This is a genomic window from Bradyrhizobium sp. JYMT SZCCT0180, from assembly GCF_018130165.1.
Classification (GTDB): Bacteria; Pseudomonadota; Alphaproteobacteria; order Rhizobiales; family Xanthobacteraceae; genus Bradyrhizobium.
This window is the reverse complement of record NZ_JAFCLZ010000015.1, coordinates 109,912-164,566: the sequence shown is the minus strand read 5'-3', so window position 1 is coordinate 164,566 and position 54,655 is coordinate 109,912. Positions and strand designations below refer to the sequence as shown.

58 protein-coding genes (2 of these 58 running past the window's edge) are annotated in these 54,655 nt (G+C 63.3%); 17 read left to right on the top strand and 41 right to left on the bottom strand.

Translation table 11 applies throughout. The features are described from left to right. From JQ641_RS22730 to JQ641_RS38045, 4 genes are all read right to left on the bottom strand, one after another. Positions 1-184 carry the 5' portion of a cupin domain-containing protein gene (locus tag JQ641_RS22730; protein WP_211998130.1) on the bottom strand. 170 nt of this gene lie to the left of the window's left edge, so only the first 184 of its 354 coding nucleotides appear in the window; the start codon lies at positions 182-184; its stop codon lies beyond the left edge, outside the window. Positions 185-200: 16 nt separating this feature from the next. Continuing rightward, the gene (locus tag JQ641_RS22725; protein WP_211998129.1) at positions 201-2,882 is read right to left on the bottom strand and encodes a PAS domain S-box protein; all 2,682 of its coding nucleotides are present in this window, start codon (positions 2,880-2,882) and stop codon (positions 201-203) included. 234 nt (positions 2,883-3,116) lie between these two features. Then, entirely contained in the window at positions 3,117-3,332 is a 216-nt protein-coding gene (locus JQ641_RS38050) for a helix-turn-helix domain-containing protein (RefSeq protein WP_349628604.1), read from the bottom strand. Then, a complete protein-coding gene (locus JQ641_RS38045) occupies positions 3,257-3,907 on the bottom strand; it encodes a hypothetical protein (RefSeq protein WP_249150625.1) in 651 nt (216 codons plus the stop codon). The genes JQ641_RS38050 and JQ641_RS38045 overlap by 76 nt, the downstream gene beginning before the upstream one ends. A 69-nt stretch (positions 3,908-3,976) precedes the next feature. Here JQ641_RS38045 and JQ641_RS22715 point away from each other — a divergent pair, with 69 nt between their 5' ends. Next, complete coding sequence (locus JQ641_RS22715) at positions 3,977-4,399, top strand: nuclear transport factor 2 family protein (protein ID WP_211998128.1); 423 nt, start codon at positions 3,977-3,979, stop codon at positions 4,397-4,399. 1 nt (position 4,400) lies between these two features. Here JQ641_RS22715 and JQ641_RS22710 read toward each other — a convergent pair whose 3' ends face one another. The 10 genes from JQ641_RS22710 to JQ641_RS22665 all read right to left on the bottom strand — a co-directional run bounded on the left by JQ641_RS22710 (position 4,401) and on the right by JQ641_RS22665 (position 13,739). Beyond that, positions 4,401-5,318 (bottom strand): DMT family transporter, encoded by a 918-nt coding sequence (locus JQ641_RS22710; RefSeq protein ID WP_211998127.1) that lies wholly within the window; start codon positions 5,316-5,318, stop codon positions 4,401-4,403. A 95-nt stretch (positions 5,319-5,413) separates the two neighbouring features. After that, positions 5,414-6,217: an NUDIX hydrolase gene (locus tag JQ641_RS22705; RefSeq protein ID WP_211998126.1), complete on the bottom strand. Its 804-nt coding sequence runs from the start codon at positions 6,215-6,217 to the stop codon at positions 5,414-5,416. A 127-nt stretch (positions 6,218-6,344) separates the two neighbouring features. Next, a complete protein-coding gene (locus JQ641_RS22700) occupies positions 6,345-7,298 on the bottom strand; it encodes a dihydrodipicolinate synthase family protein (RefSeq protein ID WP_211998125.1) in 954 nt (317 codons plus the stop codon). Between the two features lie 72 nt (positions 7,299-7,370). Continuing rightward, positions 7,371-7,823 (bottom strand): GNAT family N-acetyltransferase, encoded by a 453-nt coding sequence (locus tag JQ641_RS22695; protein ID WP_211998124.1) that lies wholly within the window; start codon positions 7,821-7,823, stop codon positions 7,371-7,373. 28 nt (positions 7,824-7,851) lie between these two features. After that, positions 7,852-8,730: an SDR family oxidoreductase gene (locus JQ641_RS22690; protein WP_211998123.1), complete on the bottom strand. Its 879-nt coding sequence runs from the start codon at positions 8,728-8,730 to the stop codon at positions 7,852-7,854. A 184-nt stretch (positions 8,731-8,914) separates the two neighbouring features. Continuing rightward, complete coding sequence (locus tag JQ641_RS22685; protein ID WP_211998122.1) at positions 8,915-9,775, bottom strand: MaoC/PaaZ C-terminal domain-containing protein; 861 nt, start codon at positions 9,773-9,775, stop codon at positions 8,915-8,917. A gap of 157 nt (positions 9,776-9,932) precedes the next feature. Further along, positions 9,933-10,322, bottom strand: coding sequence for a Zn-ribbon domain-containing OB-fold protein (locus tag JQ641_RS22680; protein WP_211998121.1), 390 nt, complete (start codon positions 10,320-10,322; stop codon positions 9,933-9,935). Then, positions 10,322-11,470, bottom strand: a complete 1,149-nt coding sequence (locus tag JQ641_RS22675; RefSeq protein WP_211998120.1) for a thiolase family protein — start codon at positions 11,468-11,470, stop codon at positions 10,322-10,324. Before JQ641_RS22675 ends, JQ641_RS22680 begins: the two co-directional genes overlap by 1 nt. Before the next feature lie 1,367 nt (positions 11,471-12,837). Further along, a complete protein-coding gene (locus JQ641_RS22670) occupies positions 12,838-13,299 on the bottom strand; it encodes a carboxymuconolactone decarboxylase family protein (protein ID WP_211998119.1) in 462 nt (153 codons plus the stop codon). A 23-nt stretch (positions 13,300-13,322) separates the two neighbouring features. Then, positions 13,323-13,739, bottom strand: a complete 417-nt coding sequence (locus tag JQ641_RS22665) for a cupin domain-containing protein (RefSeq protein WP_211998118.1) — start codon at positions 13,737-13,739, stop codon at positions 13,323-13,325. A 93-nt stretch (positions 13,740-13,832) separates the two neighbouring features. Between JQ641_RS22665 and pdxR the strand changes: the two genes are divergently transcribed. Continuing rightward, positions 13,833-15,254 carry a MocR-like pyridoxine biosynthesis transcription factor PdxR gene (gene pdxR / locus JQ641_RS22660; RefSeq protein WP_211998117.1) on the top strand — a complete coding sequence of 474 codons (1,422 nt, stop codon included), beginning with the start codon at positions 13,833-13,835 and terminating at the stop codon, positions 15,252-15,254. Positions 15,255-15,382: 128 nt separating this feature from the next. Here pdxR and JQ641_RS22655 read toward each other — a convergent pair whose 3' ends face one another. Further along, complete coding sequence (locus JQ641_RS22655; protein WP_211998116.1) at positions 15,383-18,874, bottom strand: indolepyruvate ferredoxin oxidoreductase family protein; 3,492 nt, start codon at positions 18,872-18,874, stop codon at positions 15,383-15,385. Positions 18,875-19,200: 326 nt separating this feature from the next. After that, complete coding sequence (locus JQ641_RS22650; protein WP_211998115.1) at positions 19,201-19,842, bottom strand: trimeric intracellular cation channel family protein; 642 nt, start codon at positions 19,840-19,842, stop codon at positions 19,201-19,203. Between the two features lie 161 nt (positions 19,843-20,003). Between JQ641_RS22650 and JQ641_RS22645 the strand changes: the two genes are divergently transcribed. After that, positions 20,004-20,411 carry a hypothetical protein gene (locus JQ641_RS22645; RefSeq protein WP_211998114.1) on the top strand — a complete coding sequence of 136 codons (408 nt, stop codon included), beginning with the start codon at positions 20,004-20,006 and terminating at the stop codon, positions 20,409-20,411. 100 nt (positions 20,412-20,511) lie between these two features. On the opposite strand, the gene JQ641_RS22640 is transcribed toward JQ641_RS22645, so the two are convergent. Then, positions 20,512-21,324: an isocitrate lyase/PEP mutase family protein gene (locus tag JQ641_RS22640; protein WP_211998113.1), complete on the bottom strand. Its 813-nt coding sequence runs from the start codon at positions 21,322-21,324 to the stop codon at positions 20,512-20,514. Positions 21,325-21,390: 66 nt separating this feature from the next. Continuing rightward, entirely contained in the window at positions 21,391-21,699 is a 309-nt protein-coding gene (locus JQ641_RS22635; RefSeq protein WP_211998112.1) for an NIPSNAP family protein, read from the bottom strand. Here JQ641_RS22635 and JQ641_RS22630 point away from each other — a divergent pair. From JQ641_RS22630 to JQ641_RS22620, 4 genes are all read left to right on the top strand, one after another. Beyond that, positions 21,692-21,856, top strand: a complete 165-nt coding sequence (locus JQ641_RS22630) for a hypothetical protein (RefSeq protein WP_211998111.1) — start codon at positions 21,692-21,694, stop codon at positions 21,854-21,856. The genes JQ641_RS22635 and JQ641_RS22630 overlap by 8 nt on opposite strands. Then, positions 21,853-22,551, top strand: coding sequence for a metalloregulator ArsR/SmtB family transcription factor (locus JQ641_RS22625; protein ID WP_211998110.1), 699 nt, complete (start codon positions 21,853-21,855; stop codon positions 22,549-22,551). The genes JQ641_RS22630 and JQ641_RS22625 overlap by 4 nt, the downstream gene beginning before the upstream one ends. A gap of 182 nt (positions 22,552-22,733) precedes the next feature. Further along, complete coding sequence (locus JQ641_RS38040) at positions 22,734-22,997, top strand: GCG_CRPN prefix-to-repeats domain-containing protein (RefSeq protein WP_249150607.1); 264 nt, start codon at positions 22,734-22,736, stop codon at positions 22,995-22,997. A gap of 110 nt (positions 22,998-23,107) precedes the next feature. Further along, the gene (locus tag JQ641_RS22620; protein WP_211998109.1) at positions 23,108-23,617 is read left to right on the top strand and encodes a hypothetical protein; all 510 of its coding nucleotides are present in this window, start codon (positions 23,108-23,110) and stop codon (positions 23,615-23,617) included. Positions 23,618-23,694: 77 nt separating this feature from the next. On the opposite strand, the gene JQ641_RS22615 is transcribed toward JQ641_RS22620, so the two are convergent. Then, the gene (locus JQ641_RS22615; protein ID WP_211998108.1) at positions 23,695-24,084 is read right to left on the bottom strand and encodes a twin-arginine translocation signal domain-containing protein; all 390 of its coding nucleotides are present in this window, start codon (positions 24,082-24,084) and stop codon (positions 23,695-23,697) included. A gap of 259 nt (positions 24,085-24,343) precedes the next feature. Further along, a complete protein-coding gene (locus JQ641_RS22610; protein WP_211998107.1) occupies positions 24,344-24,658 on the bottom strand; it encodes a hypothetical protein in 315 nt (104 codons plus the stop codon). A 152-nt stretch (positions 24,659-24,810) separates the two neighbouring features. Here JQ641_RS22610 and JQ641_RS22605 point away from each other — a divergent pair, with 152 nt between their 5' ends. Then, positions 24,811-26,058, top strand: coding sequence for a glycerophosphodiester phosphodiesterase family protein (locus JQ641_RS22605; RefSeq protein WP_211998106.1), 1,248 nt, complete (start codon positions 24,811-24,813; stop codon positions 26,056-26,058). 250 nt (positions 26,059-26,308) lie between these two features. Next, positions 26,309-26,818 carry a hypothetical protein gene (locus JQ641_RS22600; RefSeq protein WP_211998192.1) on the top strand — a complete coding sequence of 170 codons (510 nt, stop codon included), beginning with the start codon at positions 26,309-26,311 and terminating at the stop codon, positions 26,816-26,818. 19 nt (positions 26,819-26,837) lie between these two features. Here JQ641_RS22600 and JQ641_RS22595 read toward each other — a convergent pair whose 3' ends face one another. Next, on the bottom strand, positions 26,838-27,185 hold the full coding sequence (locus tag JQ641_RS22595; protein ID WP_211998191.1) for a hypothetical protein: 348 nt from the start codon (positions 27,183-27,185) through the stop codon (positions 26,838-26,840). A 274-nt stretch (positions 27,186-27,459) separates the two neighbouring features. Between JQ641_RS22595 and JQ641_RS22590 the strand changes: the two genes are divergently transcribed. Beyond that, complete coding sequence (locus JQ641_RS22590) at positions 27,460-28,464, top strand: alpha/beta fold hydrolase (RefSeq protein ID WP_211998105.1); 1,005 nt, start codon at positions 27,460-27,462, stop codon at positions 28,462-28,464. Positions 28,465-28,569: 105 nt separating this feature from the next. Here the strand turns inward: JQ641_RS22590 and JQ641_RS22585 are convergent, their stop codons facing one another. Beyond that, on the bottom strand, positions 28,570-30,102 hold the full coding sequence (locus JQ641_RS22585) for an acyl-CoA carboxylase subunit beta (RefSeq protein WP_192733829.1): 1,533 nt from the start codon (positions 30,100-30,102) through the stop codon (positions 28,570-28,572). A gap of 191 nt (positions 30,103-30,293) precedes the next feature. On the opposite strand from JQ641_RS22585, the gene JQ641_RS22580 reads away from it, so the two are divergent. Together JQ641_RS22580 and JQ641_RS22575 are read left to right on the top strand one after the other, a co-directional pair. After that, positions 30,294-30,644 carry a DUF4260 domain-containing protein gene (locus JQ641_RS22580; protein ID WP_502754982.1) on the top strand — a complete coding sequence of 117 codons (351 nt, stop codon included), beginning with the start codon at positions 30,294-30,296 and terminating at the stop codon, positions 30,642-30,644. A gap of 72 nt (positions 30,645-30,716) precedes the next feature. Continuing rightward, entirely contained in the window at positions 30,717-31,718 is a 1,002-nt protein-coding gene (locus tag JQ641_RS22575) for a dienelactone hydrolase family protein (RefSeq protein WP_211998104.1), read from the top strand. A 102-nt stretch (positions 31,719-31,820) separates the two neighbouring features. Here JQ641_RS22575 and JQ641_RS22570 read toward each other — a convergent pair whose 3' ends face one another. Next, a complete protein-coding gene (locus JQ641_RS22570) occupies positions 31,821-32,639 on the bottom strand; it encodes a penicillin-binding transpeptidase domain-containing protein (protein ID WP_211998103.1) in 819 nt (272 codons plus the stop codon). Between the two features lie 167 nt (positions 32,640-32,806). Between JQ641_RS22570 and JQ641_RS22565 the strand changes: the two genes are divergently transcribed. Then, a complete protein-coding gene (locus tag JQ641_RS22565; protein ID WP_211998102.1) occupies positions 32,807-33,919 on the top strand; it encodes a hypothetical protein in 1,113 nt (370 codons plus the stop codon). Positions 33,920-33,937: 18 nt separating this feature from the next. Here JQ641_RS22565 and JQ641_RS22560 read toward each other — a convergent pair whose 3' ends face one another. The 3 genes from JQ641_RS22560 to JQ641_RS22550 all read right to left on the bottom strand — a co-directional run bounded on the left by JQ641_RS22560 (position 33,938) and on the right by JQ641_RS22550 (position 36,627). Next, positions 33,938-34,204 carry an EscU/YscU/HrcU family type III secretion system export apparatus switch protein gene (locus tag JQ641_RS22560; protein ID WP_192733834.1) on the bottom strand — a complete coding sequence of 89 codons (267 nt, stop codon included), beginning with the start codon at positions 34,202-34,204 and terminating at the stop codon, positions 33,938-33,940. Then, positions 34,201-35,781, bottom strand: coding sequence for a flagellar hook-length control protein FliK (gene fliK, locus JQ641_RS22555; protein ID WP_211998101.1), 1,581 nt, complete (start codon positions 35,779-35,781; stop codon positions 34,201-34,203). The genes JQ641_RS22560 and fliK overlap by 4 nt, the downstream gene beginning before the upstream one ends. A 69-nt stretch (positions 35,782-35,850) precedes the next feature. After that, positions 35,851-36,627, bottom strand: a complete 777-nt coding sequence (locus JQ641_RS22550; protein ID WP_211998100.1) for an ATP12 family chaperone protein — start codon at positions 36,625-36,627, stop codon at positions 35,851-35,853. A 147-nt stretch (positions 36,628-36,774) separates the two neighbouring features. Here JQ641_RS22550 and JQ641_RS22545 point away from each other — a divergent pair, with 147 nt between their 5' ends. Beyond that, the gene (locus JQ641_RS22545) at positions 36,775-37,230 is read left to right on the top strand and encodes a hypothetical protein (protein ID WP_249150606.1); all 456 of its coding nucleotides are present in this window, start codon (positions 36,775-36,777) and stop codon (positions 37,228-37,230) included. A 4-nt stretch (positions 37,231-37,234) separates the two neighbouring features. Here JQ641_RS22545 and JQ641_RS22540 read toward each other — a convergent pair whose 3' ends face one another. Both JQ641_RS22540 and JQ641_RS22535 read right to left on the bottom strand, forming a co-directional pair. Further along, positions 37,235-38,401 (bottom strand): amidohydrolase family protein, encoded by a 1,167-nt coding sequence (locus tag JQ641_RS22540; protein WP_211998099.1) that lies wholly within the window; start codon positions 38,399-38,401, stop codon positions 37,235-37,237. Positions 38,402-38,595: 194 nt separating this feature from the next. Then, complete coding sequence (locus tag JQ641_RS22535) at positions 38,596-39,795, bottom strand: RluA family pseudouridine synthase (protein WP_211998098.1); 1,200 nt, start codon at positions 39,793-39,795, stop codon at positions 38,596-38,598. 276 nt (positions 39,796-40,071) lie between these two features. On the opposite strand from JQ641_RS22535, the gene JQ641_RS22530 reads away from it, so the two are divergent. Continuing rightward, positions 40,072-40,998, top strand: coding sequence for an alpha/beta hydrolase (locus JQ641_RS22530; protein WP_249150618.1), 927 nt, complete (start codon positions 40,072-40,074; stop codon positions 40,996-40,998). 6 nt (positions 40,999-41,004) lie between these two features. Here the strand turns inward: JQ641_RS22530 and JQ641_RS22525 are convergent, their stop codons facing one another. From JQ641_RS22525 to JQ641_RS22510, 4 genes are all read right to left on the bottom strand, one after another. Next, positions 41,005-41,604, bottom strand: a complete 600-nt coding sequence (locus JQ641_RS22525) for a tetratricopeptide repeat protein (protein ID WP_349628603.1) — start codon at positions 41,602-41,604, stop codon at positions 41,005-41,007. A gap of 107 nt (positions 41,605-41,711) precedes the next feature. After that, entirely contained in the window at positions 41,712-43,055 is a 1,344-nt protein-coding gene (locus tag JQ641_RS22520; RefSeq protein ID WP_211998096.1) for a replication-associated recombination protein A, read from the bottom strand. Beyond that, positions 43,052-44,443, bottom strand: coding sequence for a DegQ family serine endoprotease (locus JQ641_RS22515; RefSeq protein WP_211998095.1), 1,392 nt, complete (start codon positions 44,441-44,443; stop codon positions 43,052-43,054). The genes JQ641_RS22520 and JQ641_RS22515 overlap by 4 nt, the downstream gene beginning before the upstream one ends. 74 nt (positions 44,444-44,517) lie before the next feature. Further along, positions 44,518-44,895 carry a winged helix-turn-helix transcriptional regulator gene (locus JQ641_RS22510; protein WP_211998094.1) on the bottom strand — a complete coding sequence of 126 codons (378 nt, stop codon included), beginning with the start codon at positions 44,893-44,895 and terminating at the stop codon, positions 44,518-44,520. A gap of 119 nt (positions 44,896-45,014) precedes the next feature. On the opposite strand from JQ641_RS22510, the gene JQ641_RS22505 reads away from it, so the two are divergent. Continuing rightward, positions 45,015-46,028: a zinc-binding alcohol dehydrogenase family protein gene (locus JQ641_RS22505; protein ID WP_211998093.1), complete on the top strand. Its 1,014-nt coding sequence runs from the start codon at positions 45,015-45,017 to the stop codon at positions 46,026-46,028. Positions 46,029-46,401: 373 nt separating this feature from the next. Beyond that, a complete protein-coding gene (locus tag JQ641_RS22500) occupies positions 46,402-46,809 on the top strand; it encodes a hypothetical protein (RefSeq protein ID WP_192733844.1) in 408 nt (135 codons plus the stop codon). A 103-nt stretch (positions 46,810-46,912) separates the two neighbouring features. Here JQ641_RS22500 and JQ641_RS22495 read toward each other — a convergent pair whose 3' ends face one another. From JQ641_RS22495 to rplO, 9 genes are all read right to left on the bottom strand, one after another. Continuing rightward, on the bottom strand, positions 46,913-47,707 hold the full coding sequence (locus JQ641_RS22495) for an SDR family NAD(P)-dependent oxidoreductase (RefSeq protein WP_211998092.1): 795 nt from the start codon (positions 47,705-47,707) through the stop codon (positions 46,913-46,915). A 132-nt stretch (positions 47,708-47,839) separates the two neighbouring features. Next, the gene (rplQ, locus tag JQ641_RS22490) at positions 47,840-48,256 is read right to left on the bottom strand and encodes a 50S ribosomal protein L17 (protein ID WP_192733846.1); all 417 of its coding nucleotides are present in this window, start codon (positions 48,254-48,256) and stop codon (positions 47,840-47,842) included. A 162-nt stretch (positions 48,257-48,418) separates the two neighbouring features. Continuing rightward, positions 48,419-49,450 carry a DNA-directed RNA polymerase subunit alpha gene (locus JQ641_RS22485; protein WP_192733847.1) on the bottom strand — a complete coding sequence of 344 codons (1,032 nt, stop codon included), beginning with the start codon at positions 49,448-49,450 and terminating at the stop codon, positions 48,419-48,421. A 118-nt stretch (positions 49,451-49,568) separates the two neighbouring features. After that, positions 49,569-49,958: a 30S ribosomal protein S11 gene (gene rpsK / locus JQ641_RS22480; RefSeq protein WP_192733848.1), complete on the bottom strand. Its 390-nt coding sequence runs from the start codon at positions 49,956-49,958 to the stop codon at positions 49,569-49,571. 121 nt (positions 49,959-50,079) lie between these two features. Then, positions 50,080-50,448, bottom strand: a complete 369-nt coding sequence (rpsM, locus tag JQ641_RS22475; RefSeq protein ID WP_211998091.1) for a 30S ribosomal protein S13 — start codon at positions 50,446-50,448, stop codon at positions 50,080-50,082. 184 nt (positions 50,449-50,632) lie between these two features. Beyond that, on the bottom strand, positions 50,633-51,490 hold the full coding sequence (locus JQ641_RS22470) for an adenylate kinase (RefSeq protein WP_211998090.1): 858 nt from the start codon (positions 51,488-51,490) through the stop codon (positions 50,633-50,635). Further along, positions 51,487-52,695, bottom strand: coding sequence for a preprotein translocase subunit SecY (locus JQ641_RS22465; protein WP_211998089.1), 1,209 nt, complete (start codon positions 52,693-52,695; stop codon positions 51,487-51,489). Before JQ641_RS22465 ends, JQ641_RS22470 begins: the two co-directional genes overlap by 4 nt. Then, on the bottom strand, positions 52,692-54,023 hold the full coding sequence (gene secY / locus JQ641_RS22460) for a preprotein translocase subunit SecY (RefSeq protein WP_192733852.1): 1,332 nt from the start codon (positions 54,021-54,023) through the stop codon (positions 52,692-52,694). The genes JQ641_RS22465 and secY overlap by 4 nt, the downstream gene beginning before the upstream one ends. A 145-nt stretch (positions 54,024-54,168) precedes the next feature. Further along, positions 54,169-54,655, bottom strand: the 3' portion of a protein-coding gene (gene rplO / locus JQ641_RS22455; RefSeq protein ID WP_211998088.1) for a 50S ribosomal protein L15. The gene runs 2 nt beyond the window's last position; the window shows 487 of its 489 coding nt (coding positions 3-489); its start codon straddles the right edge of the window (only 1 of its three bases is visible, at position 54,655); it ends in the stop codon at positions 54,169-54,171.

Below are 54,655 nucleotides of genomic sequence, written 5' to 3'. Positions count from 1 at the left end.
GAATATCCAACACGCCCTTCAGCACGAGAAAGAAATCATCCGTGTCATCGTGCTTGTGCCAGACGAATTCACCTTTCACTTTCACAACCATGACGTCGCAATTGTTGAACTGCGTAACCGTGCGTGGCGACCAGTGCTCGGAGAATGTGGACAGCTTCTCCGACAAATCAATTCCATTGCTCATCGATGATACCTGATTGCTACTCTGCCGCCATTTCGAGCGGCGCGATGCGCGGCAAGATCATCTGGATCCGCGTGCCGCCTCCCGGCTCCGAATCGAGATCGAGCCGCCCGCCTAACCGGTTGGTCACAATGCTGTAGACGATGTGCAGGCCAAGCCCGGTGCCGCCCTGGTCGCGCCGTGTCGTGAAGAACGGATCGAACGCGCGACGGCGAACGTCGAGGGTCATGCCGCATCCATTGTCGGAAAACAGGACCTCGACATTGTCCTTGCCGGACTCGCGCACCTGGATATCGACCGTGCCCGGCTTGCCGTCCGGGAACGCGTGCGCCACCGAATTGAGAAACAGGTTGGTCAGCACCTGTCCGTAGGGCCCGGGATAGCTGTTCATCGTCAGGTTGGGCTGGCAATCGACGTTGAGCGTCAGATTGTGTTTGCGAAGGCCCGGCCGCAAACTCATCACCACCTGCTCGGTGAGATCGCCAAGGTCGAAGCTGCGCTGGTCGGAATAGTTGCGGTCGGCGGCGACCTGCTTGAACGACTGGATCAGTTCGGCGGCGCGATTGAGATTGGCAACGAGCTGCGATGACGCGTCACGACTGGTTTCGAGAAAATCAGTCAAACTGGAACGCCGCAGTTCGCCACGCGCCACCTCGGCGGTGAAATTCGCCGCCTTGCGCTCCAGCGCGGAGGCGACCGTGAGACTAATGCCGACGGGATTGTTGACCTCGTGCGCGACGCCCGCCACCAGCCGCCCCAGGGCCGCGAGTTTTTCGGCTTCGATCAGCGAATTCTGCGTTTCCCGCAAGTTTCGCAGCGCGCCTTCCGCAGCGTCCTTGGCCTTGCGCATCTCGAATTCGACGCGCTTGCGCTCGCCGATGTCGAGCGCGACCGTGACGATGTTCTCGATCTCGCCCGACGCGTCCAGCAGCGGCAGCTTGTTGACCAGCCATTGCCGCATATTGCCGGTGGAATCCTTGTACTCTTCCTCGTAGAAGCCGAGTTCGCTGCCGCCGGCCAGCACCCGCTTGTCCGGCTCGTCGGTCTTCGCCGCGCCATAGCGTGACATCAGTTCGGCCGTGGTGCGACCGATGGCTTCCCCAGGCTCGATGCCAAAAATACCGGCCATGTAGCGATTCATCAGGAGATAGCGGAGCTGCTTGTCCTTGACGTTGATCACCGCGGGCACGGTATCGATCACCTGCTGCAGCAAACGGCGGCCTTCGGCGATCGCGTCCTCGGCCCGTTTCTGGTCGGTGATGTCGCGGACCGTTCCCTCGTAACGGATCAGTTCGCCATCCTCGTTGCGCACCGCGCTGGCGCTGTCCGAGAGCCAGAGCACCGTCCCGTCGCGCGCGCGAACCTGGTATTCGTACTCGCGTACCATGCCGTCGCGTTCCATCAGCCGCTCATATTCCACCCGCGCCTGCGGATCGACGTAGACGGATTCGGAGACGTCGCCGAGGCCGGTGATCAGATCGTGCGGCGTGGCGTAACCCATCATCCGCGCCAGCGCCGGGTTGGCATTGAGCAGCGCGCCTCCGGGCGTGGTGACGTAGATTCCGTCCACCGACGCCTCGAACAATTTTCGATAGCTTTCCTCGGCGAGACGCTGTTCGGCCAGCGCGCGTACCGCCGCCTCGCGCGCCGCGTCGGCATCGACCAGCGTCTGGCGAAACACTTCGGCGGCTCGCGCGATATCGCCGATTTCGTTGTCGACATCGGTCTGCGGGATCGAGGTGTTCTTTTCGCCGCCGGCCACCTTGCGGATCGAGGTTGCGATCGTAGCGAGCGGACGCACGGTGCGCCTGACCACCAGCAGCGAGGCGAACAGCCCGATCAGGACACCGGCGGTGCCGAGCACGATGCTCTGCCATTTTGCTTCCGTCAGCGTCCGGGCGAAATCGCGGGACAACACATGGCCGCGACGCGCGCTGACCTCGCGCAACAATTCGGTGACGCGCTGGATCAGGCGGCCCTCCGCGCCCAGCACCTCCTTGTCGATGTCGGAAATCTGCCGCTCGCGGGTCGAAATGTTGATAATCGCCAGGGCATAATCATCGACGGCCGCGCGAAGCTTCGGCTCCGACATGGTCATCGAGCGCATGCTTTGCGCCGCCAGTTCGGCGGCGGACGGATTGCGCGCCAGCAAGGCCGAGGCAATCTGGCTTTGGGTCTGAAACAGCGCCGACGCCATCAGTGGATCGGGGGTGTCGGCGATCGCGGCATCGAATTTCTCGCGCAGCGGCGGTAGCCCGACGATCAACTCCGCGCGGCGGTTGATCAGGGCGGAAATACGCTCAATGCCGCTGCGGTAGGTCGATAGTCGCTCGGTGACGCCATCGATCATGTCCTGCTGTTCGGGAGCAAGCTCCAGCCGGGTTTTCTTCAGGACCTCGATGAGCGAGGTCGCCGCCTCGCCGACCTGGACCGATTGGGCGCCGGGGTCGGTGACGAAATCCCGGGCCGCCAGCCGCAACTCGTTCATGCGCCGGTCGATATCCTGCGCGAGGTCGCCGACGCTTTCCAGCCGCTGCAACTCGGCGAAGGTCGCATCGATGTGGCGGATGGCAATGACGCTGGCGGTGGAGGTGATTATAATCACCGCCAGCACCAGCATAAAACTGCCGAATGTCAGCTGGCCGATCGACAACGAAAACGATCGCGTCATTGGCGAATTCGGCGGCAATTCAGAGGTCATGTTATCGAGGCCGGGCTCCTATCGGCGGCAATATACGACGTTATTCGGGTCGTGGGGAACATGCTGGAACAGCTCGCGAAGCCGGCCAAACCGGCCGGGCGGTGCGCCGGTCCACGTCCCCCGGGTCACGCTGGCGTCACACTGCCGGTCCTGGCTGCCCCAATCCGGGATTCTGGGGCGCTGGGGGCTCTGCCGTGCGGCAAAATGGCCAGATGATGGATCATCCCTCGGGCCTCACAGGCCATCGCGCCTCGCCCTAGCCTCCACGGGCTGCAACGCCTTCAGCAGGTCGGACGGCATCATGCCGAACATGTCGCGGAAGGCGCTGCTGAAATGAGCCGAACTGGCGAAGCCTGCGGCGTGGGCGGCTTCCGTCAGGGACGAGCCCTCGCCGCAGGCGCGTACCGCCGCCCCCATCCGGTTCCAGATCCGGTAGCGCCGCAACGGCACGCCGGTCTCCGCCTTGAACAGATGCAGGAATCGCGACGCCGATAGCCCCGGTGCCCTGCCAAATCTGTGAGCCGGTGTGCCCGGTGCGGCTCGTCCCGCATCAGCCGCAGCGCCGCCGATACCCGCGCGCTGGCTTTTGTACCCGTGCCCACACCCAGCAATTCGCCGAGCGACGCGCGTCCGTCCAGTGGCGCGATGCGGCCCTCCGCAAGGCCGGTCATAATCTCGACGGCAGCCGCCTCCTCGCGCAGATCAAACGCGGCACGCGCGGTCATTTCCGTCATTCGCGCCAGCAACGCCTTGAGGTCGCGTCCGAGCGGATCGACATAGAGGAACGCCATGCGCCCGCGCGCGATCCTCAGATGATGCAGGCTGTTGGGCAATATCAATACGCTACGGGTGGAACGATAGTCGGTCGCGGGGTCGGTCGGATCGTCGGCAACTTCCAGCGCCGCATCGAGGCCCACGGCAAGCACGCCGGTCGCATTGCGGTGCGGCGTCAGTCCGAAGGCCGGGCCGAGATAGAGCACGCGCGCGCCCCACCCCAACAATTTCGCCCCGCCGATTGCGCGCATAGCCAGTTTCTGAAAGCCCGGATGATCAGGCGGATTTAGGGTGCCGGGATGACAACAGGACCCGGCACGATGACAGATAAGCCTGATGATACCGAGAGCCAAGCCGCGATTGAGCGCACCCGGCAGGCCGTGACGCGCTACGCAAGCGCCTGGCTTGCCGGCGACCGGGCTGCGTTGGCCGCCTGCTACCACGACGATTTCACGCTGCATTATTTCGGCCGCAACCCGCTCGCCGGCGACCACAGGGGCAAGATGGCGGCGCTTTCGATCCTGGCCGAGGTGACCCGCCGCACCAACCGGAAACTGCTCGCCATCGTCGACATCATGGCCGGCCCCGAGCGCGGCGCGCTATTGGTACGCGAGCGTTTCGAGCGCGACGGCAAGGCTAAGGAATTCGAACGGCTGCTGGTCTATGCCGTGCGGGACGGCCTGCTGTGGGAATGCTGGGTCTGGGACCAGGACCAGGCGGCGGTCGACGCCTATCTCGCGTGAGCTACGCCGCCGCCGGTTTCGCCCGCCGCGCCGGTATCGTCATCGCGGCGACGCCGACAACCACGCAAGCTAACCCGATCCATACCGTCGAGCTCAATTGCTCGCCAAGGAAGGCCACGCCGAACGCCACGCCAATGGGTACGCGCAGATAGGCCTGCGCGGTGGCGCCGACCGATCCGAGCGTCTGGATCAGGCGGAAATAGATGACGAACGCGAGCGCGGTCGAGAATACGGCGATCGCGAGCAGCGCCAGCAGCGAATACATCGATGGCGCCAGCGTCCAGGGACGGTCGACAATGAGACTGAGCGGAATCAGGATCGCGGCGCCACAGAGCAGCGATCCCGCCGCCGGCGCCATCGGATCGAGCCCCCCAAAATTGCGACCGAAGATCGCCGCGCCGGCATAGCAGACCGCGGCAAGGACACAGGCGATCTGTGCGATCAGTTGCTCACCAAGGCCGCCCAGCGCCTGCGCGCCGACGATCAGGCAGATGCCGGCCATGCCAGCGATGACGCCGATCAGCTTTCGTGAGGTTACCGCTTCGTGACGGGTGATCGCGAATGTCAGGAAAAACGTGAATATCGGCGCGGTCGAATTGAGAATGGTGGCGACGCCGGCGTCCAGCGCCTGTGCACCCCAGGCGACCATGACCCACGGGATGACACTGTTCAGGCAGGCCTGGAACAGGAAGCGGCGCCAGTTCGCAGCATCCGTCGGCATTTTCACCCCGCGGCCATGCATGATGGCCACCAGCAGCAGCCCCGCAATCAACGTACGGCCCGCGATCAGCGTGATCGGGGGGATAGTCTCCACGGCTACTTTCAGGAACGTGTACGACGCGCCCCATAGCGTCGCGAGCAGGAGCAACAGCCCCAGCTCGCTCGCGATCGCTTTATGTTGCGGTTGACTTTCGCCCATGTCGGTGATTCCGGTCCTGATCCATGCCAGGGCCGGACATTACAGACTGCAGACCTTACGATACTTCGTTCATCACCGAAGTGTGCATGCGTGCCTCAGCCGACCGAGCCGACCTCGAACACGTCACCGTCATAGCCGGCCTCGAGCGGAATCCGAAGCTGACGGCCGCCGTTATTCCTGGTCATGATGGGCGTCACCGTGACGACGGACTTGCCTCTTGAATCCTCGAGCGCGGCCTGCACGCTGTCCTGCTTGCCGAGCTTGATCAGGTTGCGCGTGGTCGGGAACGGCAGCTTGAAGCGGCCGGTCTCGCCGCCTTCCAGCGCCTCACGCGGCGATACCCAGATTGAATCGGTGGATTCCTTGCCGTCATGGGCGCCGACCTGTTCGGGCGGTGCGGCGGCGAGGAAGAACCAGGTGTCAAAACGCTTCGGCATGCCTTCCGGGGTGATCCAGTGCGCATAGGGCACGAGTTCATCGAGCGCCAGCACCATGCCGTTGTCGGTCAATACTTCTCGGAAGCTGATCTTGCTGTCGCAGAGATCGGCGCGATGTGCGGTCTCGATCTCGCTGGCCCTGACGGCGTCGACCAGCGCCTTCGATCCTTTGGGGCGCGCCAGCAGGATGCCGCTTTCCTCAAACGTCTCGCGGATCGCCGCGATGCGGAAGCTGAGCGTTGCCTCATCGAGCCCCTCGCCGCCCGAATACAATTCGGGCGCCGCGATGATCTCCTTGTCACCCTTATCGACGCTGCCGCCGGGAAACACCAGCGCGCCGGAATTGAAGTCGATCTCATAATGGCGAACCATCATGAAGACCTCGACTTCCCTTCGCTCCGTTGCGTCGCGCAGCAACAGGATAGTGGACGCAGGGCGCGGTGCTTTGGCGGATTCGGTCATAACACTCAACTCCTCAAAACCTCATCCTGAGGAGCGGCCTCTTGGCCGCGTCTCGAAGGATGATTAGGAAGCACCGGGGCCTCATGGTTCGAGACGCCGCTTCGCGGCTCCTCACCATGAGGGACAATCAACCTGCCGCGCTGGATTGCGGTTGCAGGTTGGCGCGGCGGTCGACCCGCGCCACCCGCGACAGCAGATATTCGACCTCGGCCTTTGCCGTCGCCGTGATGGTCGCACCCGGCTTGCGCTGTGCGCTGGAGGCGATCACGCCGCGCTTCTGCAGCACGTATTTGCGCACGGCGAGACCGGCGCCCGGCTGCTGCTCGTAGCGGATCAGCGGCAGATGCGCATCGAACAGATCGTGCGCCGCGTCGCGCTTGCCGGCCTTTTGCAGTTTGACGACATCGATCAGCAATTCCGGGAAGGCGTAGCCGGTCATCGCGCCATCGGCGCCGCGCTCCATCTCGAAATCGAGGAACAGGCCGCCATTGCCGACGAGAATCGACATCGGCTTCAGCGAGCCGTCCTTCTGGAAACCGCGCAGCGTCGAAATCTTCTCCAGCCCCGGCCAGTCCTCGTGCTTGAGCATCACGCAGGACGGCGAATCCATCACGATCTTGCGGATCACCGCGGGCGTGAACACGACGTTGAGCGTCAGCGGATAATCCTGCAGCACCCAGGGAATGTCGTCGCCGATCGCTTCCTGGGCCTGCTTGAAATAGCCCGTGATCTGGTCGTCGGTGCGCAAATGCGGCGGCGGCGCAATCATCACGCCGGCAGCGCCCGCATCCATCGACGCCTTCGCCAGCGAACGCATGGTGGCAAATCCCGGCGCCGAGACGCCGACGATGATCTGCATGTTCTTGGCGCGCTTGACGAAGCGGATCGCCACCTGCTCGGCTTCCGCTGCATCGAGCTTCGGCGCCTCGCCCAAAATGCCGAGCACGGTGACGCCGTCGCAGCCGACTTCGGCATAGAAATCGGTCAGCCGGTCGATCGATTTCTCGTCGATGCGGCCGTCATCGTGAAACGGGGTCGGCGCAATCGCAAAAGTGCCTGCGGCCTGGGCGGTGAGCTTCATGGTCAATTTCCGTAAGTTAGGAGTGAGCGAGCGATATCCCTGATCCAGTGATACCACCTACTGGCGGCCGCCTCAAAGCGAGAGATTGAGCCTGGGAATGAACCTGCCGGGGATCGAGCCGGATGGAACAACGCCATCATCGACCGCCCCCATGCGGCGGTAGAACGGGGCGGCGTCCGGATCGGCGTCGATCCGCATTGTCGTGGCCCCGGCAGCGCGTGCCGTGGCCTTGGCCCAATCGAACAGCTGTCGGCCGGTGCCGGCGCGAAGCATGCCCGGTTCGACAAACAGCCTTTCGAGTTGGGCGACATCGCCTTCGGATTTTACCTCGGCAACACCAGCGAGACGGCCATCGACTTCAGCGACCTGCACGCGGGATGACATGATGACCGCAGGCGTCATCGTCAGCTCCCTTCGGCAAGCCTGCATGAAGGCCGCGTCATAGCCCCAGACGGCCTTCGAGCGCAGGCACAATTCGGTAAGTGCCGGCGCTTCATCGGGACGAGCGGGCCGCAGTGCGAGCATAGCGCCTCCTTCGGGGATGAGACGGGCGTCAGAAGCGGCGCGCGCCCATCTTGATCTGTTCCTCGGAGAAGAAGATCTCCTTGGCGTGCTCGACGATATCCTGCGCCTTCCAGGCCTCGCCCGGCGGCTTCCAGCCTTCCATCTCCATCATCCGCATCTCGCGGACGCCGCGGGGACCGGAAACGCCGAGCGTCTTGCCGGTCTGGTCGCCCGAGAGATCGCTGACCATGTATAGCACGGCCGGCGCGATGCCGTCGGGCCCAAGGGCCGCCTTTGGATTCTCGATGTAGCGCGGCAGATCCGCGGTCATGCGGGTCAGCGCACCTGGCGCGAGCGTCCAGATCCGGATGTTGTATTTGCGGCCCTCGATCGCCAGCACATTCGACAGTCCCCAGATACCGCCCTTGGCGGCGCCGTAATTGGTCTGGCCGAAATTGCCGATCAGGCCTGAGGTCGAGGACGTGTTGACGATCACGCCGCCGCCGTTCTCACGCATCCATTTGAACACCGGCTGGGTGCAGCAGAAGGTGCCCTTGAGGTGCACCTTCAGCACCTTGTCCCAGTTGGCTTCCTTCGCCTTGGCAAAGGTCTCGTCGAGCAGGATGCCGGCGTTGTTGACCAGGATGTCGGCGCGGCCGAAATTCTTGATGGCGTCGTCGAACACCGACTGGCCCCCTGCGATGGTCGAGATGTCGGCGCCATTGGCGACCGCGCGGCCGCCCTCGGCCTTGATCGCCTCGACCACCTTCTGCGCCATGGTCTGGTCGCCGCCGGAGCCGTCGCGGGGACCGCCGAGATCGTTGACCACGACCGCCGCCCCTTCGCGCGCGAACAATTTGGCGTAGGCCTCACCCAGCCCGCCGCCTGCGCCGGTGATGAGCGCGACCTTGCCGTCGAGTAATCCCATGGTGGTTTCTCCTTCTTGCCGCTCTTCTTGTTTACCTCGCCCCGCTTGCGGGGAGAGGTCGAAAGCGAAGCTTTCGGGTGAGGGGGTACAGGTCCATCAATTGCACCAGACTCGTGGAGAGAGCCCCTCACCCCAACCCTCTCCCCGCAAGCGCGGGGCGAGGGAGCGCACTGCCCTCGCCGCTTTAACCCAGCACCGTCTTGCCGCTCTTAATGACGGTGACGCCCCGCGCCTTCACCTTGGCTTCGAACGACACCACGTTGCCGTCCTTCCACAATTCCATCGTCACGGTCTCGCCGGGATAGACCGGCGAGGAGAATCGCGCCACGTGCTGCTTGAAGGCGGAGGAGTCATAATCGGCATAGGTCTGCAGCAGGCCGCGGCAGGTGATGCCGTAGGTGCACATGCCGTGCAGGATCGGTTTCGGGAAACCGGCCTTCCTGGCGAATTCCGGATCGGAGTGCAGCGGGTTGCGATCGCCGCAGAGGCGATAGACCAGCGCCTGATCCGGGCGCGTGGAAATGTCGACGATCTTGTCGGGCGCGCGGCTCGGCACCTTGTGCGGCTCGGGCTGGCCTTCGGACGGTCCGCCGAAGCCGCCATCGCCGCGCGCGAAACGCGAGGCAACGAGCGTTGCAAGCTTCTCGCCCTTCTCGTCCCTGAGCACGGTCTGGTGACGGATCACCGCGCCCTTGTCCTTGCCCTTGTCGAAGACGTCGAGCACGGTCGAGTCCGCCGTGATCTGCGCCGCGCCGGGCAGCGGCTTGTGGAAGGTGATGTCGCGCTCACCGTCGACCACCATCACGCGATTGAGATTCATCTCGCCGGGCCCTGCCCCCCAGGCCGCCACCGAGGCGAATGTCGGCACCACCTTCAGCGGACGCGGCGTCAACGTGCCCTCGTTGACGAAGGCCAGCTCCTTCTCGTCCATCGGATCGGCGCCCAGCCCGATCCCGTAGGCGTAGAGCATCACCTCGCGGTCGGTATAGGCGTATTTCTGGCCAAGATTTTTCAGGGCCATCAGCTGTTCGTAATTGATCGGCATCTTCGCGCGTCCTCCCGAATTCTTCTTTTGCGCCGTCGCAACATTCTCTGCTGTCACCCCCGCGAAGCGGGGGTCCAGTAAACACCGGCGATTACTGGATCCCCGCTTTCGCGGGGATGACAACCTTTTGCGTTACGCGCTTCGTGCGCATCTCTCGTTACGCCGGCGTGAAGAACGGCAGTGGCGCGCCGTCGGTCGGCTTCCACACCACTTTCACCTTCTGGCCGATCTTGAGCTTGTCCATGTCGCAGTCGACGATGTTGGTCTGCAGCGACGGGCCTTCCTTCAGCGTGACATAGGCGATCGCGTAAGGCCCGGTCGGGGATTTGCGCATCAGGCTGAAGGTGTAGATCGTTGCTTCGCCGGAGCTCTCCTCCCACTCGGTCTTGTCGGAGAAGCAGAACGGGCAGATCGAGCGCGGGAAAAAATGCGGCTCGCCGCAGGCGGTGCAGCGCTTGATCAGGAACTTGCCCTGCTTGGCGGCTTCCCAGAACGGCGCGGTTTCGGGATTGCCTTGCGGCACGGGGAGTTTCTTTGCTTCGGCCATCACGCACGCTCCAGAATGCAGGTTGAGGCGGCATGGCGCACGCCGAGAAGTCCGCCGGTGCCGTGGGCGACCGCGAGATCGCAATTCGCCACCTGCACCTTGGGATGCGCTTCGCCGCGCAGCTGACGCACCGCTTCGATGATTTTGGTCATGCCGCCGCGGTTCACAGGATGGTTGCTGCAGAGGCCGCCGCCATCGGTGTTGAACGGCAGTTTGCCGACGCCGGAAATCAGATTGCCGTCGGCGACGAACTTGCCGCCCTCGCCCTTCTTGCAGAAGCCGAGATCCTCGAGCTGCATCAAGACCGTGATGGTGAAGCTGTCATAGATCGAAGCGTATTTGATGTCCTTCGGCGTGACGCCCGCTTCCTCAAAGGCGCGCGGGCCGGACCAGACGCCGGCAGAATAAGTCAGATCGAGATCCTTGCCGCCGCGCGGGCCCTTCATCGCTTCGCCATGGCCGATCAGGCGCACCAGCGGCTTCTTCAGGCTCTTTGCAATCTCCGGCGTGGTGACGATCAGCGCGCCGCCGCCGTCGGTGACGACGCAGCAGTCCATCCGATGCAGCGGATCTGATATCATCGGCGAGTTCAAAACGTCCTCGACGGTGACCACTTCCTTCAGCATCGCATGCGGGTTGTACTGGGCGTGATGGGAAGCCGCGACCTTGATCCAGGCCAGCTGTTCGCTTGTGGTGCCGTAGTCGTGCATATGGCGCATGGCACACATGCCGTAGGCATTGTGGGTGGTCGCGCCATAGGCGGCCTCGAAATCGGCCTCGGCGCCGGCGGCACGCGGCGGCATCGGGCCGGTGCGCGGCTTGCCGGCGAGCGTGATCAGCGCGATAGAGCATTTGCCGGCGGCGATCGCTTCCGCAGCGTGGCCGACATGGATCAGATAGGAACAGCCACCGGTATCAGTAGAATCCATGTGGCGGACTTTGAGGCCGAGATAGTCGACCATCGGCCAGAGGCCGCCGGGGGCATCGCCGGCGCAGAAATAGCCGTCGATATCGGCCTTGGTCAGCCCGGCGTCCTCGATCGCGCCCTTGGCGACCTCGGCGTGCAGCTGCGCGGTGGATTTATCGGGTGCGTGCCGGGTGGGATGTTCGTAGATCCCGGCAATGTAGGCTTTGCCCTTGATGGTCAAATCATTCTCCGCTGGCGTTTCTTATTTCCAACGTTTTTCTGGCCTGTCGGGAGGGCATTGGCAAGCGAGGAAATATTCCGTCAGGCGAGACGGTAGCGACTGGACTCAAGTCGGGATGATTATGGGCGAACATCGTATCAGGTCGGGAACGCTGTCGTCCTCCGCGAAAGCGGGGGACCCAGTACGCCGCGGCCTATCGACTCAATCACTGCCGTCTCTGGGATACTGGGTCACCCGCCTGCGCGGGTGACGACAGCTGAAAATGCCGCCGCATTCTCGCGACGCATTGCGCCCGAAGTTTTACAAATCGTTTCGCCCTTCAAAACAGAGGGCGCAGGGAATGCCGGATGCGCGCTGCACCCGCGGTCTCGTGTGCGATTGTGCAACAAGATGGTGCACACGAGCATACAGGGCAGCGGAGAACATCCGACATTCCCTGCGCAGTGGCTTTACGGCTTATAACGCGCTCTCCCCGGTGAGACGGTCTCTATTGCCACCGCCGTCCCTCGGAAGCGTTAGCTCCCGCAGGACTTGACGCCGTTACGGGCGCCAGGACCACACGCTTTCGCCGTACGTCTTTGCCGCGACCGTCAATCGCAACATCAGCGTCCACCGCATCCCCGCCCCTCGTCATGACGACGGCCGACGCCCCTCTGTGTGGGACGGGATGGCGATAGCTGCGCACTGATTTGGGTCGGACAACAACAAAAATATTTTTGATTTACGGAAGTTTTCTACTTGACACTATTTCTGTAAATCGCAAGTGATTTGCCCGTCGGGTTGCTTTGTCGCACCCACCGCATCCAGATTCCAGTTGCAAGCGAGGCGGCGCAGCTGTGTAGGGCGGGTTCTCTTTAACCCGGCCGCGTTCCACGCAAGATGGCGGGTTAAAGAGAACCCGCCCTACATGCTGCTCGCGCCAGACTCCTCGAAGGAGCTTTCAGCGTCATAAAACGTTGACGGTCATGGACTATGACTATCAACCATAGCGCAGCGATGCGCCCCAGTAGTGTCGCGAAGGGCGGATGTACCCCTCGTGACAGTGAAGGCCTCCAGCTTCGGCTCGGAGGTCTTTTGCGTTTCAAGAGGCTTTGATTTTCCCGTCACCTTTGAGCGACGGTGAGCACGGCAACCACAACCACGAACCTCATCCTGAGGAGACCGCAACGCGGTCGTCTCGAAGGATGGCCGCGGGCGCGATCGGGGCCTCATGGTTCGAGACGGCGCTCTGCGCCTCCTCACCATGAGGGTCTGGCGCCCCTACTCCGCCGCGATCTACCTTGACGCCGGGTTCGCCAGGACGATCCGGCGCCGTGATTGCCGCCCGCAACCCCGATGACCGGTTGCGAGCGAAGCCTTCGGGTTCGTCAGGCCGCCTTCGCGACCGCAGCCTGCGGCGTATTTCGAAAGCTGATCGCCATACGGTTATAGACATTCATCAGGCCGATCGCGATCGTCAGGTCCACCAGTTCCCGCTCCTCGAACACGGCGCGGGCGGCCTGGTAGGCTTCGTCAGGTGCGCCGGTCTCCGCGACGCGCGTCACCGTTTCGGCCCAGGCAAGCGCGGCACGCTCGCGTGCGTCGAAGAGATCGCCGGCTTCCGCCCAGGCCTGCACCAGCGCCAGCTTTTCGATCTTCACGCCTTTCTTGAGAAGGTCGCGCGTGTGCATGTCGAGGCAATAGGCGCAGTTGTTGATCTGCGAGATGCGCAGATAGACCAGGTCGACCAGCACGGAAGGCAGCCCGCTCTGCGTGACGTAGCCGTAGACGCCGCCGAGTGCTTTCGCGCCTGCCGGTGCGATCTGGTTGTAGTCGAGACGCTTGCTCATTGTCTTGCTCCTTGATGATCTGGTTATTTGACTGATGTGGTCAGTTGCTTGTCGTCGGTATCGACGACGAACACCGCGAGCAGCCTTGCAGGCTTGGTCTTGCTCGCATTGCGGCTGACGGGATGGCTGGAGCCCGGCGTTTCGTAAAAACTTTCGCCGGCGCGGTAGACCCGCTTCGGCCCGTCGTTCACCTGCGACTCGATGGCTCCAGACACGACGTAGGCGAAGATGAATGCCGACTTCGCGTGAACGTGCGAAGGCGACGCGCCGCCGGGCGCATAGTCGACGACCACGGCGATCAGCGACTTGCCGGGGATGTTTGGAATCGCCTGTGCGAAGTGCGGCGTGGCCTTTTCGCCGACGCCATGTGCGGCGACAGGCGTTGCAGTGGCGATGGCGGCAGCGGCCAAGGCTGCACTGAGGATGGATCGTAGTTTCATGATGGCGTTCTCCGTTGCTGTCCCGCACAGATGCGCTCCTCCTGGTCTATAAAAAAGTACCAAGAAGTGACAAAAATCGTGTACCAATGAGACATGGCCAAGCCACTGAATCTGAAGCTCGATCGGTCCGCGAGGACGCCGCTGGCCGAGCAGATCCGCAAAGGCATCGCGGCCGCCATCGAGAACGGCGTGCTCGCGCCGGGCGCGCGCCTGCCATCCTGGCTCGACCTCGCCGCCCAGCTCGGCGTCGCCCGGGGCACGGTGCGCACCGCCTATGAAAAACTATCCGCGGCCCAGCTGATCGCAGCTTCGCGGGCGAGCGGCACCCATGTCGCGGCGCGCCCTTCGATGCGGGTTCGACAGGAGGAAGCGCCCGATCCCGGCTCGTTCATGGAGATGTACCAAGAACTCACCGCAGGGCCGTTGGCGTTCCAGATGGGCGTGCCCGCGCAGGAAGCGATTCCCGCCAAGCTCCTCGCCAGAATTCGCTCCTCCGCCGTACGCGCGGAATTGAGCGCGCCGCCGCTTTATCCGGACCCGCGCGGCGAGCCGGAGCTGCGGCGGGAAATGGCCGCGTATCTTGCCATCGCGCGCGGCATCGAGTGTTCACCTTCGCAGATCATCATCACCGGCGGCTTCAGCAGCGGCCTCGGGCTGGCGCTGCGAGTGCTCGGCCTCGAGGGGCGGAAGGCCTGGGTCGAGAATCCCGGCTTCCCGTTCACGCGGCGCGGCCTTGAGCTCGCAAGATTGTCGCTCGCGCCGATCCCGGTTGATGCTGACGGCATGAATGTCGATTACGGCCTGAACCATGCGCCGGATGCCGCGCTGGCTGTCGTAACGCCGGGGCAGCAGGCGCCGCTCGGCTCCACATTGTCGCTGGCGCGGCGCCTGCGCCTGCTCGACTGGGCCGCTTCTACAGGGGCATGGGTGGTCGAAGATGACTATCTGAGTGAATTGCAACTGAAGGGCCGCGCCACACCAGCGCTTGCCTCACTCGATCGCGCCGGGCGCGTCATCCATATCGGATCGTTCAGCAAGACGCTGACCCCTGCCCTGCGCCTCGGCTTTCTCGTTGCGCCCTTGCCGCTGGCCGGCCGGTTCGCCGAAGTCGCAGCGTGTCTTGCGCCGGCGCCCGGGCCGGCGGTGCAACTCGCGACCGCGGCGTTCTTGCGCGACGGCCACTACATGCGGCATCTGCGGCGCACCAAGCGCATCTATGCAACGCAAACCGACGCGCTGCTGAAATGCCTGCGGCCGCACGCCAGGAACAATGCGAACGATATCGCGGTTGCGGGACTGGCCGTGCTGCTGCGATTGCCGGATGGCGCGCCGGACCTTGCGATCGCCCGGGAAACGCTGTCGTTCGGCCTGGCGCCGACCCCGCTGTCACTGTGGTGCGCATCGACGGCCTCAGTGCGATCCGGCCTGCTGCTGGGCATCGCGACGGCCCCGCAGAAGCGGCTCGCGGCGTCCTGCGAGCGGCTCTATGGGATCATCGATCGGTTTACACGATGAAGCTGAACGCCCCACAAGCGGAGCCTTCGTAGGGTGGGCAAAGCGAAGCGTGCCCACCATCGCGAGCAGAATGCTGGGCGGTGGGCACGGCGCAAGTGCGCCTTTGCCCACCCTACGAAGTTTGGTCCCTACTCCGCCGCGATCTGCCGCGGCGCGGGCGGCGGGCTGACGAGGTCGGCGGCGAGTTGCGTGTAGCGCGCCTTGGCGTCGTGCACGGCCTTTTCCTTGACCGGGCCGTAGCCGCGGATGCGGTCGGGCAGCGAGAGGATTTCGACCGCGGTATCGAGCGTGAGCGGCGACAGCAGGCCGAGCACGGTTGCGACGTCCTTCTCATAGCCGGCGATCAGATCGCGCTCCATCTTGCGGTCGGCGCTGTGGCCGAAGATGTCGAACGAAGTACCGCGCAGGCCCTTCATCTTCGCGAGCATCCTGAACACCGGCATCATCCACGCGCCAAACGCGCGCTTCTTCGGCCGGCCCAGCGCATCGAGGCCGCCACCGAGGATCGGCGGCGCGAGGTTGAAGCTGAACTTGAAATCGCCCTCGAACTGGTCGCGGAGCTGCTTTTCGAAGCGGCCGTCGGTATAGAGCCGCGCGACTTCGTACTCGTCCTTGTAGGCGAGCAGCTTTGCATAGTTGATCGCGACCGCACGCGGCAACGCCTCGTCGTAACCGCCATCGATGGCGGCGTCGCGGACCTTCTTGACCAGCGCCTGATAACGGGCAGCGAGTCTGGCGTCCTGATATTCGGTCAACAGGTTGCTGCGGTGGGCGATGATCTCGTCGAGCGACATCGCATCCAGCGTCTTGGGTGCGACACTCCCGTCCTGATCCTTCATCATCGCGATCAGCTTTGCGGGGTCATGTGCGGCGAGACGTCCAAGCTGGAACGCCTGGATGTTCAGCTTGATCGCGACGCCGTTGACCTCGATCGCCTGCTCGATGGCTTTCGCCGAGAGCGGCAGCAGGCCCTTCTGATAGGCAAAGCCCATCATCATCATGTTGGTGGCGATGGAATCGCCGAGCAGCATTTCGGCAGGTTTTGTGAAATCGAAGAACGACGAATCCTTGCGCAGCGCGGTTTCCAGCACGTGGTTGACCTTGCGGGCCTGGAAATTGAAATCGCGGTTGAGGATGAAGTCGGCGATCGGAATGAGGTGGGTGTTGATGATCCCGGTGGTGCGGCCGGATTCGCAGAGCGTGATGGTTTCCTTGGAGACGGCCACCACCTCGTCGGCCGCCAGCACGAGATCGGCGGTGCCGGTGACGATGCGCGAACAGGTGACGTCGGCAGTGTGTTCGGACAGACGTACATGGCTCAGCACCGCGCCGCCCTTTTGGGCGAGGCCGGACATGTCGAGGATCATGCTGGCCTTGCCCTCGATATGCGCGGCCATGCCGAGTAATGCACCGATGGTCAGCACGCCGGTGCCGCCGACGCCGCCAACGGCGACGTTGTAGGGCCGCTCCAGCGTCGGCCTCGAGGCAGGCTCCGGCAGTTCGCCGATATCGCCGACGCCGGCCGGCGCGCGTTTGCGCATCTTGCCGCCGTCGATGGTGACGAAGGACGGGCAAAAGCCCTTCAGGCAGGAATAATCCTTGTTGCAGGTCGACTGGTTGATGGTGCGCTTGCGTCCGAGCTCCGTCTCCAGCGGCTCGACCGAGATGCAGTTCGACTGCACCGAGCAGTCGCCGCAGCCTTCGCAGACCGCCGGATTGATCATGACGCGGCGCGCCGGATCTTCCAGCGTTCCCCTTTTGCGGCGACGGCGCTTTTCGGCGGCGCAGGTCTGCACGAACACGATCGCGGAGGCGCCCTTCACCTTGCGCAGCGTCTTCTGGACGGTGTCGAGCTCGTCGCGATGCGAGGTCTTGACGCCGGGCGCGATTTCGCCAGCCGGATAGGCGTCGGGATTTTCCGAGACCAGGTAGATTTCGCGGATGCCTTCGGCGTGAAGCTGGAAGGTGATCTGCTGCGGCGACAATTCGCCGTCGACATGCTGGCCGCCGGTCATCGCGGTCGCGTCGTTATAGAGGATCTTGTAGGTGATGTTGGCGCCGGAGGCGACCGCCTGGCGGATCGCGAGGCTGCCGGAATGGAAATAGGTGCCGTCGCCGAGGTTGGCGAACACGTGCTCTTCCTTGGTGAAGGGCGCGACGCCGACCCAGGGCACGCCCTCGCCGCCCATATGGGTGAACGTCTCGGTCGAGCGGTCCATCCACAGCGCCATGAAGTGGCAGCCGATGCCGGCAAAGGCGCGGCTGCCTTCCGGCACTTTTGTCGACGTGTTGTGCGGGCAGCCCGAACAGAAATACGGGGTGCGGGTGATCGGCGCCACCGCCTGCATCTGCGTTGCCTGCCGGCCGTTGAACCAGTCGGCCTTGGCGCGGAGTTGTGCTGCGATTTCGGGATTGAGGTTAAGTCGAAGCAGCCGTTCGGTCAGCGAGCTCGCCAGCGAGGCGACGCTGAGCTCTTCGGCAAAGGGGAGGAAGCGCTTGTCGTGGTCGTCCATCTTGCCGATGATGCGGGGACGGACATCGTCGCGCCAGTTGAACAGCTCCTGCTTCACTTGATTTTCGACGATCTCGCGGCGCTCTTCGATGATGAAGATTTCTTCGAGGCCGACAGCGAATTGCCTGACGCCTTCCGGCTCGAGCGGCCAGGGCATGCCGATCTTGTAGAGTCTGAGACCAATCTTGGCGGCGACTTCCGGCGTGATGCCGAGCTCGCGCAGCGCCTGCCTGATATCCTCGTAGCTCTTGCCTGACGCCATGATGCCGTAGCGCGCGTTCGGCGAATCCATGGTGACGCGGTTGACCTTGTTGGCGCGGGCAAAGGCGATCGCGGCAAAACCCTTGTAGTCCTGCAGGCGGCGGTCCTGCGCAAAGCGGTCATCGGGCCAGCGCAGATTGAGGCCGCCCTCCGGCAGTTCGAAATCGGTCGGGATCACGAACGGCGTCATCTCGTCGGTGAGATCGATCTCGGCGGTGGTTTCCACCGTCTCGGTGATCACCTTCATGCCGACCCAGCATCCGCTGTAGCGCGACATCGCGATACCCAGCAGACCCATCTCGATCATTTCATGGATGCTGGAGGGATACAGATACGGCATCAGCGCCGACATGAAGGCATGGTCCGACTGATGCGGCACGGTGGAGGATTTGGCGCCGTGGTCGTCGCCCGCGAGAACCAGCACGCCGCCGTTCTTGGCCGAGCCTGCCGCGTTGCCGTGTCGGAACACGTCGCCGCAGCGATCGACGCCGGGGCCTTTGCCGTACCAGATACCGACCACGCCATCATAGTTGGCGCCGGGCGACAGATTGAGCTGCTGCGAGCCCCAGACCGCGGTGGCGGCGAGATCCTCGTTCACGCCGGGCTGGAATTTGATGTTGTATTGCTCGAGATGCTTGCGGGCGGCGAACAGCTGCTGGTCGTAGCCGCCAAGCGGCGAGCCGCGATAGCCTGAAATGAAGCCGGCGGTGTTCAGCCCCGCGGCGCGGTCGCGGCGGATCTGCGCCATCGGCAGCCGCACCAGCGCCTGGATGCCGGTCAGGAAGACGTGGCCGCTTCCCTGGGTGTATTTCTGATCGAGACTGATCGGACCCTGGTTGATTCCCATTTAAGCCCTCTTTTGCCAGCCGCTTCGATCGCCAAGACGATTTCTGAGCAAGGCTGTGTTTTATGTAGGCGTCAGAACTTCTTAGAACCAGTCTATGTCGGATTTTCCGCTTCCCGCACCACAAATCTGGGCAAGGCAGCCGCGCGATCAAAGATCGCAATTTCGTGCCGGGAAGAACGCCGGCCGGTTTCACTTTGTGTCGCCGGACCGCCCCGGCACGAAACGGCATGACGTGGCCGCTTGCCCTGCGTTTGGGGATAACGCCCCAGGCCGCCTTGGCTGCAGGCGATTCTCGCTGAAGCGTTATGGTGCGCTGCGTTCGTCGGTCAGTGCTGATCGCCGCCGAAGACGAATTTCGGCATTTCCCATTTGTAGCGGATCGCGAGCAGCCGCAGCGTCAGCCCGAGCGCGAAGGTCAATCCGGTCCAGAGTTCGTGATTCAACTGCAACCCGAACGCGGTGACGTAGAACAGCCCGGTGACGACGGAGACGCTGGCGTAGAGTTCGGAGCGAAACAGCAGCGGCACGTCGTTGCAGAGGATGTCGCGCAGCACGCCGCCGGCGCAGCCCGTGATCATGCCGGCGACGATCACGATCGGCAGCGGCGCGCCGACTTGCCGGGCGACATCGCAGCCGGCCATCGTGAACACCACAAGGCCGATCGCGTCCAGCACCAGGAATGCGAGGTTGAGCCGGTGCACATGGCGCGCAATCAGGATGGTCGCGAAAGCCGCGATCGCGGTCAGCGCCAGGTAGGACGGGTTCTTCACCCAGACCAGCGGATAGTGCCCGAGCAGCACGTCACGGATGGTTCCGCCGCCGAGCGCAGTAATGCAGCCCAGCATGCATACGCCGGCCCAATCCATGCTGCGGCGCCCGGCGGCCAGCGCGGCCGTCATCGCCTGCGCGGTCAGCGCCACATAAGACAACAGGTGCAGCACGGTATCGCTGGGCGGCAGGGCCCACATGGCAACCTCTTATGCAGCCTCGTCGCACCCTCGTGGTTCGATGGAACCCGCGAATCACGGTTCCATCATTAACCGGTTGCAAGATTGACGCGGAACATCCGGCCGCGCCAGCCATTGTATCTCCGCTAAACACTTTGGGGTTCTAACGGAGGAACTGATTGATGACCTACAATCCGAACGACCCGTATCGTGCCAATCTGAGTGAAGACGAAATCCGCCGTCAGGCACGTATGAACAGTCTCGACAACGAGATACAGGCCGACCCGCAGCTCGCCGAGGGTCCGGCCAGCGGCACCAGGATCGCGATGTTCGCGATTGCCATCGCCGTCGTGATGGGTGCGTTGTTCTATGGTCTGAACAATACCAGCGTCAACGAGGCCGGCACCACGCCGTCCAGCCAGACCGCGCAGACGCAGCCGGCCACCCCCGCGGCGCCTCCGGGCATGCGTGACGTAACGCCGAAGTCCAACAACCAGCCCGGCATGACCACCGGTGCCGCGCCGGCGCGTCCGGCAGCGCCCTCGCCGGCGGCGCCGCCCGCTCCGGCCGACGCACCGGCCAAACAGTAACGGCTGAAGCAAGAGTGATCTGAGAACGATCTGAAACGACAGCGCAGCGGGCATTACGCCCGCTGCGCTTTTTGTTTGAAGATGTTTTTGTTTGAGGGTGTCAGCTGAACATCTTGTTGAGTTCGCCGCCGGGATAGCCGTTGGCGAACTCCGCGAATGTGCCCTGCTCCGCCATCTCCTTCGACGCCTTCATGAAGCCGGCCCACGCCGTGCGGGCCAGAGCAGCGCCGACGCTGATACGGCGCACGCCGAGATCGCCGGCAATTTTCAGCGACGGACCGGCCGCACCGACCAAGAGATTGACCGGCCTTGGCGCGACCGCTTTGACGACCGTCGAAATCTCTTCCGGCGTCGAGATGCCGGGCGCATAGAGGACGTCGGCGCCGGCTTCGGCATAAGCGGTGAGCCGGTCGATCACGAGCTTCATATCCTTCACCCCGCGCAGAAACGCCTCGCAGCGGCCCGTGAGCAGCACGCCGCTATTATCGGCGTCGATCGCCTGGCGCGCCGCCCTGATGCGATCGATGGCAAGCTCGCGTTCGAACAGCGGCTTGGAATTGTCACCGGTGAAGTCCTCGATCGACAGTCCGGCGATGCCGGTCTTGACCGCGCGTGCGACGTTGACGCCGACCTTGTCCGCCTCATGCGCAAAGCCGTCCTCGAAATCGGCGTTGACGGGAATGTCGACCGCCGCACTGATGGCGGCAAGATGATCGCAGACGTCGTCGACGGTGACGCGGTTGTCGGCCTTGGCGATGGCCCAGGCAAACCCGGCGCTGGTGGACGCCACCGCCTTGAAGCCGAGATGCTGCAACGCCTTCGCGCTGCCGACGTCGAACGGATTGGGAATGATGAAGCAGCCGCTCTCGTGCAACTTCTTGAAGGCGGCGCGTTTGTCAGCAGTTGTCAGCATGGTCACTCCCCGAATTGTTTGTTGGCGCGGCCAACATAGGTACGCGACGCCCCCTCCGCCAGACGTTCACGCCACGACCTTGCGCAGGAACGTGCGCTCTTCGGCGAGGATGAACTGGTTCGCCTCGGCGAAGCCAAAATTGGCCATGCCCTCCTTGTCGGCGCGCAGCCGTGCGCGATAGCTCTCGTAGGCCGCGAGGCTCTCGAACGAGATCAGCGCGAAGGCGATGTTGTTGGTGCCCTCATGCGGCATCCAGTAGCCGATCAGGTCGCCGCCGCATTTCGGAATGATGCTGAGCCAGTTTTTCGAATATTCCTCGAACATCGCCCGCTTGAACGGATCGAGCTGGTAGCGGATGAAGACGGTGATGGTCATGTTGTTCTCCGGTCTTTGTTGTCGTCATTGCGAGCGCAGCGAAGCAATCCACGCCTCCGCACGTGGCGCGATGGATTGCTTTGCGCTCGCAATGACGTTCGAGGCAAACACTACCCGCTTGATCGTCGTCGATGCTTCGGCTATCATCGAACTATGAAAGCAGGCCCTGACATCGCAATGGTTGCCTCCCTGGTCGGCGATCCCGCGCGCGCCAACATGCTGACCGGGTTGATGACGGGCCGCGCGCTGACCGCGACCGAGCTGGCGCACGAGGCCGGGATCACGCCGCAGACGGCGAGTTCGCATCTGGCCAAACTGGAAGCCGGCGGCCTGATCGAGCAGGAGAAGCAGGGCCGGCACCGTTACTACCGCCTCACCGATCCCGATGTCGCCGGCGTGCTCGAGGGCCTTGCGGGGCTTGCGGAACGCGCCGGTCACACGCGTGTGCGCACCGGGCCGAAAGAGCCGGCGCTGCGCCGGGCGCGGATCTGCTACGACCACCTCGCCGGCGATCTCGGCGTGCAGATGCTCGACAGCATGAAGAAGCAGAAGCTGGTCCGGCAAAGCAAGGCGACCATCGAACTCACCGGTGAAGGCAAGCGCTTCATGGCAAAGGCGCTGCAGATCGACGCCGATACGCTGGCGCATCCGCGCCGTCCGGTTTGCAAGGCCTGCCTCGACTGGAGCGAACGGCGGCATCACCTCGCCGGCACGTTGGGCGCGGCGGTCATGAGCCGCTTCACCGAACTGAACTGGGCCGCGCGCGATACCGCGCCGGGCAGCCGCGTCGTCAATTTCACGCGCAACGGCGAGAAGCGATTCGCGGCGCTGTTCGGCCCGAGCGAAGCTTAATTCCTGCAGCCCGTTTGTTTACGAATTGGCCCCAAATGAGGCGCGGCAACGAGAATGTGACCGCAGCTCAACCGGCAATTTCTTGCTGCTGTTTCACGAATCAACAACATTCATTTTCTATTCAGGTCTCCGTGACTAGGTTCGGAACCGCGCCGCATGGCGGCTAAAAATCGGGAGAAAACATGAAGTACCTTTTCGCTGCAGTCTTGGTCGCAGCCTCGTTTGCGAGCTTCAGCGCGGCGAATGCCGCAGGCGGATGCGGCCCCGGCTGGCATCGCGGTCCGTATGGCGCATGCGTCCGCAGCGTCGGCCGCGTTTATGTCGCCCCGCGTCCGGTCTACGTCGCCCCGCGCGTGGTTGTACGGGAGCCGGTTGTGGTGGTGCGGCCTGGCCGCGGCTGCGGCCCCGGCTTCGCGTGGCGTGGTGGACGTTGCCGTCCTTTCTGATCCCCCTTGATACGAAAAAGCCCCGCTCCGGCGGGGCTTTTTATTTGGGCATTGAACGTAGCGGCTTGTTGCGCAGACGAAACGGCGTAACCGTTTCCATGCGAGAATCCATGAACGCCCTGCTGTGCGCCGTAGCCGCCGCGATCGCGCTGGCCTCCCTCACCATGCCGGCGCATGCTGAAGCACCACCCAAATTCGCGGACCATCCGGCCAAGGTCTACACCGGCAAAGTCGCAAAACCGCGCCTGGCGACGCCGGACCTGCGCGCCCGCCGCGAGACCTTTCTGGCGGCCGCCGACGACGGGAAGATCGATGCGGCCGGCCGCTACATCGTGGTCAAGCTGCCCTGCGGCTCGAGCTGCGTCGCGCCCACATTGCTCGATGCGCGCACCGGCAAGATCGTCGAGCTGTTCACGGTCTCCGGCTGGCACGAGGTATCAGATGATTTCGATCCCGTCGTCAGCCGCGCCAACAGCCGGATGATCGTGTTTCGCGGCGCCCGCAACGAAAAGGGTATCGTCGGAAACCATTTTTATCTGATCGAGGATGGCGGAAAGCTGAAGCACCTGCATACGCAGGACACGCAGGCGAATTTCGAGACGTCGCCGAAAATCAGATAGCCGGATGGAATGAAGTGCACGCCAAGCAGAACAAGGCAGGGACGGCAAATGCCATCCCCGCCCCGTTCCCAGGAATCCTACCAGTAGCGGCGACGCCAGTAACGACGGCGCCAGTAGCGGCGACGCCAACCGTAATGCCTGCGGCGCCAGCCCCAGCGCCTGCGGCGCCAACCCCAACGACGACGGCCCCAGCCCCAGCGACGACGGCCCCATCCGCGGCGCCGGCCCCAGCCACGGCCACGACCCCATCCGCGGCCACGGCCTCGGCCCCCGCGCACTTCCTCTGGCTGGAGCCGATCGACCTCATCTCCTGACGTGACGGCGGGCTGCGCATCCGGATTGGCAGGGAGTTGGCCGTCCGGAACCAGCGGCTGCGGCGTCAGCGGCGCCGCCTGTGCGCCGGCCGCAAGTGCGATGCCACCAGCCGCAAATCCAAAGGCGAGTTTCAGAAAGTGACGGCGCTCCATGACATCTCCTCCTCTGCGATCGGTTGGATTGAGCAGGAGAGTTTCGGTGCGCCGAGATGAATGCCAGCTGAACTGCGCGTTCAGGTTAGTCGCGCGCTTTATCCATCGTCGTCCCGGCCTTGAGCTCAGATGTGCAATTGCACATCGGGGGACCCATACGCCGCGGCCGGATCTGCTGGAAAAGGAAGATCACCACCAGCGTGCCCAACCACTACCGACGGTGGCTATGGGTCCCGGCTCAAGGCCGGGACGACGATATCTACTTCCCAAACTCCTCGGCCAGCACCAGCACCTCGCGTGTGCGCGTCACGTCGGGCCAGTCGCGGTTGAAATCGGCGATCAGCCGGGTCATGTCGGGACCTTTGGTCGCGCGGTCGAGCGCGGCCTCGTCGGAAAACTGATACATCGCGTGATGCAGCGCGGGATCGCTGAGGCTCCAGTAGCGCCACGCTTTCTCGGCGCCGAACGATTTGACCGCGTCCGGCAGATGCTCGCGCGCATACCAGGCATCGAACGCCTGACGCTTTGCGGCATCCGTCACGGTGGCACGGACGACGAACAGGGCCTTGGGCATTTCGGTTCCTCCCAATTGTTATTTTGCGTAAGATCGCCGCCGTGCGACCGCGCGAACTGTAGATAAACGCCGAGCGAGCGCAACCCCACACGCAGACGTCATAATGTCGTGGTGATATCCGTTTTTTACACCGCCACTTCCGAGGTTCGTTCATGCACTCTCGCCGCCTTATGGTTCTATTCTCCGCGGTCGCGCTGTTTGCGCCCGCTGCTCCCGCCGCGGCGCAAAGCGTGCCCCTGCCCCGCGAGACGCAGATCGGCCCGCGCCCGTTCTACCTCGTCGACAAGATGAAGGACGGCCCGCTCAAGGAAAAGCTCAGCCAGTGCACCGGGCCGTTCCACAAGACCGACTTTTCGATCGGCCATCGCGGCGCGGCGATGCAATTCCCTGAACATACCAAGGAATCCTATACCGCCGCGGCCCGGATGGGCGCCGGCATCATCGAATGCGACGTCACCTTCACCAAAGACCGCCAGCTGGTCTGCCGGCATGCACAATGCGACCTGCACACCACGACCAATATCCTGTCGGTGCCGGCGCTAGCAGCCAAATGCTCGCAGGGATTCAGCCCGGCCGATCCCGCCGCCGGCAAGAAGGCATCCGCCAAGTGCTGCACCAGCGACATCACGCTCGCCGAGTTCAAGTCGCTGACCGCGAAGATGGACAGTTTCAACCCTGATGCCACCAACGTGGCCGATTACCAGAACGGCACGCCGCGCTGGCGCACGGATCTCTACACCGCTTCCGGCACGCTGGTGACGCATGACGAAAGCATCGCGCTGATCAAGAGTTTTGGCGCCAAGTTCACGCCCGAACTGAAGTCGCCGGAAGTGCCGATGCCGTTCGACGGCGACGACACCCAGGAGAAGTACGCCGCGCAAATGCTGCAGGCGTACAAGGCTGCGGGCATTCCGGCGAGTGACGTATTCGCGCAAAGCTTTAATCTTTCCGACGTGCTGTTCTGGATAAAGACCGAGCCGGCGTTCGGCGCGCAGGCGGTCTATCTCGAGGACCGCTACGAGAAGCAGGGTCTTGATCCCGCCAAGCCTGAGACCTGGAAGCCGTCAATGGCCGAACTCAAGTCGTCTGGCGTCAGAATCCTGGCGCCGCCGATCTGGACCATGCTGACGCTGAACGACAACAAGGAAATCATCCCGTCCGAATACGCCAAGGCCGCGAAAGCCGCCGGGCTCGATCTGATCGGCTGGTCGCTGGAGCGCGACGGCCCGCTGAACAAGGGCGGCGGCTTCTATCATCGCTCCGTCAAACCGGCCATCGACCGTGACGGCGACACGCTGACGGTGCTCGATGTGTTGGCAAAACAGGTCGGCATCCGCGGCATGTTCTCAGACTGGCCGGCGACCACGACGTTTTATGCGAGCTGCATGGGGATTAAGTGAGGGGCTAGCCGGAATCGTAGAATTGTAGGGTGGGCAAAGCGCAGCGTGCCCACCATTCCGCTCGAAAATGTCGATGGTGGGCACGGCGCAAGCGCGCCTTTGCCCACCCTACGGCACTGCCCAGCTTAGCGGCACACAGTCCGAAGGGCGCAGCGCTTGACGACTGCGGCGAGACCGGCAAGTCTTGCTGCAGATCGGCGCTGTTTTGCCGACGGGTCCCCAGGACCCTCTTTTTGGACACCAATTTATTATGCAAAACGTCACTCGATGTATTGTGAAAGCCGCGCTGCTGTCAGCCGCACTCGCCATTGTCGCCTTGCCTGATATGGCCCGCGCGCAATCAGGGAGCGCGGGCGGCAGCATCGGCAATGACGAAAAATCGCTGTCCGGTTCGCGCACGACGCCCCGGGCGGTTGAACCCTCAAAGCCGGCACGACGCAGCAAGCCAGAAGCGGAGGCACCGCGCCGGGCACCGCGAAGCAGCGGGGGCGGCGGTGGTGGCAATCTGGATGGAGCATGGGTTCTTACCAGCGTCGGCACGCCCTGCGGCAGCTCCACCGACACGGTGGTCGTCTCGGGCGGCAAGATGGTGGGGCAATATGGCACCGCTCAAGTCAGCCCGAATGGCTCGGTGTCCGGAGTCGGAAGCGCCGGGAGCCTGAGCTGGACCATGTCCGGCCGTTTCTCGGGCCGCAGCGGCGGAGGTTCGTTCCGGCGATCCGATGGATGTGCAGGAAGCTGGACCGGATCAAAACAGTAGTTGCGAATGGCGGCTGGCCTCACACCAGCTTCATCGGCGCATCACGAACCATCCGCAGGTCGATCCTGCTGATCAGATCGGACCGGAGCAGCTCGGCGGCGCCGATGGCTTCCTCCGTCTGCCGCAAGGTGCTGACATTCGACCCGAGCGAGACAATTCCGCCCAGGATCATCGCGATCGATCCGAGGGCTGCCGTCTGACCGGCCCCTAGCAGGCCGAGCATCGTGACCAGCAGCAATGCGGCGCCGCCGACGATGGCCGCCTTGGAAGCCAGAATATACTTCCGGCATCGCTCGGCAGCCTCGGCAAGCTCCTCAAGCCGCGCTTCGATCCGTGAAATCTCTTCTGTCGGGTCGTCTTCAATCATTAAAGGGCAGATACCGGAATTGGTGGAGGTCCACCCTACGCGCTGGGGGCGCCGGTGATCAAGGCGTCGGGCTTCAGTCCTGAGCAGGCAGGATTGGTGGCGCCGCTGGTCCGCGCCGCTCATGGAGCGCGATCCCGATCAAGCGATGGTGACGTTTCGTGAATGGCTTCCCCCTTCCACTGCAAACCATAACGTCGGTATGTCGTTGCCAAATGTGGCCATCGCGTCGTGATTCCGATGCCGCCACGCGAGATCACCGCCGTCGGAGTTCCCAATGAATCGTCTTTGTGCCGCGGCGCTGGCCAGCGCCCTGCTCGCTTCACTTTATGCACCAGCCAGCGCCGCCGCGCGCGAGCCCTATGGCATCGGGCTGGAGGGATTAGCCTACCCCTATCCGGTCAGCCTGCTGCCGCTCACCAACGACGGCGAGCAGGTGCGGATGGCCTATATGGATGTCGCCCCGGTGCAGCCGAACGGGCGCACCGTGGTGCTGCTGCACGGCCGCAATTTTCCGTCGAGCTATTGGGCGCCGGTCATCAAGACGCTCTCGGACGCAGGCTATCGCGTGGTGGTGCCGGACCAGATCGGCTTCGGCAAATCCTCCAAGCCGCAAGGCGAGCTGCATTTCGACACGCTGGCGCGCAACACGATGGCGCTGCTGGATCATCTGCAGATCGCGAAGGCCGATATCGTCGCCCATTCGCTCGGCGGAATGCTCGGCGTGCGGATCGCCCGCGCCTACCCTGACCGGGTCGACCATCTCGTGCTGACCGCGCCGATCGGGCTGGAGGATTACCGTCTCTATGTGCCGCCGACGCCGACCGAAAAGATTCTGGAGAACGAGGACAGGCTGACCGCTGACGGATATCGCAAGCAGCTCGAGACCAACTATTCGCTAAAACTGCCGGCAGACCAGGTGACGCCGTTCATCGATGCACGTTTCAACATCAAGGGCAGCGCCGAATATCCGCGCTGGCTGCGCGCCTTCGTCAGCTCCGCACAAATGATCTACCGCGAGCCGGTGGCGCATGAAATCCCGCTGATCGCGCGGCCGACCCTGTTCATCATGGGCGCCGACGATCACAACGCGCCCGGCAAAGCCAACGCCCCCGAAGCGCTGCGGCCGAAGATGGGCCACAACGCCGACCTCGCCAAGGCGCTCGCCGCCAAAATGCCGAACGCCCGCGCCGAGGTGATACCGGATACGGGGCATCTGGTGTTTTTGGAGGCGCCGGCGAAATACAACGAGTTGTTGCTGGGGTTTCTGGCGGCGCGGTAGGGACGCGTAGGATGGGTGGAGCGAAGCGATACCCATCAATTGCCGGTGCGAAGATCAAAGATGGTGGGTTACGCTGCGCTAACCCACCCTACGAAACTACGCACCTCACAACGGCAAATTGTCGTGCTTCTTCGCCGGCATCTCCACCTTCTTGTCTTTCAGCATCGCCAGCGCCCGCGCGATCCGCTTTCTTGTCGAATGTGGCATGATCACATCGTCGATGTAGCCGCGCTCGGCCGCAATGAACGGCGACAGGAAGCGGTCTTCGTATTCCTTCGTTCGGGCGGCGATTTTATCTGCATCGCCGATGTCGCTGCGGAAAATGATTTCGACCGCGCCCTTGGCGCCCATCACGGCGATCTGGGCGGTCGGCCAGGCGTAGTTCATGTCGGCGCCGATTTCCTTGGACGCCATCACGTCGAACGCGCCGCCATAGGCCTTGCGCGTGATAACCGTCACCAGCGGTACCGTGCATTGCGAATAGGCGAACAGCAGCTTTGCGCCGTGCTTGATCAGGCCGCCATATTCCTGCGCGGTGCCCGGCAGGAAGCCCGGCACGTCCACAAAAGTCACGATCGGAATGTTGAAGGCGTCGCAGAACCGAACGAAGCGCGCGGCTTTCCGTGAGGCGTCAGAGTCGAGCACGCCCGCCAGCACCATCGGCTGGTTGGCGACGAAGCCGACGGTGCGGCCGGCGATGCGGCCGAAGCCGGTGACGATGTTCTTGGCAAAGGTCTCCGAGATCTCGAAGAAGTCGCCCTCGTCCACGACTTTGAGGATCAGTTCCTTCATGTCGTAGGGCTTGTTCGGATTGTCGGGGATCAGCGTATCCAGCGACATATCGAGGCGTTCGATATTGTCGAAGCTTGGCCATTCCGGCACGCCGTCGGTGTTGTTGGAGGGCAGGAAGTCGATCAGCCGGCGCATCTGCAGCAGCGTCTCGACGTCGTTGTCGAACGCGCCGTCCGCGATCGAGGAGCGCGTGGCGTGCACGGAGGCGCCGCCGAGTTCCTCGGCCGTGACCACTTCGTTGGTGACGGTTTTCACCACGTCGGGTCCGGTGACGAACATGTAGCTCGTGTTCTTCACCATGAAGATGAAGTCGGTCATCGCGGGCGAATAGACGTCGCCGCCGGCGCACGGCCCCATGATGACCGAGATCTGCGGGATCACGCCCGAGGCGATGACGTTGCGGCGGAACACGTAGGAATAGCCTGCGAGGGCGGCGACACCTTCCTGGATGCGCGCGCCGCCGGCATCATAGAGCCCGATGATCGGCGCCCGCGCCTTCATCGCCATGTCCTGCAGCTTTGTAATTTTCAGCGCATGGGTCTCGGAGAGCGAGCCGCCGAACACGGTAAAATCCTTGGCGAACACGAACGTCTTGCGGCCGTTCACGGTGCCCCAGCCGGTGACGACGCCGTCGCCGGGGATCTTGTTCTTTTCCATGCCGAATTCGACCGAGCGGTGCTCGACGAACATGTCGAATTCCTCGAACGAGCCCTTGTCGAGCAGCAGTTCGATGCGCTCCCGCGCCGTCAGCTTGCCGCGGGCGTGCTGCGCCTCGATGCGCTTCTCGCCGCCGCCGAGCTTGGCGCCGGCGCGCCGTTCTTCGAGGGTGTCCAGGATGTCTTTCATGTGCTGCCGCCCGTCATAGGTCCGAATTGGCCGGGGTTCTAACACGGCCTTTTGCGAACCGGAAACACCCCTTCATGCCCTCTGGTACCGGTGCAGAAATGCACTATATCCGCAGCTCTGCACAGGGGATGCAATTGACGGATACTGCGACCGCCGAGCCTGCCGGGACCGTTACCGGGGGCCTGCGAACCATGCTGCGGCTGGAAGGCCTGGCGCTGTTTTTGGGGATGACGCTGCTCTACTGGGTCTGGGACGGATCGTGGTGGGTCTACGCCGCCCTGTTCCTGGCGCCCGACCTCAGCTTCGCCGCCTATTTTTTCGGGCCGCACTTCGGGGCGATGCTCTACAACGCCGCCCATACCTACATGGTGCCGATGGCGCTGATGACGGTCGGCTTTGTCACGGCCGAGCCTTTGATACTGTCGATCGCGATGATCTGGCTCGCCCATATCGGCTTCGACCGCGCGCTGGGCTATGGGCTGAAATATACCACCGGGTTTGGCTTCACCCATCTCGGGCGGATCGGGAAGAAATCGACCTAGCAGATCGATTTGACAGCCATTGCGCTGCTTGGTCTAGTTGCCCCACAACGAAAAAGTACGGGGGGCACACCGATGCCGAGAGACTGGCGCTTTGCCGTCATGGCCGCGATCTGTTGCGGCGGGATTCTCCTGGGCTGCCTTGAGGTCAACGCGCAATCGATCCCGAAGGACGTCGCCGCGCGCACCGAGATCTACGCAATCCCGTCGCTGACCATTTCGGACCAGCAATTTCTGAACGGCGATTCCAACGGCAAGCAGGTCACCGTCGCCGGTCAATTCCGCATCGCGCAAGGCACTGGAAAACTGCCGGTCGTGGTGCTGATGCACGGCTCGAGCGGCGTCGGCGCCGGGATGGATCCGTGGGTGCGTCAGCTCAACAGCCTGGGGATTTCGACCTTCGTGATCGACGGCTTCTCCGGCCGCGGCCTCACCGCCGTTGGCCCGAACCAGGGCCTGCTCGGCCGGCTCAATTTCATCGTCGATATCTATCGCTCGCTGGAGATCCTCGCCAGGCATCCGCGCGTCGACCCTGAGCGGATCGTGCTGATGGGATTTTCGCGCGGCGGACAGGCCACGCTCTACGCCAGCCTCGACCGCTTCAACAAGCTGTGGAACAAATCCGGCGCGCAGTTCGCCGCCTACATCCCGTTCTATCCGGATTGCTCGACGAGCTATGCCACCGACACCGAAGTCGCGGCGCGTCCGATCCGGATCCATCACGGCACGCCCGACGATTACAATCCGGTGTCGAGCTGCAAGGCCTATCTGGCGCGGCTGCAGGAAGCCAAGCGCGACGTGGTGCTGACCGAATATCCGGACTCCCCGCACGGCTTCGATTCAGGCCTGCTCGGCCTCAGCACGACGACGGTCTCGGCCAATGCGCAGACCGCGCGAAGCTGCAAGCTCAGCGAGGGCGAAGGCGGCGTGTTGATGAATGGCGATACCAAGGCGCCGTTCAGCTACAAGGACGCCTGTATCGAGCTCAACCCGCATGTTGGCGGCAACCCGACGACCGCCGCGGAAGCGCGCAAGGCCGTGAGCGACTTCTTGCTGGCGCTGTTCAAATTGGGGTAGCGGCTAGCATCGTCATTGCGAGCGCAGCGAAGCAATCCATATCTCGACGAGCGATAGAATGGATTGCTTCGCTGCGCTCGCAATGACGATGGGGCAAGTCCTTCAAATCGCGACAATGTCCGTGAGGCATTGCTGCGTCACCGTCATGCGCGCGGCGATGTGGGCGGGCTCCTTGCAGTCCATGTTCATCGCGAACACGGTTTGCATGTTGCCCTTCTCGGCCCAGCCGACCATCCAGCCCAGGGGCGGCTTGCCCTGCTCGGCGCCGAGCAAACCGCTCTTGGCGCGGATGGTGGCGTCGCCGACTTTCGTTACGGGGAGGATGTCGCGCACCAGCTCCTGGCTGCGCTTGCCGACCGGCAGCACGCCGCGCCGCAGCCGGTCGACGAAATCGATCTGCTGGACGGGATCGATGCGCAGATTTCCGGTCAGCCAGAACTGATCGATGCCGCCGCCGATGTCGCGGTTGCCATACTCGAACAGGTCGAGATATTTCTGCATCCGCTCTGAGCCGATGCGCCGGGCGATCTCCTGATAGACCGGCACTGCGGAGACCGCGATCGCCGAGCGCAACGTGTGGTCAGTATTCCAGGCCTCGATGCTGCGGGTCACCCCGTCCCACTTGAAGATATCCTTGTCCGGGTCCTCGACCACGCCGGTCTCCAGCGCGATCAGCGAATTCGGAATCTTGAAGGTGGAAGCCGGCAGCTTGTCCTCGCCGGAGCGGACCTTGTCGCTGGCGATCATCAGATAATCGTCGACCTTGTAGCCGACGAAGGTGCCGACCGTTCCCAGGCTGAAGAACCGCTTTGCCAGATCGTCGCGAAATTCGCTGCGCTGATAAGAGACATTGGCGAAACCGCGCGAAGGCAAAAGGCTCGCGGCGGCAACAAGTCCGAGCGCATGGCGGCGATTGATCACGGGGGATGTCCGAAACGATTGTGGGGAGCGGCGGAGAATGCGGATGGCATCGTGGTAAAACGATGACAATCGGGATGCCAGATTTGTAACGGATTCCCGAGCAGAATCGTCAAGATTGCGGCGCAAATCTAGTACTATCTCTGCGAATAGCCTTATGGAGCCCCGCCTTGCGGAAACTGGTCCTGCTTTCCGTTATCGCATGCCTTGCCAGCGGTTCCGCGGCCGCCGACGCGCCATTTGTGCTCCATGCGGCCCCGCCCGATTACGTTGTCACGATGGCCTGGAATTCCCATGGCAAGACTGGCCAGCGGACCGTGACCCATCATGGCAATTGGACCCACGTCGGCGGCGCCGGATATTTCTCTGGCAGCGGCGATGAGAGCATAATGGTCTTCGCTGCGGTCGGTTTCGCTTCATTCGAGCGTGGTCGCACGGAACGCCGCTACTACGACTACGAACCTCGCAACACCGGGGAACGACAGACGCATCTCGGTGAAAGCTGCACCGTGTGGGACGTACGGCGAACCAAACGGGAGCGCGCCGGATTCGAACTCACCCATCTGAGTTGCGTCACCGACGACGGCATTGAGCTGTGGTGGAAGGACGTTAACGGGACAAACGAAGTGTCAAGCTCAGCTGAAGCGACCAGCGTCGTGCGCCGGCCGGTCAAGCCGGAAGACGTGCGGCCCTCGCGCAAACTTCTGACAGTGAATTGGTGGGACCAGACTCCACCGTCGCTGGCGACGCAGGCAACTCCCGATCATGAGACGGTCATGGAGCTTTCGGACGGTTCCGCCAAGGCGGAAAAATCGATCCGCACCACGCGCCGCCGTGGCCCCTGGCAATATCTGGAGGAAAAGGTCGACCATTTCCGCCGCAGCCTCAGGATCACGCACGATTCTCGTCGCATCTATGTGCACTATAGGCATGATGAAGGCCGTCCGCATGAGCGGCTCGAACTCGTAAGGTACGAGCCGACACCAACGGAATCCTCCACGCAGACATCCACGCAGGCGAACTCGATGGAGCCAATAGATCGGGGCAGTTCCGAAACGGTCCTCGGTGAAACCTGCCGCTGGTTCGACATGATGCCCGGCATGATGGATGCGGGCCACCTTGCTTGTCTGACCAACGATGGCATCAAGCTGAAAGAGAGGTTATTCAGCAGAGGCAGCGATCGAAGCTGGACCGCGATCCGTCTGACGCGGCGTCCGATCGGCATCGACGAGATAAAGCCGCCAGCCGAACTGCTCGATCCGCAGCGCTGGGGCATCGAATAACGGCGAACGAGCGCGAAGCTACCGAATTCGCCCCGACAGCCGCAGCACGAAGATCAGCACTTCGGCGACCGCCTTGTAGAGCTCTTCCGGAATTTCGTCACCGATCTCGACATGCGACAGCGCGCCCGCCAGCACCTCGTTCTCTTCGATCGGGATGTCGTGGGCCTTGGCGAGTTCGATGATCTTGGCGCCGATGGTGCCCTTGCCCTTGGCGACGACGCGCGGCGCGCCTTTTTTGTCGTAGTGCAGCGCGACCGCGAGCTGATTTCGGACCTCGACGCTCATAGCGCGCGGTCCAGGAAATGCCCGGCTTTGGCGGGGGCGGCCTGCGGCGGCGCGCCTTCGCAGATCACGATCTCGCCGGGCTGCAGTTCGGCCCTGGTGAGCGCCTGGCTCAAATCCGCAGCACCGGCGCGCAGCTGCGCGGCGGTGGCCGGCCGCTCCGCCCACATCCGCACCGAAGTTTTTTCGCCGACCAGCGACACCAGCGCATGGATCGGACCTGTCGGCTCGACATCGAGCGAAAACCGCGCCCGCCACACCCGCTTGGCGGCCTCGGCCTCGCTGGCGCTGCCGTCGCGGGCAATCTCGAACTGCGCCATCGCGGTGCCCTGCGGCGTCACGAACGGGATTTCGAAATTCCAGCGCGGCGTCGTCGCGTCGACCTTCGGCCCTGTAACATCGATGCGGTCCGGCAGCGAGGCGACTTGCAGCAGGGTCTGCCGCGCAATCGCCGCATCCGTGTCGTCGAGCAGATGATGCGCTGTGGTGGCAAGCGGCGCGTCTGGCGCGAGCGAAGGCAACGCGACCGGCTGCGCCGTCGGCGACGCGCCGCGAAACGGCGGCGGCGGCGTATTGGTGTGAACGGTGACGTCGTCGCCGCCAGCCGCCTTCGACAGTGTTGCCGATCGCGCGGGAGTGCCGAGCTGCTGCAGCGCCTCCTGCAGCAGGTTCATGGTCGCGCCCGCGCTCGGGCCGGAATTGAGGGCCTGGGCGAGCGCGCCCTGCAGGCCACCGCGCGTTTGCGCAATCTCCTGAGCCACAGGCAGCCGCGCCTGCGGCAGCAGGATTTCGTGGACGTCGAGATCGGGAGCCACAGAAGGTACCAGGCCGGGGGCGGCATTCGACAAACCGGCCTGGGCCGGCGCCGCCTTCGTGGCCACCGCAGCATCCCCGCCGAGCGCCGATTGCAACGTCTGTCGCAGCACGATCAGCGCGGCCTTGAGATCGGGCGCGCCTGACGAAGGCACCGCGCCCGAGGCCAGCGACGCCTCGAGGAAAATTCCGGATTTCTGGAACGCGGTCTTGATGTCGCCGCCGTCGAGATTCTGGTCGAGGCTGGTCTGTTGCGCCAATACCTGCGCGATGGCCTGCTGCAGTTTCGGGGGCAGATTGGCGGATGATACCGCGGCGCCGAGATTGGCGAATAAAGGCGCGAGACTGTCCTGCTCGGTCGCCGCACTCTGCGCCGCGACCGACACCGCCGCGCGTTCCAGCGGCGTCAGCACGTTTTTGGAGGGGGCTACGATTGTCGGGCGGTTGGCCGCCGCGTCGACCAGCGCCTGCGGCGACAGCGTGACGGCATCACCGGCCGCGCCGCCCTGCCCGACCAGTGCAAGCCTGATCCCGTCCTTGGTCTGCGATACCGCCAGCTGCAGCGACTGCCCCGCCTGCAGCGGAATTTCGGTGGCGACATCGATGGAGAGAGCCGCGATGGCGATCCGCACCAGATTGGCGTCGAGAACCTTCAGGACCTGCGCATTGACCACACTGCCCTGCGCCAGCACGAGCTCGGGCGCCACGCCGCCAACCTCTTGGGCGGCAAGCACCGGAAGCACTGAGTTGTTGATAGAGATCGCCATATCAGAGGTCTCGGCCAGGGCATCAGGCTACCCCGGCGTCGTAAACCTCTCGTTAACCGAGCACCCGATTCAAGGCTTCAGGGCCTTCAGAATGGTGACCGCGGCGGTGAAATCGACCAGCCGGGCTGCCCTGCGGGCCGCGACCTCCTCGTCGAGGCCCCATTTTTCGATATTCCAGTCCTCATCGACATGGGCGGCGGCCCAGACCTCGTCGGCGTTGCGCACGCCGTGGAATAGCGCCAGCGCCAGCAGCGCCGAGCCCGTCAGCGTCGTCACCACATGTAGAGCCGCGATCGACCAGGGATCGGTCGGGAATACCGCGCGCGCCGCCTGGATTGCGGGCTCCGGCTGGGCGACGTGCACGATTCCCTGGGCCAGCATGAAATGGGCGCCGAGTTCATTGGCGGCCCAGAACACGACGGGATCCCAATGCGCGGCTTCCTTGGCGACCAACGCTTCGGGATGGCCGGCGCGGTAGAACAGCAAATCGGTGCCGAGATATTTCGCGACGTCGTCGGCAACCGCGTCGACACGATCGACGACTCCTTCGCCGACGCTGTTGGCGAAGCGCGTCAACGGCATCGTCAGGGGGTTGATGGTCTCGACCTGCGCATTCCATTCCGCCGCGATCGCCTCCGCAATATCAGCGTTGGGCGCGACGACATGGCGGCCGGAGGGCGTACGGATCGGTTTGCCGTCGAGCGTGACGGTAAAGCCGCCATCCGCCTCGCCGACACCGGCGCTGGTGTAAAAGCGCTTGCGCTGTGGCACGCGCGTCGCGCGCCGCACCGCCTCTTCGGGGTCGAACGGAGACTGGCCGGCCACTTCATCGAATAATTCACGCATCCGCGCCTTATAGCGCCTTTGGACGAAATGGACACCGGTTCAGCGGAGAAAACACGCCAATTCCAGCCAGCGCAAAGGCTTTCGCCTGATGTCATTTACCGGCAAAATAGGCTTGGTGAAACCAGGATAAGGCCCGAGACAGAGCCCATGAAAGCCGTGAAATTCCTTGCTGCGATCCTGATTTCGACGGCTGTTCTCGCCGCCCTGCCCGCGCAAGCCGGGTTCCGCACGCCGGAATCGCTGGTCCGCAATGTCTACGCCTATTACGGCAAGGGCTCGTCAGACCTCTCGAAGGGATTGCCGCGCAGCGCCGAGATCGCGGAACAGTTTTTCGACCGCAGTCTGCGAAGCGCGTGGATCGCCCCGCGCGAGGCGCCGTACGATTTCATGGTGCAGAGCCCGAGCTGGAAAATCGGCCCGGTCTCGACAAAAATCCTGCGCACGGAATTGGGCAAGACCTATGTCACCGCCAGCTTCAACAATAACGGCCGCGCCGTCACGCTGAATTTTGTCGCCGTCAAGGCGCCTGACGGCTGGGTGATTTCGGATATTGAAAGTCCGCAAGATTCACTGCGGCTGTTTCTCACGCAGTTCAAGCGATGAGCCTTCACGGCTTACGATAGATCACCTGCCCCGCACGAATTGTGTAGGCGACTTTTGCGAGATTGCTGACGTCAGCCAAGGGGTCGCCGTCCAAGACCACGAGATCGGCGTCAAAGCCCTTTTCAACCCTGCCCTTCTTCGCGGCCTTGAAATATCTGGCCGGGTTCGTCGTCAGCGTGGCCAGCACTTCCTTTTCCGAAAGCGCCCGGCGCATCAGTTCGTATTCGACCGACGTGTCATAGATCGTGGTGAAGCCGACATCGGTGCCGAACAGAATGGCGCCACCATTGCCTGAAAACGCCTTGATCTGCTGGACACCGGAATCGACCAGGCGCGCAGCCAAAGCGGGACCACCGATGGTTTTCGCAAAGAGAGAAAGCGTCGGGATCAACGCAATGCCCTGCGCTTTGAATTTCGCGAGCTGCTCGGGGCTGTAGCCCGGCTGGCCCGGAATGATGTGCGCCAGCACATCGACGCCAGCCTCGATCACCGTCTCCATTCCAGTTTTGTTTTGCGGATGCGCGAATACCGGCTTGCCTTGCGCATGCGCCACATCAACCGCGGCTTTTGCGATCGACACTTCCATATTTATCACGGGCTTGTCGCCCATATAAACGCCGGTGAACAGCTTCATGCCGTCGAGGCCCATTCCCAGGTAAACGCGCGTCATCTGCGTGGCTTCCTCCGGCGTGGCGGCCTCGGGAAGTTGCAGTTCGGGCGGCAGATAGGCGGGATGGCCGCCCTTCGGAAAAATGTTGCCGGCGAAGAAGATGCTCGGGCCCAGCACTTCACCGGCGCTGATGCGCTTGCGGATTGGCAGCGTGTCTCGCGGATCGGAACCGAGATCCCATACGGTGGTGAAACCCCATTTCGTCAGCATCTCCTGCATATGGTCCTGCAGCGACGCCGCCGGCGCGGTGCTTGCGTTTTTCCATACGTTTTGCGTGAAGTGGACGTGGCTGTTCCAAAAACCGGCAACGACGGTCTTGCCGGTGCAATCAATCACGCGCGCATCCGGCGGGACTTGCACTTCGTTGCGGCTGCCGATCGCGGTGATGATACCGTCTGTCGTTACAACCACCGCATCAACGAGCGGCGCGGCGTCGGGCGATGCGTAGACGCGGCCACCCGCGAGCGCGAGTGTTTCCGCCCCGGCTGGTGCGCTGAGCAAGGCAGCTTCACCCAGAAGAAAACAGAAAAACGCAGCGCGGAGCCAAGTCGCAGTCATAGGCCGATCCCTTGTTCACGATGGCAGCCTGGTGCCAAAACAAACCGGACCGGGCGATAGCTGATTAGCACGCCCTCGATTTGATCGTTCTTGCGCTCCCGGAAAATTGATAGCGGCGCATGGACGGATCGGACGCCCTACTCCTCCGGCGCGTTCTCGATCGGATCGAAGCGGTCGGCCTCGAGGCCGAGCAGGTTCCAGGACTGCAGCATGTGCGGCGGCAGGGGCGCGGTCGCGTCGATCACGCCGCCACGCGGATGCGGGATCACGATCCGGCGCGCCAGGAGATGCAGGCGGTTCTGGATGCCGCCCGGCAGATCCCAGTTTTCCTTGTTGAAGTATTTGGGATCGCCGACGATGGCATGGTCGATATGCGCCATATGCGCGCGCAATTGATGGGTGCGCCCGGTCACCGGCTTCAGCGACACCCAGGCGAGTTTTTGCGCCGAGGTCTCGACCACGGCGTAATAGGTCACCGCGTGGCTGGCGCCTTCGTCGCCATGCTTGGCGATCCGCATGATGGTGTCGTCCTCACTCTCTTCCTTGGCGAGATAGGTCGAGATGCGGCCCTGCTTCGGCTTCGGTACGCCCGCCACCATTGCCCAGTAGATTTTCCGCGCCGAGCGATGGCGGAACGAGCCGGTCAGCGCGGTGGCGGCAAAGCGCGTCTTCGCGATCAACAAACAGCCCGACGTTTCGCGGTCCAGCCGGTGCACCAGTCTTGGTTTTTGTCCCTTGGCGTCGCGCATCACTTCGAGCATGTCGTCGACATTGCGCGTGATGCCGGAGCCGCCCTGCACCGCAAGCCCCGCGGGCTTGTTCAGCACCATGACGTCGGCGTCCTCGAACAGGATCATGTCCTTGAGCGCCTGCAGCGTCTTGGTCGCGGCTTCCGAGAGCGTGCCGCCGACCTTCGGCGTATCGAGCTTGAGCGGCGGAATCCGGATGCTCTGCCCCTCCTCGATCCGGTCCTTGCTGTCGGCGCGCTTGCCGTTGACGCGCAGCTCGCCTTTGCGGACGATGCGCTGGATGTGGGAGAACGACAGGCCCGGGAAACGTGCCTCGAGGAAGCGATCGACGCGCATGTTGTTCTCATCCGCGGTCACGACCACGGTCTGGACCTTGGTCGGCAGCGGCGGCGGCTCGGCGACCACTTTCTCCGGCTCTGGAACATAGGGCGCCGGTTTCGGCGCGCGGGACGCCGCGGCCGCAAAACGCGCCGGCGGCTTGCCGCCCGGACGATGAGCCGGCCGCTCGGCTTTCGAGCCCCGATAGGGACGCGCGCCCTTGGGGCGGTCGCCCGCCGGGCGGAGAGGTTTTTTGACGCGACGGCTCATGATTTGGCTGGCTCCGGATAAGGCCGTTGCCTAGCGCAAAAGCAGCGAATCGTCACGGTGAATCGGCCTGTTTCGGCGAATGTCGGAGCAAAACCCGGCCGATCCGGGTTCAATTTCCGCTGCATTTGGCCTCGCGCCAAATCCACCTGATAGTGGTGTGGCGGGTCGCGTGCGGAAGCTTGTCCGCCTGGTCGGCGGCCAGACAGCCAGCGGCCGGATCATGGTTTGGAAGCAAACGGGAGTTGCGGGATGAAATCGACGACATGGGCCGTGAAGATGTTCCTGGCCGTGACCGCAGCCATCTGGGCGGGTTCAGCCCCCGCACAGCAGCCGGCGATGTCCGAAGATCTGGCGTGGAAGCTGCTGGAGCTCGGGCGCACCATCGACCCGCCCAAGACCGCCGCGCTCTACGCGCCAATGCAGCAAAAGGAGCCCTACGAGGGCATCAAGACCGAGCGCGACGTCAAATACGGCCCGGCGGATCGGCATCTGCTCGACGTGTTTACGCCGGACACCAATTCATCCGCCCGACCGGTGCTGATCTTCATCCACGGCGGCGGCTTCGTTGCCGGCAACAAGCGCAATCCCGGCAGCCCCTTTTACGACAACATCATGCTGTGGGCGGTGAAGAACGGCTTCGTCGGCGTCAACGCCACCTACCGCCTGGCGCCGCAATTCGTGTATCCGGCCAGCGCCGAAGACCTTGCGTCGGTGGTGCAATGGGTGAGCGAGAAAATCCGCGAGCGTGGCGGCGATCCGGCGCGTATCTTCCTGATGGGGCAATCCGCGGGCGCGGTGCATGTCGCCAACTACGTATCGCATCCCGAGCTTCACAAGGTGAAGGGCGGCGGGCTTGCGGGCGCAATCATGGTCTCCGGCATCTACGACCTGACGGCATCGCCGGTCGGCGACGCCGAGATCACCTATTTCGGTTCCGATCCCTCGCGCTATGCCGAACGATCTTCGCTGCGAGGCTTGCTGGAAACAAAAATACCATTGATGGCCACTGCCGCCGAACTCGATCCACCGCGCTTCATCGAGCAATACGAATTGCTGAAACAGGCCACCTGCAAAAGCGCCGAGGGGTGCGCGCGCACCTTCATGCTGCCGCAGCACAGCCACATGTCGGAGGTCTACGCGATCAACACGTCAGATACGCGGCTGACCGACGAAATTCTGGAATTTGTGAAGACGGGGAAGTGATGGATCTCACTTGCACTGCGCGTCATTCCTCAACTTGTTGAGATCGACGGCCGCATTGGACGACGGACGCTGTTTCATCGCCACATCAGCCGCCGCGCAGGCGGCGTCGCGGTCGCCATTTTGCAGGCGGGCGTGGGCGAGATTGATCCAGGCGTCGCCGAAGTCCGGCGTGTCCTTGACCGCCTGCTCCAGCACCGGCTGCGCCTCCTTCGGACGCTTGGCGACCAGCAGCACCCGCCCGTAGTCAGCATTCAACATCTTCAACGGATTGGGCTGCTTCTGCGCAATCCGGAACAGCTCTTCGGCGTATTCGAGATCCTTGAAGCGGATTTGCGCTATCGCCGCCAGGCCGTGATAGACGACGCTCTGTTCGGGAGCCACGAGATAGGCCTGGTTGAATCGCAGTGCAGCTTCGGGGTACTTGCCCGATCCAAGCGCCCGCCAACCACGCTTGACCACTTCGTCGAGGGCCTTCTCTTTGGTCCCGGCTGCCTGCACCAGTGCCTTGACGAACTTGTCGTCCTCCTCCCGTTGCGCCGCGGTCTTGGCTTCAAAGCCAAAGAACGGCTGTTCCTTGCTCGGGGCCGCATAGGTACGCTTCGTCACCTGTATCCCCGGTGCAACTTCCACGGTGTCAGCCGACGCGGAATGCGCAAACCCCACCGCAAGAAGCGCGCACCCGAAAGCGAACAAGCCACGGCACATCAGACCCATCATTCAGCACTTCCCCCGCCGCGCTCGCGCCGCAGCTTCGCCCAATAATCCAGCCGCTTGCGGATTTCGCGCTCGAAGCCGCGGTCGGGCGGATCATAAAATGTCTGGCGTCCCAGCGCTTCCGGGAAATAGTCCTGGCCGGAAAACGCATCGGGCACATCGTGGTCGTATTCGTAACCGGAACCGTAGCCTTCCGACTTCATCAGCTTGGTCGGCGAGTTGAGAATGTGTTTTGGCGGCAGCAGCGAACCGCCCTCCTTCGCCGTGCGCATCGCGGCGCCAAAGGCCTTGTAGGCGGCGTTCGATTTCGGCGCAGTGGCCAGATAGATCACGGCCTGCGCAATCGCCAGTTCGCCCTCGGGATGGCCGAGGAAATCATAGGCATCCTTCGCGGCGTTGCAGATCACCAGCGCCTGCGGATCGGCAAGGCCAATGTCCTCCACCGCCATGCGCACCACCCGTCGCGCCAGAAACAGCGGATCCTCGCCGGCATCCATCATGCGCGCGAGATAATACAGCGCCGCATCCGGATCGGAGCCGCGCACCGCCTTATGCAGCGCCGAGATCAAATTGTAGTGGCCGTCGGCGGATTTGTCGTAGATCGGTGCGCGGCGCTGCAGGATGTCCTGCAATTTCTCGGCGTTGAAGACTTCGCCCTTGCGCGCGGCGCGCCAGACTTCTTCGGCCAGCGTCAGCGCGGCGCGGCCGTCGCCGTCGGCCATCCGCACCAGCACGGCGCGGGCCTCGGCATCGAGCGGCAGCTTCTTGCCTTCGATCTTTTCGGCATGGGCGTAGAGCTGTTCCACCGCCCCAGGATCGAGCGAATGAAACACCAGCACGCGCGCTCGCGAGAGAAGCGCCGCGTTGAGTTCGAACGACGGGTTTTCGGTGGTGGCGCCGACCAGCACCACGGTGCCGTCTTCCATCACGGGCAGAAACGAATCCTGCTGCGCGCGGTTGAAGCGATGCACCTCGTCGACGAACAGCAGCGTGCCCTTGCCGGTCTCGCGGCGGGCGCGCGCGGCATCGAACACTTTCTTCAGATCGGCGACGCCGGAAAAAACCGCGGAGATCTGTTCGAAATGCAGTTCGGTGGCATCGGCAAGCAGCCGCGCCACGGTGGTCTTGCCGGTGCCGGGTGGCCCCCAAAACACCAGCGAGCCCAGCGTGCGCGTTTCCAGCATCCGCGTCAGCGCGCCGTCGGGGCCGAGGATGTGATCCTGGCCGACGACATCGGACAGCGACTGCGGGCGCAGCCGGTCCGGCAGCGGACGTGGCGCGTCCTGCTCCATCCCTGCCGCGGCAAAGAGGTTGGCAGCTTCGCGTGGCTGCTTCGGGCTCATCCGCCGAGCGTCACGTTGATCTGCTGGCCGCCGCGCACCACCGTGATGCGCCAGATCCGTGCCGAGGTCTTTGACGCCTTGTCGAGATCGCTGGTCTTGGCGATCTTCTGGCTATTGACCGCGAGGATGATGTCGCCCTTCTGGAAGCCGACGCCGGCGGCCGTTCCGCCATCGGCGAGATCGATCACGACGACGCCTTCGGTCGAAGCGTCGAGCCGCAGCTCATCAGCCACCGCCGGCGAGATGTTGGCGACCTTCGCGCCCTGGAACGGCGAGCGCGCGGTCAGCACGATCTCATCGCGATTGGTATCGGGCGCAGTTTCCAATGGCACCGTCAGCTTCACGGTCTTGCCGGCGCGCTGCACGTCGATCTGCGCCGAACCACCCAATGGACGGGTGGCGAAGCGATAGTCGAACGCGTTGGGATCGTCGATCACCTGTCCGTCGATCGAGGTAATCAGGTCGGACAGTTTCAGTCCGGCGCGCGCTGCCGGGCTGTTCGCCGCGACGTTAGCGACCAGCGCACCGGTCGGCGATTTGAGCCCCAGCGTCTCCGCGATCTCGGGCGTCACCGCCTGCAACCTGGCGCCGAGATACGGGCGCTTCACCGCCTTGCCGCCGCTCTTGGCGGAGGCCACGACCACGCGCACCATGTTGGCGGGAATCGCAAAGCCGATGCCCTGCGAGCCGCCGGAGCGCGAGAAAATCGCGGTGTTGATGCCGGCAAGCTTGCCGGTCATGTCGACCAGCGCGCCGCCGGAATTGCCGGGGTTGATCGCGGCATCGGTCTGAATGAAGAACTGGTAGTCGGTGATGCCTACTTGCGTGCGCGCCAGCGCCGAGATGATGCCTTGCGTCACGGTCTGGCCGACGCCAAAGGGATTGCCGATCGCGAGCACGACGTCGCCGACCAGCAATTCATCGGAATTGGCAAAGTCGATCGTCGTGAACTTCTCCTTGGAGTCCTTGATGCGCAGCACGGCGAGATCGGTGCGGCTGTCTTTCAGCACGATCTCGGCTTCGAATTCGCGCTTGTCGGCCAGCGATATCTTGACCTGATCGGCGCCCTCGATGACGTGGTTGTTGGTGACGACGAGACCGGAGGCGTCGACCATCACGCCCGAACCCAGCGAACGCTGCATCTGCTCGGGCTGCTGGCCGGGTACGCCGAAGAAGCGGCGGAAGATCGGATCGTCCAGCAAGGGATTGCGGTTCTGCACGGTCTTGGCGGCATAGACGTTGACCACCGCCGGCTGCACCCGCTGCACGATCGGCGCAAAGGATAGCCGCAGCTCGGCTCCCGACGACGGCACGCGGCGGTCCTGCGCCAGCGCCGGCGTGGCAACGATCGCGGAAACCAGTAGCAGGGCAAGAGAGGGAATCAACATGCAGGAAATCCCGTAATTTGGTGCGTCAGATATAGATGCGGGGCGGCAACGAGAGAAGACAAAGCGGTACACAACTACGCTGCGCGATCAGGCGTTTCGATGGTTTCCGACGCAGGTCCACAGGACAGCCGGTCCCGATGGCTCTCCCCCCACGCCTTCAGCGTATCGATCACGGGGCGCAGGCTCTCGCCGAGCTCCGAGAGGGTATACTCGACCCGCGGCGGCACCTCGGCATAGACCTTGCGGACCACCAGTTTGTCATCCTCCAGCGCGCGCAGCTGCTTGGTCAGCATGCGCTGGGTAATGCCGGGCATCCGCCGCCGCAACTCCCCAAATCGCTGGGTACCGGCCTGCAGATGGAACAGGATCACGCCCTTCCACTTGCCGTCGATCAGATCGAGGGTGGCTTCCACCGAGCAGCCGGGCCGATGAGCAAAATTCCGCCTTTTCATGCGTTATTTTCCAATAGTATCCAAACAGGGACTAGTTCCCCGATTTTACAGTACTTGCCAAATTGACGCCAGCGCGACAGGTAGGCTCAATCGCACAGAACTGACAGGAGACAACAGCCATGAAGGCCGTCGGATACCAAAAATCGCTCCCGATCGAGGACGCGAATTCGCTGATCGATTTCGAGACCGCCAAGCCGGAGCCGAAAGGCCGCGACGTCCGCGTCGCCGTGAAGGCGATCTCGGCCAATCCGGTCGATTACAAGGTGCGCAAGCGCGCCGCGCCGACCGAAGGCGAGACCAAGATTTTGGGCTATGACGCGGCCGGTGTCGTTGATGCGGTCGGGCCTGACGTGACGCTGTTCAGGCCAGGCGATGAAGTGTTCTACGCCGGCTCGATCCTGCGCCAGGGCACCAACTCGGAATTCCATCTGGTCGACGAACGCATCGTCGGCAAGAAGCCGAAATCGCTCTCCTACGCGCAGGCCGCAGCGCTACCACTGACCTCGATCACCGCCTGGGAGTTGTTGTTCGACCGGCTCGGCGCGGTGCCGGGCAAGAGCGTCGATCCGCGTACGCTGTTGATTACCGGCGGCGCCGGGGGCGTCGGCTCGATCCTGATCCAGCTCGCACGCCGCCTCACCGGCCTCACCGTGGTTGCCACCGCGACCCGGCCGGAGTCGAAAAAGTGGTGCCTCGATCTCGGCGCGCATGCCGTGATCGATCACGGCAAGCCGATGAAGGAGCAAATCGAGCAGCTGAAAGTGCCGCCGGTTGGCCTCGTCGCCAGCCTCACTTACACCGATCAGCACTACAAGGGAATCGCCGACCTGATGGCGCCGCAGGGAAAGTTCGGCCTGATCGACGATCCCCCGGAATTCACCATGAGCGCGTTCAAGGGCAAGGCGATCTCGGTGCACTGGGAATCGATGTTCACGCGCTCGTCGTTCCAGACGCCGGACATGATCGCACAGCATATGCTGCTGAACGACGTTGCCGACCTCATCGACAAGGGCGTGCTGCGCACCACGCTCGACCAGACCTTTGGCAGCATCAACGCCGCCAACCTCAAACGCGCGCATGCGCTTCTGGAGAGCGGCAAGTCGCGCGGCAAGATCGTGCTGGAAGGTTGGTAGTTCGAGATTGCGTAGGGTGGGCAAAGGCGCACCAGCGCCGTGCCCACCATCTATCCGAACCGTTGTCGTGAATGGTGGGCACGCCGCCGCCCTCGCTCTTCGAGCTACACCGGACAAGTCGCTTTGCCCGCCCTACGAACTTTGGGCGGCTACCCTGTCATTTCGCACCTGCGACAGAATGTAATTTCACGGAGCGTTGAGTTCCAATGCCCGAAGAAATCGACGATCCTCGCCAAGGCGGTGGATCGGCCGCGCTGAACAAACGTTCATCAATATTAAATCCGCGCGCAAACTCACTGGAAGTCCTTGGGTAAGCAACGAACTTCGACCTAGAATGTTTGGATTGCGTGTGATTTTTGGAAGGGAGTGGCCCATGAGGAAGGCAGTATTGGCTCTGACCGCCGCGGCGGTCCTGGGCTTGACGGCGATCGCGGCACCCTCGCCCGCGGAAGCGCGCTGGCGCGGCGGCGGATTTTTCCCGGGGATCGCTGGCGGATTGATCGCCGGCGCGGTGATCGGCGGAATTGCGTCGAACGCTTACGCCTACGGTCCAGGCTACGGGTATTACGGCCCAGGCTACGGGTACTATGGCGGCGGCTATGCGCCAGCGTATTACGGCGGCGGGTACGCGCCCGCCTATTATGGTGGTGGTTACGCACCGGCCTACTACGGCGGCTACTATGGCGGTCCCTATGTTCGCCGCGTATATCGTCCGGTCTACGCCTACGGTCCGCGCTATTACGGTCCACGGTACCATCGCGCTTACTACCGCCGCTGGTAGTTGCACTAAAAAGGGCCGCCCGAAATGGCGGCCCTTTTTGTCTTGGGCAGTTCGCGCTAGTCGGATATGCGACGCCGCACCGTGCACACGCGCCGGCACCGCCTCACGCGATGGTTTGCACGATCCCGCCTTCGACACGGAGCGCGGCGCCGTTGGTGGCGGAGGCTTCCTTCGAGCTGACATAGACCGCCATGTTGGCGATCTCCTGAACGCTGGCAAAGCGCTGCAGCAGCGAGGTCGGGCGATGCTGTTTCACGAAGCTGGAAGCTGCCTCTTCCACCGACTGGCCATTCTGCTTGGCCAGATCCCTGACGAAGGTCTCGACGCCCTCCGACATCGTCGGCCCCGGCAATACCGAGTTGACCGTCACCGCGGTACCGCGGGTCAGTTCCGCAAGGCCCCGCGCGACCGCGAGCTGCGCGGTCTTGGTCATGCCGTAATGGATCATCTCCTTTGGAATGTTCAGCCCGGATTCCGAGGAAATGAAAACGATGCGGCCCCAATTGCGCGTCAACATGCCCGGCATATAGGCGCGCGACAGCCGCACGCCCGACATCACGTTGACCTCGTAGAAGCGGCTCCAGTCCTCGTCGGGAATATCGAAGAAGCCCTTGGGCTCGAATATCCCGGCATTGTTGATCAGGATGTCGACGCTGGGCAGCGCGGCCAGCAGCGCCTTGCATCCCGCGACGGTCGATACATCGGCGGCCACACCGCGGACCTTGGCGCCGGGAACGGCCTTGGTGATTGCAGCTGACGCGGCATCGACCTTGGCTTGCGATCGTCCATTGACGACCACGCTGGCGCCGGTCGCGGCGAGGCTCTTGGCGATAGCGTGTCCGATGCCGGCGGTCGAGCCCGTCACCAGCGCGGTTTTTCCCGAAAGATCGATGTTCACTGGATATCTCCATGGTTGACGATGGAGATATCGGAAGCCGTGGACGCGGCCGCAATCGCTGGTCACCTGCAGGTGATGCCAAAAAAAAGCGGCGCCGAAGCGCCGCTTTTGGAAACTGATTTTCGGAAAACCTTACGCCGCTTCGGCGGACTTTTCCTGCACCGGGCCGGAGTCCTTGCCCTTGGCGTCGACGTCGCGGTCGACGAATTCGATCACGGCCATCGGCGCGTTGTCGCCGTAGCGGAAGCCGGCCTTGATGATGCGGGTGTAGCCGCCCTGGCGGTCCTTGTAGCGGGACGCCAGCACGTCGAACAGCTTGCGAACCTGATCCTTGTCGCGCATTTCGGAGATCGCCTGGCGGCGCATCGCGAGACCGCCCTTCTTGCCGAGCGTGACCAGCTTCTCGACGATCGGGCGCAATTCCTTGGCCTTCGGCAGCGTGGTGACGATCTGCTCGTGCTTGATCAGCGCTGCGCACATGTTGGCGAACATCGCTTTGCGATGCTCGGCGGTGCGGTTGAGCTTCCGGTGAACCTTGCCGTGACGCATGTTGAATTCCTCAATACTTATTCTGTCGCGACGGTTCGTCGGACTTGTTGCTCAGGTGGGCCGCCTGCGTTCGCCCTGTCATTCCGGACGTCGCGAAGCGGCGATCCGGAATCTCGAGATTCCGGGTTCGATGCTGACGCATCGCCCCGGAATGACTAAGTCTCAATAGTGGTCTTCGAAGCGCTTGGCGAGCTCGTCGATGTTCTCCGGCGGCCAGCCCGGCACTTCCATGCCGAGATGCAGACCCATCTGGGCCAGCACTTCCTTGATCTCGTTCAGCGACTTGCGGCCGAAGTTCGGGGTACGGAGCATTTCCGCTTCCGACTTCTGCACGAGGTCGCCGATGTAGACGATGTTGTCGTTCTTCAGGCAGTTTGCCGAACGCACCGACAACTCCAGTTCGTCGACCTTCTTGAGGAACGCCGGGTTGAACGCGAGATCGGGGATGATCTCCTGCGCCACTTCCTTGCGCGGCTCTTCGAAGTTCACGAACACGTTGAGCTGGTCCTGCAGGATGCGGGCAGCATAGGCCACCGAATCTTCCGGCGTGATCGCACCATTGGTTTCGATCGTCATGGTCAGTTTGTCGTAGTCGAGGATCTGGCCCTCGCGGGTGTTCTCGACCTTGTAGGAGACCTTGCGGACCGGCGAGAACAGGCTGTCGACCGGGATCAGGCCGATCGGCGCGTCCTCGGGGCGGTTACGCTCGGCGGCGACATAGCCCTTGCCGGCAGCGACCGTGAATTCCATGCGGATTTCAGCGCCCTCGTCCAGCGTGCAGATCTGCAGGTCGGGATTGAGCACCACGACGTCGCCGACGGTCTGGATGTCGCCGGCGGTGACAACGCCCGGGCCCTGCTTCTTCACGACCATGCGCTTGGGGCCTTCGCCCTGCATCTTGATCGAGATGTCCTTGATGTTGAGCACGATGTCGGTGACGTCCTCGCGAACGCCCGCGATCGAGGAGAACTCGTGCAGCACACCGTCGATGTGCACCGACTGCACCGCTGCACCCTGCAGCGACGACAGCAGGATGCGACGCAGCGCGTTACCGAGGGTCTGGCCGAAGCCGCGCTCGAGGGGTTCCGCAACAACGGTCGCAAACCGGGCCGCATCGGTGCCCGGCGTTACCTGCAGCTTGTTCGGTCGGATAAGTTCTTGCCAATTTTTCTGGATCGTCACTGTGTCACCCATGTGTCAGTCCTTTGGGCCAGTCGTGCCCGCAACTGACGTTGGAGATCGCGGATCAGCCCGCGGCTGTCGAAATTCCAAGGCAATCGCGCGGCGGAAAAATCCACCCGCGACCAAAACATCAAACGCGCCGGCGCTTGCGCGGACGGCAACCATTGTGCGGGATCGTCGTCACGTCGCGAATCGATGTGACGGTGAAGCCCGCCGCCTGCAGCGCGCGAAGCGCCGACTCACGGCCCGAACCGGGGCCTGCAACTTCCACTTCCAGCGTGCGCATGCCGTGTTCCTGCGCCTTCTTGGAAACGTCTTCGGCCGCGACCTGCGCGGCATAGGGGGTCGACTTGCGCGAACCCTTGAAGCCCATCGTGCCGGCCGACGACCAGGCAATGGTGTTGCCCTGCGCGTCGGTGATCGTGATGGTCGTGTTGTTGAACGACGAATTCACATGCGCGATGCCGGAGGCGATGTTCTTGCGTTCGCGGCGGCGTATGCGGGTGGCTTCCTTGCCCATTCCAAAACCTTTCCTGTGATCTCAAACGCCGCCGTAGTGCCAGCGGCTACACCTAAAACGCGAAAAGCAGACGGTGAGGAGCGAATGGAAATTCGCCGCCTCGCGTCAGCTGTTCGCGAGCTTATTTCTTCTTGCCGGCAATCGACTTGGCCGGGCCCTTGCGCGTGCGCGCATTGGTGTGGGTGCGCTGGCCGCGCACCGGCAGGCCGCGACGATGACGCAGGCCGCGATAGCAGCCGAGGTCCATCAGACGCTTGATGTTGATGCCGACTTCACGACGAAGATCGCCCTCGACCAGATAGTCGCGGTCGATGACTTCGCGGATCTGCAGAACTTCCTGGTCGCTGAGCTGGCTGACGCGGCGCTCAACGGGAATCTTCACCTTCTCGATGATCTCGGCCGCGTTCTTCTGGCCGATGCCATGGATGTACTGGAGCGCGATCAAGACGCGCTTGTTGGTCGGGATATTCACGCCGGCAATACGGGCCACGGACTTCTCTCCTGTCACCGATCCCTCGCGGACCGGGCTATGTTCTTGCTAACTCGGGCAGGTGTCCGCAAACGCGAACACGACGCCCGTCCCCTCAGATTCTTTGGGGCCCGGCATCGTCTGAAACTATCCGACTTGGATGCGGGGCTTATTAAAGGATTCAACTCGGTTTCGTCAACCGTCTCTATCGTTTAGCTCGCTTTTTCGTGACCTTTTTCGCGGCCTTTTTGGCGGGCTTCTTGACCACCTTTTTGGCCGTTTTCTTGACAGTTTTCCTGGTCGCCTTTTTGGCCTTTTTTACCCCTTTGGAAGCCGTTTTGGCGGCCTTTGGAGCGGGTTTGGCGGCCTTCCCGGCGGTTTTGGCAGCTTTTTTGCCCGCCGGCTTGGCGGTCTTCCTGGCGCCTGCCTTGGCCTGTTTGGCCGGTGCAGCTGCCTTTGAAGCTTTGGGTTCCACCGCGCCGATCGCGGACAGGATCCGGTTAATTTCCCGGGTGACGTGCTCGATGGTCATCATGCCGTCGACCGTGAGCAGCTTCCGCCGCTCCGAATAGTAGTGAATCAGCGGCTCGGTCAGGGTCCGGTAGCTCGCCAGCCGCTTCGACAGCACCTCCGGGGTGTCGTCGATTCGCACTTCCTCGCCCCTCGCCCGCATCTCGGCGACGCGACTCTCGACGCGGTCGAGCAGCGCGCTCTCGTTGACGCGCAGCTCGATCACAGCGTCGAGCTTGATGTGCTTCTTCTTCAGCAGTTCATCGAGGGCTGCGGCCTGCGGCACCGTGCGGGGAAAGCCGTCGAGGATGAACCCGTTCTTCATGTCGGGCTGGTCGAGGCGGTCGGAGATGATCCCGATCACGATCTCATCCGGCACCAGCGACCCGCTCGCCATGATGTCCTTGGCCTGCAGACCGACCGGCGTCTGGGCGGCCACCGCAGCGCGCAGCATCTCGCCGGTGGAGAGCTGGACCAGGTCGTGTTTGTGGACCAGCCGTTGCGCCTGGGTCCCCTTGCCCGCACCCGGCGGCCCCAAAAGGATCAATCTCATGACAATTCGCCCCCCGGCTTGGTGAGCGAATGCCCGCGCACCTGCGTTTTGATATCAAGGATAGTGCAAACCACAATCAGCGCCGACCCACCACCAAAAAGAAAGGGCAGCTCACCGTAAGCCACCAGGGCTTCCGGAATCAGCGACACGGCCACGAGGTAAACGGCTCCGATGAAGGTCGTCAACGTCACGACACGATCGAGATGGTCGGCGGTGGGTTCGCCCGGCGCCACGTCTGTAATCGCGCCGCCCCGCTTGTGCAAGACTTCGGCGATGCGCGCGGGATCAAGCACATAGGCGGTATAGATGAAAGCCAGCACGAAGACCGCAATGGATCCGAGGATCATGTGGACCGGCCGGGCGAACTGGATGTGGTCGAAGGCGGCGGCGAGCGTCGGAGTCTGGCCGAAGGCCAGGGTCGCAAGCGCCAGCGGAAGATAGAATATCCACGGCGTCACGGTGGCCGGGATCAGGAACCCGGCGCTGTTGATCTTGATCGGCAGCACCGAGGCGCGTGCCGGAAGCAGGCGCGTCCCTGCCTGGCGCGCGGCATATTGCACCGGCACGTTCCGCCGCGCGCCTTCGACGAGGACGATGACGGCGACGCCCGCGACCGCGAGGATCGCCAGCAGCAGCAGAAGGCTGCCGGAGATCGCGCCCTGCCTCAGCAGTTCGAAGGTGGCGGAAATATCCGCCGGAAGCGAAACGATGATGCCGACGAACAGAAGCAGCGCGAGCCCGTTGCCGATCCCGTGGCGGGTGATTTGTTCGCTGAGCCAGACCAGGAAGAACACACCGCCTACCAACGTTGCCGTGGCCGATAGCAGGAACCAGCCGCCGGGCTCGGTGACGAGGCCGGGAACGTCCTGAAGACCGGACGCGACGCCGAAGGCCTGGAATGTCGCAAGCAGCAGCGTCAGGATCAGCGTGACGCGGGCAATCTTGCGCCGGCCCGCCTCACCCGATCGTTCGAGCGCGCTCAGCCTGCCCCACACCACGGCGACAAGCTGCATGACGATCGCGACACTCAGATAGGGAATGATGAAGAGCGCGAAAATCGAAATGCGGGCGGCAGCGTGCGATGAAAGCAGCAGGCCGGCCTGCATCTGTGGCGAGAGGCCCGCAAGCGGGACATGACTGCCGAGCCGGAAGATGAGCAGCGCGCCGATCGTGATCGCGATCCGGCGCGGCAGCTCAGACTTCATCGACGGCGGCCCTTGAGCTTGGACTTGCGGATCAGCCCTTCATACTGATGGGCGAGCAGATAGCCCTGCACCTGCGCCACCGTATCCATCGTCACGCTAACGACGATCAGAAGCGAGGTTCCGCCAAAGTAGAACGGCACCGCGGCGTAGGAGATCAGAACTTCGGGAATCAGGCAGACGATGGCGAGATAGATCGCGCCGAGCACCGTCACGCGCGACAGCACGTAGTCGATATATTCGGCGGTACGCTCGCCCGGACGGATGCCGGGGATGAAGCCGCCATGCTTCTTCAGATTGTCCGCGGTCTCGGTCGGATTGAACACGATCGCGGTATAGAAGAACGCGAAGAACACGATCAGCGCGAGATAACAGAACAGGAACAGCGGACGGCCGTGGCTGAGCTGGGTGTTGAGCCACTGGAACCACTCCGGCCCCTTGCCGGCGTTGAAGTTGGCAACCGTGGTCGGCAGCAACAGCAGCGACGAGGCAAAGATCGGCGGGATCACGCCCGAGGTGTTGAGCTTGAGCGGCAGATGCGAGGACTGGCCCTCGAACATCTTGTTGCCGACCTGGCGCTTCGGATACTGGATCAGGAGCCGCCGCTGCGCGCGTTCCATGAACACGATGAAGGCGATCACGACGACCGCCATCACGATCACGACCAGGATCAGGGCGGTCGACAGCGCACCCTGACGGCCGAGTTCGAGCATGTTGGCGAGCGCCGAGGGCAACTCGGCGACGATGCCGGCCAGGATGATCAGCGAAATACCGTTGCCGATGCCGCGCGAGGTAATTTGCTCGCCGAGCCACATCAGGAACATGGTGCCGCCGGTCAGCGTGATCGCGGTCGAGATCAGGAAGAACGGCCCGGGCTCGCTGACGACGTTGCCGGCGCCCTGCAGGCCGACGGCGATACCGTAGGATTGGAACGCGGCGAGGATCACCGTGAGATAGCGGGTATACTGGTTCAGCGTCTTGCGGCCGGCCTCGCCTTCCTTCTTCAGCGCCTCGAGCTGCGGCGAAACCGTGGTCAGAAGCTGGATGATGATGGACGCCGAGATATACGGCATGATGTTCAGGGCGAAGATCGCCATGCGGTTGATACCGCCGCCGGCGAACATGTTGAACATGCCGAGGATACCGCCGGCCTGCGACTTGAACACCTGCTCCCAGGCCGCGGGATCGATGCCGGGCAGCGGGATATAGGTGCCGAGCCGATAAACAAGCAGCGCACCCAGTGTGAACCAGATGCGCTTCTTCAGTTCGTCGGCTTTGCCGAGCGCAGAGAAATTGAGGTTTGCCGCAAGTTGTTCTGCTGCTGAGACCATGTCTAGGCTTTCTCCCGCCGTCCCTCACGCCTCTAGCCCCTGATGGGGCCATCGGCAGACGCCGGACATTATTTGGTGCTCGGCTTCGATAAGTCCATCGTTCAATCGGCGGATTGCCCGCGCTCGGCGGGCAATGACGCAGATGTTACGCCGCCTCGCCTTCTTCCTTCTTGGCCGGAGCCAGAACCTTCACCGTACCGCCGGCCTTTTCGACCGCCGCGATCGCGGATTTCGAGGCGCCATGCACCTCGATGGCGAGCTTGGCCTTGATTTCACCGCGGCCGAGCAGACGCAGGCCGTCCTTGGCGCGGCGCAGCACGCCTGCCTTCACCAGCGATTCGGCGGTGATGGTTTCCTTGACGTCGACCAGCTTGGCATCGATCGCGTCCTGCAGGCGGTCGAGATTGATCTCGGCGAAGTCGAGCTTGAAGATGTTGTTGAAGCCGCGCTTCGGCAGGCGCCGATGCAGCGGCATCTGGCCGCCCTCGAAGCCCTTGATGCGCACGCCCGAACGCGCGGTCTGGCCCTTGCCGCCGCGGCCCGAAGTCTTGCCCTTGCCTGAACCGATGCCACGGCCGACGCGCATGCGCTTCTTGCGCGAGCCGGCGTTGTCGGCGATATCGCTGAGCTTC

What these genes read in the sequence shown, in the direction of transcription:
- JQ641_RS22725 (WP_211998129.1), bottom strand. Translation starts at nt 2,882, where the DNA reads ATGACCTCTGAATTGCCGCCGAATTCGCCAATGACGCGATCGTTTTCG.
- JQ641_RS38045 (WP_249150625.1), bottom strand. Translation starts at nt 3,907, where the DNA reads ATGCGCGCAATCGGCGGGGCGAAATTGTTGGGGTGGGGCGCGCGCGTG.
- JQ641_RS22715 (WP_211998128.1), top strand. Translation starts at nt 3,977, where the DNA reads ATGACAGATAAGCCTGATGATACCGAGAGCCAAGCCGCGATTGAGCGC.
- JQ641_RS22710 (WP_211998127.1), bottom strand. Translation starts at nt 5,318, where the DNA reads ATGGGCGAAAGTCAACCGCAACATAAAGCGATCGCGAGCGAGCTGGGG.
- JQ641_RS22705 (WP_211998126.1), bottom strand. Translation starts at nt 6,217, where the DNA reads ATGACCGAATCCGCCAAAGCACCGCGCCCTGCGTCCACTATCCTGTTG.
- JQ641_RS22700 (WP_211998125.1), bottom strand. Translation starts at nt 7,298, where the DNA reads ATGAAGCTCACCGCCCAGGCCGCAGGCACTTTTGCGATTGCGCCGACC.
- JQ641_RS22695 (WP_211998124.1), bottom strand. Translation starts at nt 7,823, where the DNA reads ATGCTCGCACTGCGGCCCGCTCGTCCCGATGAAGCGCCGGCACTTACC.
- JQ641_RS22690 (WP_211998123.1), bottom strand. Translation starts at nt 8,730, where the DNA reads ATGGGATTACTCGACGGCAAGGTCGCGCTCATCACCGGCGCAGGCGGC.
- JQ641_RS22685 (WP_211998122.1), bottom strand. Translation starts at nt 9,775, where the DNA reads ATGCCGATCAATTACGAACAGCTGATGGCCCTGAAAAATCTTGGCCAG.
- JQ641_RS22680 (WP_211998121.1), bottom strand. Translation starts at nt 10,322, where the DNA reads ATGGCCGAAGCAAAGAAACTCCCCGTGCCGCAAGGCAATCCCGAAACC.
- JQ641_RS22670 (WP_211998119.1), bottom strand. Translation starts at nt 13,299, where the DNA reads ATGAGCAAGCGTCTCGACTACAACCAGATCGCACCGGCAGGCGCGAAA.
- JQ641_RS22665 (WP_211998118.1), bottom strand. Translation starts at nt 13,739, where the DNA reads ATGAAACTACGATCCATCCTCAGTGCAGCCTTGGCCGCTGCCGCCATC.
- pdxR (WP_211998117.1), top strand. Translation starts at nt 13,833, where the DNA reads ATGGCCAAGCCACTGAATCTGAAGCTCGATCGGTCCGCGAGGACGCCG.
- JQ641_RS22655 (WP_211998116.1), bottom strand. Translation starts at nt 18,874, where the DNA reads ATGGGAATCAACCAGGGTCCGATCAGTCTCGATCAGAAATACACCCAG.
- JQ641_RS22650 (WP_211998115.1), bottom strand. Translation starts at nt 19,842, where the DNA reads ATGTGGGCCCTGCCGCCCAGCGATACCGTGCTGCACCTGTTGTCTTAT.
- JQ641_RS22645 (WP_211998114.1), top strand. Translation starts at nt 20,004, where the DNA reads ATGACCTACAATCCGAACGACCCGTATCGTGCCAATCTGAGTGAAGAC.
- JQ641_RS22640 (WP_211998113.1), bottom strand. Translation starts at nt 21,324, where the DNA reads ATGCTGACAACTGCTGACAAACGCGCCGCCTTCAAGAAGTTGCACGAG.
- JQ641_RS22630 (WP_211998111.1), top strand. Translation starts at nt 21,692, where the DNA reads ATGGTCATGTTGTTCTCCGGTCTTTGTTGTCGTCATTGCGAGCGCAGC.
- JQ641_RS22635 (WP_211998112.1), bottom strand. Translation starts at nt 21,699, where the DNA reads ATGACCATCACCGTCTTCATCCGCTACCAGCTCGATCCGTTCAAGCGG.
- JQ641_RS22625 (WP_211998110.1), top strand. Translation starts at nt 21,853, where the DNA reads ATGAAAGCAGGCCCTGACATCGCAATGGTTGCCTCCCTGGTCGGCGAT.
- JQ641_RS38040 (WP_249150607.1), top strand. Translation starts at nt 22,734, where the DNA reads ATGAAGTACCTTTTCGCTGCAGTCTTGGTCGCAGCCTCGTTTGCGAGC.
- JQ641_RS22620 (WP_211998109.1), top strand. Translation starts at nt 23,108, where the DNA reads ATGAACGCCCTGCTGTGCGCCGTAGCCGCCGCGATCGCGCTGGCCTCC.
- JQ641_RS22615 (WP_211998108.1), bottom strand. Translation starts at nt 24,084, where the DNA reads ATGGAGCGCCGTCACTTTCTGAAACTCGCCTTTGGATTTGCGGCTGGT.
- JQ641_RS22610 (WP_211998107.1), bottom strand. Translation starts at nt 24,658, where the DNA reads ATGCCCAAGGCCCTGTTCGTCGTCCGTGCCACCGTGACGGATGCCGCA.
- JQ641_RS22605 (WP_211998106.1), top strand. Translation starts at nt 24,811, where the DNA reads ATGCACTCTCGCCGCCTTATGGTTCTATTCTCCGCGGTCGCGCTGTTT.
- JQ641_RS22600 (WP_211998192.1), top strand. Translation starts at nt 26,309, where the DNA reads ATGCAAAACGTCACTCGATGTATTGTGAAAGCCGCGCTGCTGTCAGCC.
- JQ641_RS22595 (WP_211998191.1), bottom strand. Translation starts at nt 27,185, where the DNA reads ATGATTGAAGACGACCCGACAGAAGAGATTTCACGGATCGAAGCGCGG.
- JQ641_RS22590 (WP_211998105.1), top strand. Translation starts at nt 27,460, where the DNA reads ATGAATCGTCTTTGTGCCGCGGCGCTGGCCAGCGCCCTGCTCGCTTCA.
- JQ641_RS22585 (WP_192733829.1), bottom strand. Translation starts at nt 30,102, where the DNA reads ATGAAAGACATCCTGGACACCCTCGAAGAACGGCGCGCCGGCGCCAAG.
- JQ641_RS22580 (WP_502754982.1), top strand. Translation starts at nt 30,294, where the DNA reads ATGCTGCGGCTGGAAGGCCTGGCGCTGTTTTTGGGGATGACGCTGCTC.
- JQ641_RS22575 (WP_211998104.1), top strand. Translation starts at nt 30,717, where the DNA reads ATGCCGAGAGACTGGCGCTTTGCCGTCATGGCCGCGATCTGTTGCGGC.
- JQ641_RS22560 (WP_192733834.1), bottom strand. Translation starts at nt 34,204, where the DNA reads ATGAGCGTCGAGGTCCGAAATCAGCTCGCGGTCGCGCTGCACTACGAC.
- fliK (WP_211998101.1), bottom strand. Translation starts at nt 35,781, where the DNA reads ATGGCGATCTCTATCAACAACTCAGTGCTTCCGGTGCTTGCCGCCCAA.
- JQ641_RS22550 (WP_211998100.1), bottom strand. Translation starts at nt 36,627, where the DNA reads ATGCGTGAATTATTCGATGAAGTGGCCGGCCAGTCTCCGTTCGACCCC.
- JQ641_RS22545 (WP_249150606.1), top strand. Translation starts at nt 36,775, where the DNA reads ATGAAAGCCGTGAAATTCCTTGCTGCGATCCTGATTTCGACGGCTGTT.
- JQ641_RS22535 (WP_211998098.1), bottom strand. Translation starts at nt 39,795, where the DNA reads ATGAGCCGTCGCGTCAAAAAACCTCTCCGCCCGGCGGGCGACCGCCCC.
- JQ641_RS22530 (WP_249150618.1), top strand. Translation starts at nt 40,072, where the DNA reads ATGTTCCTGGCCGTGACCGCAGCCATCTGGGCGGGTTCAGCCCCCGCA.
- JQ641_RS22520 (WP_211998096.1), bottom strand. Translation starts at nt 43,055, where the DNA reads ATGAGCCCGAAGCAGCCACGCGAAGCTGCCAACCTCTTTGCCGCGGCA.
- JQ641_RS22515 (WP_211998095.1), bottom strand. Translation starts at nt 44,443, where the DNA reads ATGTTGATTCCCTCTCTTGCCCTGCTACTGGTTTCCGCGATCGTTGCC.
- JQ641_RS22510 (WP_211998094.1), bottom strand. Translation starts at nt 44,895, where the DNA reads ATGAAAAGGCGGAATTTTGCTCATCGGCCCGGCTGCTCGGTGGAAGCC.
- JQ641_RS22505 (WP_211998093.1), top strand. Translation starts at nt 45,015, where the DNA reads ATGAAGGCCGTCGGATACCAAAAATCGCTCCCGATCGAGGACGCGAAT.
- JQ641_RS22500 (WP_192733844.1), top strand. Translation starts at nt 46,402, where the DNA reads ATGAGGAAGGCAGTATTGGCTCTGACCGCCGCGGCGGTCCTGGGCTTG.
- rplQ (WP_192733846.1), bottom strand. Translation starts at nt 48,256, where the DNA reads ATGCGTCACGGCAAGGTTCACCGGAAGCTCAACCGCACCGCCGAGCAT.
- JQ641_RS22485 (WP_192733847.1), bottom strand. Translation starts at nt 49,450, where the DNA reads ATGGGTGACACAGTGACGATCCAGAAAAATTGGCAAGAACTTATCCGA.
- rpsK (WP_192733848.1), bottom strand. Translation starts at nt 49,958, where the DNA reads ATGGGCAAGGAAGCCACCCGCATACGCCGCCGCGAACGCAAGAACATC.
- JQ641_RS22470 (WP_211998090.1), bottom strand. Translation starts at nt 51,490, where the DNA reads ATGAGATTGATCCTTTTGGGGCCGCCGGGTGCGGGCAAGGGGACCCAG.
- JQ641_RS22465 (WP_211998089.1), bottom strand. Translation starts at nt 52,695, where the DNA reads ATGAAGTCTGAGCTGCCGCGCCGGATCGCGATCACGATCGGCGCGCTG.
- secY (WP_192733852.1), bottom strand. Translation starts at nt 54,023, where the DNA reads ATGGTCTCAGCAGCAGAACAACTTGCGGCAAACCTCAATTTCTCTGCG.